This is a genomic window from Bordetella tumbae (assembly GCF_965139195.1).
In the GTDB taxonomy this organism is placed as follows: domain Bacteria; phylum Pseudomonadota; class Gammaproteobacteria; order Burkholderiales; family Burkholderiaceae_B; genus Bordetella_A; species Bordetella_A tumbae.
Genome location: NZ_CBCSJH010000013.1, coordinates 1 through 57,671, shown reverse-complemented (window position 1 = coordinate 57,671; position 57,671 = coordinate 1). Strand labels below are relative to the sequence as shown.

Sequence of the window (57,671 nt, the reverse complement as noted above, 5' to 3'; positions counted from 1 at the left end):
GTGCCCGTCGTGGGTTCGGTGACCCCCATGGATTGCAAACGCAGCTCACCATTGGCGATACGGGGCAGATATTCGCGCTTTTGCGCCTCGGAGCCGTGGCGCAGCAGGGTGCCCATGTTGTACATCTGGCCGTGGCAGGCGCCGGAATTGCCGCCGCTGCGGTTGATTTCTTCCATAATGACCGAGGCTTCGGTCAGGCCCAGGCCCGATCCGCCGTATTCCTGGGGAATCAGCGCCGCCAGCCAGCCGGCCTCGGTGAGCGCTCGCACAAATTCCTCGGGATATCCGCGTTCTTCGTCGATTTTGCGGAAATATTCACCGGAAAATTGGGAACACAGGTCGCGGACGGCTTCGCGGATGTCCTGGAAATCGTGATTCGTATTGGGCATGGTTCAGGTTCTATGTCTATGATGACGCCAACAAAGATAATGGCCTGCGGCGCCGCGCCTATGCTCAGAGGCGGCTCGGTGGCCAAAACAACACCGGCACTTTGCCGCAACCCGGGTACCCTTGCCAATTTATGATTGCTTAATACCGGGTTAGCAATTGCCGAAGAACAGAGGAAACCATGGCAGGGCATTTTGATCTGACAGATCTACAACTGATTGTCCATATCGGCGATCGCCAAAGCCTGACACGCGCTGCGGAGAAGACGCATCTATCGCTGCCGGCCGCCAGTACGCGCATCAAAAACCTGGAGGAGCATTTCGGGACGCAGTTGTTGTACCGGACCAGCCAGGGCGTCACGCTCACGCCCTCAGGCGAGGCGTTGACTCGCCATGCGCGCACCGTGATGCGCCAGGTTGAACAATTGCGTGGCGATATGCAGGAGTTCGCTCGCGGGGTAAAGGGCCATGTGCGCGTGTTGGCCAACACCACGGCAATGACGGAATTCATGCCTGCCGTCCTGGGGAAATTTCTGGCGGCCCATCCGGACGTCAATGTCGAACTGCGCGAGCGATTGAGTTATCTGATCATGCGGGCTGTCGCCGAGGGCTCGGCCGACATGGGTATCGTAGCGGGCTGCACGGCTGACCCGAATCTGGAATTCATTCCCTATCGCAAAGACCGGCTTGTTCTCGTTGCTGCCAGCAATCATCCTCTGGCGAAAGAGGCGGCGGTGGCTTTTGCCGATACGCTCAACAACGATTACGTCGGGCTGTCCGAGTGGAGCGCGATCCATCCCTTTTTGGTGCAGGCAGCCGAGGCGCTGGGCCGCACTTTCAAATTCCGCATCGAGGTCGGCAATTTCGAGGCCGTCTGCCGCATGATCGAAACAGGCGTGGGGATTGGTGTGATTCCCGAATCTGTCGCACTGCGTTTTGCCCGGGTATTGAAAATCGCCATTGTGCCGTTGACCGATGAATGGGCCGTGCGCAAACTGCAGATCTGCGTGCGTAGTCGAGAGGCCTTGCCAGCGTTTGCGAGAGAGCTGGTGGATATGCTGGTGGCCGACGTGCCTGAGAGCGAACGCGAAATCCCTGCCAAGGCCAAGTAAAACTCGCGCGGCATACAATGGGGGCTATGACCTCTACAACGATTCATCCCTCTCTGAGCCGAGTGGTGCTGGCCTCGAACAATGCTGGCAAATTGCGCGAATTTTCGGCCTTGTTTGCCCCCTTGGGCATCGAACTCGTTCCGCAAGGCGAGCTTGGCGTGCCTGAGGCTCCCGAGCCCCATGTAACGTTTGTCGAAAACGCCCTGGCCAAGGCGCGCCATGCCAGCCAGCTGACAGGATTGCCTGCGCTGGCAGACGATTCCGGCCTGTGTGTCGCGGCCTTGGGCGGTGCGCCAGGCGTGTATTCTGCCCGTTATGCGCAGTTGACCAATCCTGACGCTCCTCGCAGCGATAGCGCCAACAACGCCTTGCTGGTCAATAACTTGGCCGATGTGGTCGATCGCAGCGCCTGGTATGTCGCATTGCTGGTATTGGTGCGTGCGCACGATGATCCTCAACCCCTGATCGGCGAGGGCTTGTGGCACGGCGAAATTGTCGACACACCCAGAGGCGATCATGGTTTCGGCTATGACCCGTATTTCCTGCTGCCGGATCTTGGCCGCACGGCGGCGGAACTCGATCCCGCCGAGAAAAACCGTGTCAGCCACCGCGCCCGGGCTCTGCAGCAGCTATTGGGCAAGCTGGCCTCGCGCTAGCACGCTGTGCCGGTAGGTAAAAGGGCGATCGTGGCGTGTCTTGTGCAAGAGCGCGCCGTATTGTGAGAGCTGCAGTCACCGCTTTTCGTATTTTGAGTTTCTATCTTGGCCATCACAATTCCCATTCGCGCGGCTGGCGCAGGCAATTCTTCCCGTGTGGTGACGCCGCCCGGCGCCACGCTGACCAGCCTGCCGCCGCTCTCGGTTTACATCCACGTGCCGTGGTGCGTGCGCAAATGTCCGTACTGTGATTTCAATTCTCATGCGGCGCCCACCGAGATCCCCGAACGCGCCTATCTGGATGCCTTGCGCGCCGATCTGGAACAGGCCTTGCCCTCGATATGGGGCAGGCAGGTCATCTCGGTGTTTTTCGGGGGAGGCACGCCCAGCCTGTTGTCCGCAGCGGCGATGGACGAGATTCTGGCCATGCTGCGCGCCTATCTCAATCTGTGGCCAGACGCCGAAATCACGATGGAGGCGAATCCCGGCACCGCCGAGGCCGGTCGTTTTCGTGACTATGCGGCCAGCGGCGTCAACCGTTTGTCGCTGGGGATTCAGAGTTTTGACGATGTGCAGCTCAAAAAGCTGGGCCGTATTCACGATGCGGACCAGGCCCGGGCAGCCATCGAGATGGCGCAGAGGGCAGTGTCCCGGATCAATCTGGACCTGATGTTTGCCCTGCCGGGGCAGGATATGGCTGCCTGTATGCTCGATGTCGAGCAGGCACTGTCCTTTGGCACAGAGCATCTGTCGATGTATCACCTGACCCTGGAGCCGAACACCGTGTTCGCGAAGTATCCGCCCGAGTTGCCGGATGACGACACCAGCGCGGCGATGCAGGATGCGGTCGAGGCTCGGCTGGCGGCGGCAGGGCTGCAACGCTACGAGGTCTCGGCCTATGCCAAACTCGGCGCGCGTAGCCGTCACAACCTGAATTATTGGGAATTCGGCGATTATTTGGGGCTGGGTCCGGGCGCACACGGAAAACTGTCATTTCATGACCGTATCGTGCGAGAGGCACGCCTGCGTAGCCCCGATACCTGGATGGCGGCGGCTGTGGCATGCGATGGCAGCCACATCGCAGAGAGCCGCCAGGTCGGCCCTGATGAGCTGCCGTTCGAGTTCATGCTCAACGCGTTGCGCTTGAAAGAGGGCGTGTCCGCGGCATCCTTCGAGGAACGCACGGGCCTGTCCTTGGCAGCGATGTCGCGCCCGTTGCAGGCCGCCAGCGCCAAGGGGCTGCTGGACGCGGACCCCACGCGATTACGGGCGACTGCACTGGGTTGGCGCTTTCTGAACGACCTGCAGGAAATGTTCCTGTAATTGAAAGGCACCAATATGGTGCTTATATGCACCATATTATGCACTAATATAGTGCATAAATGCCCCGCCATGGATGCTTTATGTGGCTATGCCCCGTAATGGAACCTGGCACACATATTGCTTTCTACTGTTTATGCCAGCCGGAGCCAGGCTTAGACCCCCGGCGCNTTTATCTAATGGAGATGACATGGCAAGCCCGAAAGACATCCTGAAGCAAATCGCCGACAACGAAGTCAAATTCGTAGACTTCCGCTTTACCGACACGATGGGCCGTGAGCACCACGTATCGGTGCCTACGACCGTCGTAGACGAAGACAAGCTGGAAAGCGGCCAAGCCTTCGATGGTTCGTCGATTCCGGGGTGGAAGGGTATCGAAGCATCGGACATGTTGCTCATCCCCGATCTGAGCACCGCCAACCTGGATCCGTTCCGCGAAGAACCCACGCTGATCCTGAGCTGCGACGTTGTCGAGCCGTCCGACCTCAAGGGCTACGACCGCGACCCGCGTTCGCTGGCCAAGCGCGCCGAAGCCTATCTGAAGTCCTCCGGCCTGGGCGACACCGCCTACTTCGGTCCGGAACCCGAATTCTTCGTGTTCGACGGCGTGACCTGGAACACCGATATGTCGGGCACCTTCGTCAAGATCAAGTCCGAAGAGGCCCCCTGGTCCAGCGCCCTGGAATTCGAAGGCGGCAACCTGGGTCACCGTCCCGCCGTCAAGGGTGGCTATTTCCCCGTGCCCCCGGTCGATTCGTTCCAGGACATGCGTTCGGAAATGTGCCTGTTGCTCGAACAAATGGGCGTGCCGGTCGAAGTGCACCACCACGAAGTCGCAGGCCCCGGCCAATTGGAAATCGGCACCAAGTTCAGCACGCTGGTGCAGCGCGCCGACTGGACCCAGATCATGAAGTATGTGGTCCACAACGTGGCCCATGCCTACGGCAAGACCGCGACCTTCATGCCCAAGCCCATCGTCGGTGACAACGGCTCCGGCATGCACGTGCACCAATCGATCTGGAAAGACGGCCAAAACCTGTTCGCCGGCAACGGCTATGCGGGCCTGTCCGAATTCGCCTTGTACTACATCGGCGGCATCATCAAGCACGCTCGTGCCCTGAACGCCATCACGAACCCGGGCACCAACTCGTACAAGCGTCTGGTTCCTCACTTCGAAGCCCCGGTCAAGCTGGCTTACTCGGCTCGCAACCGTTCGGCCTCGATCCGTATTCCTTACGTGGGCAACCCCAAGGGCCGTCGCGTCGAAACGCGCTTCCCGGATCCCCTGGCCAACCCGTACCTGGCTTTCTCGGCACTGATGATGGCCGGTCTGGACGGTGTGCAGAACAAGATTCACCCTGGCGATCCCGCCGACAAGAACCTGTACGATCTGCCGCCGGAAGAGGATGCAAAGATCCCGACCGTCTGCGCCTCGCTCGACCAGGCTCTGGAAGCCCTCGACAAGGACCGCGAGTTCCTCACCCGTGGTGGCGTGTTCAGCAACGAGATGATCGATGCCTACCTGGCGCTGAAAGAAGGTGAAGTCCAGCGTCTGCGTATGACCACGCACCCTGTCGAATTCGACATGTACTACAGCCTGTGATGTTTTTGGCTTAGTTGGGGCGGACGGGGCGGCCCGCCGGCCCGTCCACCCCGGTGCTGCAAATGATAAATGTTGATGCGTTTGATCTACTGGCGACGGCTGTCCTGCTGTTGAACGAAAAAGGACATGTCGAATGGACCAATGCTGCAGCCGAAGACCTCTTCGGTCGGTCCCGCAGACAACTGCACGGCCATTCTGCTGCCACATTGTTTGGCCATCCGGAGGCCGTACAGTCGTCCATCGACCGTGCCGTATCCGGCCATTTTGCCGATGTGCGCCAATTGTCTTCGTTGCGTCGAGCAGGCGAGTGTGTCGAGGTCACCGTTACAACGGTGTCACTGAGCGGCCAAGCCTGGCCCGTCCTGATCGAGGCGCGCGAGATCGAGCAGCGTGTGCTGGCCGATCGCAATCATCGCCTGGTCGAGGAAATCGAAGCGCATCGCGAGTTGTTGCGTAACCTGGCACACGAGGTCAAGAACCCGCTGGGGGGCTTGCGTGGTGCGGCGCAATTGCTTGAGGCCGAGTTGCCCGATGTGGCGCTGGCTGAATACACCCAGGTCATTATTTCCGAAGCCGACCGCCTGCAAGTCCTGGTCGACCGGCTCAGTGGTCCGCAACGCGTTCCCTTGAGTGCGCGGCCTGTCAATATTCACGAGATCTGCGAGCGTGTCTGCGCGCTGATTCAGGCCGAGTTCCGCGAGAAAATCACGCTGGTGCGTGACTATGACGCGTCGGTGCCTGATTTGCAGGGCGATGCCGCTCGTCTGATGCAGGCCGTCTTGAATGTCGCGCGTAATGCGGCTCAGGAGCTGTCTCTGCAGAAACCCGGGGCGGATGTGCCTTCGCCCCAGATTACGTTGCGCACGCGTGTCGCGCGGCAGGTCATGCTGGCTCATCGCCAACATCGTTTGGCGCTCGAGCTGGCGATCATCGACAACGGGCCGGGTGTGCCCGAGGCGATTCGTGATCGTATTTTTCATCCGCTGGTCACCGCACGGCCAGGCGGGACCGGGCTGGGCCTGAGCCTGGCCCAGGATTTCGTGCAGCAGCACGGAGGCATTATCGAATTTGAATCGCACCCCAGGCACACAGAATTCCGTCTGGTCTTACCGATGGAGCAGCCACAGTGAGCAAACCTGTTTGGATCGTTGATGATGACCAGGCCATTCGGTGGGTGCTGGAAAAAGCGCTCGCTCGCGCCGACGTGCCAACGCGCAGCTTTTCCCAGGCTGCCGATGTCCTGGACGCACTGGAAACCGAAACGCCGTCCGCCCTGGTCTCGGATATCCGCATGCCTGGCGGCAGTGGGCTGGACTTATTGCGTCAAATCAAAGAGCGCCATCCGCGTCTGCCCGTCATTGTCATGACCGCATTCGCTGATCTGGATAGCACCGTGTCGGCTTTTCAAGGCGGCGCGTTTGATTATCTGGCCAAGCCGTTCGACGTGAACGAGGCCGTCGCGTTGATCGAGCGCGCAGTGCTCGAATCCGCCCCCGAGGAAAAAACCGTCGTTGGCGAGGGGGCAGACCCTTTGCAAAACAACGAGCGCTGGATGATGACGCAATCGGCCTCCAGCGCCATGCAAGAAGTCTTTCGCGCCATCGGCCGTCTGTCTCAATCCAAAGTCACCGTATTGATTACCGGCGAGTCCGGGACGGGGAAAGAGTTAGTCGCACGGGCTTTGCATGGCCATGGTGCACGAGCGGGCGGGCCGTTCGTGGCGTTGAACGCCGCCGCGATTCCTCGCGATCTGCTCGAGGCCGAGCTCTTCGGCCATGAGCGCGGGGCCTTTACCGGCGCGAACACCTTGCGTCGCGGCCGTTTCGAAGAAGCCAACGGCGGCACGCTATTTTTAGACGAAATCGGCGATATGCCGATCGAGCTGCAGACCCGCTTGCTGCGCGTGCTGGCCGAAGGCAGTTTTTATCGGGTGGGCGGTGCTCAACCTGTGCGTGTAGACGTGCGTATCGTCGCCGCCACGCATCAGCCGCTCGAGCAGCGCGTCGAACAAGGCCAGTTTCGCGAAGACTTGTTTCACCGTTTGAATGTCATTCGCCTGCGTTTGCCGCCGTTGCGCGAGCGGGTCGAGGATATCCCAGCACTGGCGAATCATTTTCTGGCAGCCAGTGCGCGCTCCTTGGGCGTGCCGGTCAAACGCCTGACGCCGGATGCGATTGCCGTCCTGACCCGGTTCGATTTCCCGGGCAATGTCCGGCAGTTGGAGAATTTTTGTCACTGGCTGACCGTCATGGCGCCGGGCCAGATCATCGAGCGCGCCGATCTGCCGCCTGAAATCCGGGCCATCGAGTTGGAGCAGCAGGCGCCACATCATGGGGGTACGGCGGCGCCCACCGTGATCAACGGCGGTGCGGCTGCTCCGATGGTGGCGGGCAGAGGCGGTTTCCCAACCGCCGCGCCAGCGCCAGCCTATGCGGCATCGGCGCCAGTGACACCCGCGGCCGCCTCCGGCGTCCCGGACTGGCAAGGGGCCTTACTGCGTGAAACTCAACAGCGCTTGGAGCGCGGTGAGCCAGCTGTCATGGCCACGCTGACGCGGCAATTCGAACGCATTCTGCTGCAAACGGCGCTCGACGCCAGCCGCGGCAGGCGGGTCGAGGCGGCCTCGCGCCTGGGCATTGGCCGCAACACGATTACGCGTAAACTGCGTGAACTCGGCATTGAAGATTAATGCCTCGCTCGCCCTTGTTGGCTGACAGGGGCGAGTGTCTTGGGACTGTATAGATAGTGTGGTGCAATAAAGGCTTCGGACTTGTGGGAGTTCGCAGTGCCTAAAGTTGTTCGTCGCAAACATCCTGAACCAGTCTCGGCCTCGACGCAGGCCGCAGCCGCGCAAACTGAAGCCAAAGCACGCAAGGTTACGATGACCAAAACCAAAGCTGCCAAAGTAAAAGAGGCGAAGGCCAAAGGGCCCAAGCCCAAAGACGTCAAGGCCAAAGGTGCCAAGGCAAAAGACCGCAGTATCAAGGTCAAGGGCGCCAAAGCAAAAGACGCGGGCATCAAAACCAAAAAAACCAAGACCGGACAAGCCCGGCCTAAGGCTGTGGCGGCACATGCCACAGAGGATTGGTCCGCCGGCACGATTCCGAGTCTGCCGCACATGGAGCCAGAGGGCATCGCTTTGCTCGGCGAACACCTGACGGGGATCAGAGTTTTTCTAGAGTATGGTTCGGGCGGTAGCTCATTGATGGTCGCCCAGGCCGGTGTCAAGAGCATTTATTCGGTCGATACCGACAAGCAGTTTTTGAAAGCCGTCAGGCAGCGATTGCTGGACGAAGGCATTCCACGCCGTCGTTACATCCCCATCTATGCGGACATCGGCGCCACCAAAGAATGGGGCAGGCCGGTGGACGAGTCTCACGCCAGAGACTGGCCTGCTTATTGCACGGCCCCTTGGGAAAAACTCCTCAAAACCGGTGAGCGGCCCGATCTGGTATTGATCGATGGGCGGTTCCGCGTTGCTTCGTTCCTGATCACGATGCTGATGGCGCCGCCGGGCTGCGTCATTTTGTTCGACGATTATGTGGACCGGCCTGAATATCATGTCGTCGAACGCTATCTGCAGCCGGCGCGCTTGGCAGGCAGAATGGCGGAATTCGTCGTGGAACCCGTTGCAGAGCCGTTCGCGGCATTGATCGATCTGTTGAAATACAGCACCGAGTCTCGGTGAATTGAGCCCCATGGGCAAGGCGTAATCCCGCCCGCCCACAAGGAAGATGCCTTGCCTTGAACATATGCAATGATGTGCGGTTGCCCAGTCGACAGCAACGTAGCGTCGCAGGGGCGGGGCCTTTGGCGTGGAGTCACACACCCAGCAGGCTTTCGCATAACCTGGGCGAGCGCAGCTTTTGCAGCCACCATTTCAATGCCTGCCCCGGGATCGGCTCGCGCCAGGCGTAGACCAATTGTTCCGTGATGGGCACCACGTCATCCGTGGTGCATTGCACCAATTGACCTCGCATGATGTAGGGCGCGGCTAGCGACAGGGGCAGGTAGCCGCACCCCAGACCGCGTACCTGCGCGTCGATCTTGGCCTGCATGGTGGGCATCATGATGAAGGGCTGCTGGCTCAGCAGGCCGCGCGTGCGCGGCGGCAGATCGCGCGACGTGTCGGCCAGCGCAATGGCGCAGTAGGCCGCGATGTCGGCCGCCGTCAATGGGCGATTCAACTGCGCCAGCGGATGGTGGGGCGCCACGCAAAAACCAAATTGCAGTTCCCCTAAAGGCTGTGACCAGTAGGCCCCCGAAGGCACCCCCGCTGCGTCCGCACCAATGACCAGGTCCGCCCGCCCGGAGGCCAAGGCGTCCCAATTCCCGCTGAGCACCTCGGTAGAGAGCCGCAGCGTCGTGACCGAGGCCAGCTCGCGAAACTCGGCAATCAGGTCGTACAGTGGTGCCAAAGGCAGCACCGCACTGACTGCCACCCGCAAATCCAGCTCCCATCCCGTCGCGACGCGCTTGACCCGGCCTGCCAGCGCATCCAGTGACTGCAGCACCTGCCGGCCGTCATGCAACAGGGTTTCCCCGGCAGGCGTGAGGTGAGCGCGATGGCCGCTGCGATCAAACAACAGTACATCCAGCGCATCCTCGAGCTTGCGCACCGCGTAGGTCACGGCCGATGGCACCTTGCCTAATTCGCGCGCCGCCTTGGCAAAACTGCCGTGCCGGGCGATGGCATCGATCATGTACAGCAGTTCGGGGGTGATGGCTTGCATGGTGAGAGGATCGTTCAAATAATTTGAATGATCTCATCAAACCGGTTCAGTCTCAACCCTATGCAATCCGCGCACAATACGTTTCATGGATGGTGATCAGACAACAACGTCTCACCGCAAATCATTCAGATTATCGAAAGGAGCTTACTATGTTGACCCTGCGCCGTAGCAATGAACGTGGTCATGCCAATCACGGTTGGCTCGACAGCTATCACACCTTTTCTTTTGCGAACTACTACGACCCGGCGCATATGGGGTTCGGTTCGCTGCGCGTCATCAATGACGACCGTATCGCCCCCAGCCGTGGCTTTGGTACACATGGCCACCGCGACATGGAGATCATCACCTATGTGCTCGACGGCGCCGTGGCGCACAAAGACAGCATGGGCAGTGGCTCGACCATCCGCCCGGGCAACGTACAGCGCATGAGCGCTGGGCGCGGCGTATTGCACTCGGAATTCAACCCGCTGGAGGACCAGACCACCCATTTGCTGCAAATCTGGATCGAGCCCAATGTCACGGGTATCGAGCCCGAATACGAAGAGCAAGATGTGCCTGAGGCCGAAAAACGCGGCAGCCTGCGTCAAGTCATCTCGCCTGATGGCGCCGATGGCTCCATGCGCATTCATCAGGACGCACGCTTGTATGTCGGTCTGTTCGACGGGGCTGAAACTGCCGAGCTGCCCTTGGCTGCCGGCCGCCGTGCCTGGGTGCATGTGGCACGTGGCGAAGTAACGGTCAATGGCCAAGCCCTGAAGGCCGGCGACGCGTTGGCCTTGGTCGACGAGGCAGCTGTGCGCATCAGTGACGGCAAACAGGCCGATGTACTGGTGTTTGATCTGGCCTGAGACGGGCTGGCAAAGCCGGGCCACGCCGGACCCGTTGGCACGTCCCCGCATGGTTATCCGCGATAGCCATGCGGGCTGTAATCCCCCAAAATGCTCTCACTACGCCCGCGCGGCGCGATATTCCAGGAGAACCGCATGTCCCTCGTTGAAACGCTCATCGTCCCACGCACCAGCGATCTAGGTGACGGCGTCACCGTCCGCCGCGCCTTGCCGTCGGCGCAACGCCGCACCGTCGGTCCGTTCGTCTTCCTCGATGAAATGGGTCCCGTGTTGTTCGAGCCGGGCGCGGGCATGGACGTACGTCCTCATCCGCACATTGGTTTGTCTACCGTGACCTTTCTCTACGAGGGGGCCATGATGCACCGAGATGGCGCGGGGAATGTCCAGGAAATTCGTCCTGGCGAGGTCAATTGGATGACGGCTGGCCGCGGCATCGTCCACTCTGAGCGCAGTCCCGCTGCCCAACGCAGTGCGGGCCAGCGCATTGCAGGTTTGCAGCTCTGGGTAGGTTTGCCCAGCCAACATGAGGAAACCGATCCCGGTTTCGTGCATTACGGTCTCGATGCGCAGCCCATCGTCGAAGGCGAGGGCGTGCGCGCCCAGGTCGTCGCGGGCTCCTTATTCGGCAAAACCTCTTCCGTACATACGCTATCGCCCCTGTTCTTTGGCGACATCGTCATGAAACCCGGCTCCACCGTGGTCATCCCCGCCGAATACGAAGAGCGAGCCGCCTACCTCAGCCGAGGCACCGTCGAGGTCGACGGGCAGGCCTATCAACCTGGACAGCTCATCGTGTTTGCCGCGGGCCAACCGGTTACTGTGCGGGCCGTGGACGATGTCCGCTTTGCCATCCTGGGCGGCGAGCCGCTGGATGGCCCGCGCTTTGTCTGGTGGAATTTCGTCTCCAGCCGCAAAGACCGCATCGAACAAGCCAAAGCAGACTGGCAGCGTGATCGTTTCGACCAGATCGTGCCGGGTGACGAAACGGAATATATTCCGTTGCCTGCACCCAAGGCGTGAGGATATGACAATGGCGACCTGTCGTTGATCCAGAGACGGTGAGAGTGGGTGTGCCGGCGGCTGCTCGAGCGTGGCCGCCGTCAGCCGTTCTGCTGCCCGAGCCCATGCGTTGCGCAACCGATACCGCCCCCTGCGAACCGGGAATGGCGCATCAGCGCCCGCGCGCGTATGCCTGCTGCCGCTGCTCCACCAAGGCCTCGCGTCGAACAAAGTCCCGTACGAAATCCGTGGCAGGGTGGTGATGCAGGTTATACGGCGTATCCCACTGCACGACCTTGCCTTCGTTCATCACGCCGATGCGGTCAGCGATGGCAAAAGCTTCAGCCTGGTTATGGGTGACGAGAATGGCGGTGTGGCCCGTGGACTTGAGAATATCGCGGACCTCGAACGCCAGGCGCTCGCGCGTATCCACATCCAGATTGGAAAACGGCTCATCCAGCAGCAAGAGATCGGGCGAGGGCGCTAGCGCCCGGGCCAGTGCCACGCGCTGCTGCTGTCCGCCGGAAATCTCGTGCGGATAGCTATCGGCCGCTGCCGACAGGCCGACCAGATCCAGCATTTCCTTGACGCGCACCGCGCGCTGGGCCTTGTTCATCAGCTTGCGCAGCCCAAACGCCACATTCTCCGCGGCCGTCAGATGAGGAAACAGCGCGTAATCCTGGAACATCATCCCTACACGGCGGTGTTCCGGCGCGACCAGCACGGACTCAGATGAAATGATGGTGCCGTCCAGCGCAATATGCCCGGCACGCACCGGTTCAAAGCCCGCGATAGCACGCAAAATCGTGGTCTTGCCGCAGCCCGATTGGCCCAGCAGACAACCAATATGGCCGGCCGGCAGCGCCAACGACAGATCCTGCACCACAGTGCGCAGTCCCTGCGGCGTATCGTAGGCCAGGCGGATGCGGTCGAGTTCAAGCAAATCGGCCACGTTCAATGTCCCATTTTCAAATTAGTACGTGCCAGCAAAATCACCGGCACGAGGCCCGCGACCACGATGGCCAAGGCCGCGACAGCGCCTTCTTCGTACGTGCCGCGCGCGGCTTCGGCATAGAGCCATGTCGCCAGCGTCTCGAAATTCAGCGGCCGCAACAATAGCGTGGCCGGCAGCTCTTTCATCGCATCGACAAACACGAGCAACGCCGCCGTGGCCAACGCCGGTTTGAGCAAGGGCAAATGGACCCGGCGCAGCGTGCCGCTGGCGTTTTCACCCAATAATCGCGAGGCTTGTTCCAATGAGGGCGGAATGCGCGACAGGCCGGCCTCGATCCCGCCCACCGAAATTGCCAGAAAACGCATCGTGTAGGCGCATACCAGCGCGCCCGTCGAACCCATCAACAGCAAGCCCTGTGTACCAAACACAGATCCCAGTTGACGGTCTATCCAGGTGAACGGCATCAGCAAACCGATCGCCAACACTGTTCCGGGTACGGCATAACCGAGGCTGGCAATCCGGGCGCATGCGCGGCCCGGATTCAGCCGCGCACTTTCCCGCAACGTCCGTCCCGCCCACGCCACGATCAGCCCGCAGCCCAGCGTGACGACTGTCGCGGCAAACGCTACCGTGACCGTGTTGGTCAAGCCGTTGATTAACTGATCAGACACGCCGCCCACGAGATGCAGGCGCTTGGACGTCTCGACCACCAGATACCAGGCTGGCGCCACAAACCCCAGCAACACTGGAATCCAGCCCAGCACGATGGCCAGCAACGCGGCGCCGCCGCGCAACCGTCGAGCCTGCATAGGCCGCATGCGCTGCGTGTTGGCGTAACGCTGCCGCTTGCGGCCATGCCGTTCCAGCAAAATCAGCCCCACCACGATGGCCAGCATCGTCAATGCAATCTGTGCCGCGCTCGCCAGGTCCGAGCGTGTCACCCATGTCGTATATACAGACACCGTCAGCGTCTGCACGCCCAAGAACTCGGATGCGCCGATATCGTTCAGCGTTTCCAATAGCGCCAGGCTGGCGCCCACCGCAATCGCCGGCCGCGCCAGGGGCAGGGCGACCCGCACAAAGACGCCGACTTTTCCCGCGCCCAGCGTACGTGCCGCCTCGAGCAGGCTCGCGGCTTGCGTCATGAACATCACACGCGTGCTCAAGTACACATACGGGTACAGCACAAAGCCCAGCACAAAAATCGCGCCATAAATCGAGCGCAAATCCGGCAGGCGAAAATCCCGCGGACTGTCATAGCCCAGCACCGTACGGATCGCTGTCTGAATCGGCCCAATCGGATGCAGCAAATCGAGATAGGCAAACGCAATGATGTAAGTGGGCACAGCCAAAGGCAGCAGCAGCGCCCACGTCAATGTCCGCCGACTGGGAAAATCATACGCGGTGACCAGCCAGGCCGCGCCAGTGCCCAGCATCGTGACCAATATCCCGACGCCCACCAGCAGCATGGCGGTATTCGCCAGTGCTTGAGGCAGGACGTATGTCGCCAAGTGCGACCAGTGCGACAGGTCCGCATCCAGCGCCTGCCAGGCCAACGCCCCCAACGGCAGCAACACAGCGAACGCGATCAGGGCCGCGCCCAGCAGCCAGCCCGCGCCGCGTTCGGGGCCGCGTAGTCGCCAGGGGCGTGGCAAAGAATCAGTTTGCATACAAAGAAAGAAACATCCTCGCGCTGCACCTGCAGTTTCCGTCGGTCGGTGGAAAAAGCAAATGTCAGGCGCCTTGCGGTACCTGACACGGGTTGATGACTGTCCGCCGAGATAGGCAGCAGCGCTGGCGGTGATAATGAGTTAAGGCTCAGGCGCGGGCTGCATAATATCTGATATGCCTGGCTCCGCCTGTCGCCTCGACGCGATCAATTATCGAACCCGACCTTATCCACCAATTCGCTGGCTTGCTTGCGATGCTTCGCGATGTCCGCCACGGGCAGCGAATCGATCTTCAGTTCGCCAAAACTCGCCACCACGGGGTCCAGCGTCACACCGGGACGGATGGGGTATTCGTAGTTGGCGCGCGCGTACAGGGCCTGTGCCGGCTCGGAAACCAGGAACTCCAACAGCTTGACCGCGTTTTCTTTTTGCGGGGCATGGGCTGCAACGGCCGCACCACTGATGTTCACGTGCGTGCCATCGCCGCCATTCTTGAATGTCGGGCGCACCACCTTGATCGCATCGCCCCATTTACGGGCGTCGGTGCCGGGTTCGGCGTTTTTCATATGGCCCACGTAGTAGGCGTTGGCGATACCAATATCGCAAATCCCGCCCAGAATGTCGCGCGCTACGTCACGATCGCCGCCTGCGGCCTTGCGCGCCAAGTTGGCCTTGACCCCACGCAGCCATTTTTCCGTCGCCTCGGCTCCGTCATGCGCGATCATTGCCGCGACCAGGCCTGTGTTGTACGGGTGCTGGCCCGAGCGGATGCAGACCTTGTTCTTCCATTGTGCATCGGCCAGGTCTTCGTAGTGGAAGCTCTCCAGCTTGAGATCATTGGCCACATACAGTACGCGATCGCGCAGTGACAGGGCATACCATTTGCCATCGGCACCGCGCAGATTGGCGGGGATGACCTTGTTCAGTGTTTCTGACTGGACTGCTTGCGTAATCCCGCCGTCGACCAGGTCGATCAGATTTCCGATATCGACCGTCATCAGCACATCCGCCGGCGATTGTGCGCCTTCGGCCTTGACGCGCTCGAGCAGGCCGTCTTTCACAAAGACGGTGTTGACCTTGATGCCGGTTTCCTTGGTAAAGGCGTCCAGCATCGGCTGGATCAATTTGGGTTCGCGCGTCGTGTACAGGCTGACTTCCTCGGCCGCAGTTGCCGGGGTAGCCAATACGGCGCCCGCGAGAGCCAGCGCGCCAAAGAGGGGGGACAAGGAAAAGCGTCGGGTCGACATAGAGGGCCAGGCTCCGGTATAGCGTTAAATAGACGACTGAAATGCAGTTTGTCCCGGGCACTATTCACCCCGGGCCGAGAGCGGCGCCAGGCGGGAGGAGGGCCCGTTAACGAAAATTATTATCAAGTGGGTGCGACAATAACAGGAACCGGCTCACCATTCAACTTGACGTCAGCTAAGGCCCCGTTTTCCGGCTTGACGCGGTGTTCTACCAAAAAGTTATAAGAGAATTACGGAATAATGAGATGAGTTATCAAGTAGTCTTGGTAAAATCGGGAAAACCCTGAGCCCCGCGCCAGCTTATTGCAAGTTTTTTGCACAGCGCGGAATTTCACTCGGCGCACCTGGTGCGTTGCACTTTTTCAACGACATGGCAGCTTTTAATACCGAACGCGTACTCAGCGTGCGCCACTGGAACGACACCCTTTTCTCCTTTACCACGACGCGTGACTCGGCCTTGCGGTTCCACAATGGCCACTTTGTCATGATCGGCCTGGAGGTCGAGGGCAAGCCCCTGATGCGCGCCTACAGCATCGCCAGTGCCAACTACGAAGAAAACCTCGAGTTCCTGAGCATCAAGGTTCAGGACGGCCCCTTGACCTCGCGTTTGCAGCACCTGAAAGAGGGCGACTCCATCCTGGTCAGCCGCAAGCCCGTGGGTACGCTGATCGTCGATGACCTCAAACCCGGCAAAAACCTGTTCCTGTTCGGCACGGGTACCGGCCTGGCGCCCTTCATGAGCATCATCAAGGATCCCGACGTTTACGAGCGATTCGAAAAAATCGTCTTGGTGCATGGCGTGCGCTGGGTGAGCGAGCTGGCCTATGCCGATTTCATCGAGAACGAGCTGCCCAGCAACGAGTTCTTTGGCGATGTCGTGCGCGACAAGCTCGTCTACTATCCCACTGTCACGCGCGAACCTTTCCGCAACCAAGGCCGTATTACGCAACTGATCGACAACGGTAAACTTTGCGCGGATATCGGCCTGCCGCAAATCAATCCCGAAACCGACCGCGCCATGCTCTGCGGCAGCCCGCACATGCTGGCCGATATCAGCGCAATGCTGGATTCTCGCGGCTTTCAGGTATCGCCGGGCGTCGGTGAGCCGGGCGACTATGTCGTCGAACGCGCCTTTGTTGAAAAGTAATACGCTTGTGGGCTGACCACGGGTGCGATGGCTGCACCCGGCGAGCCTACGTGCGGTAGCCGGGTGGCGGGCTTATGTGCGGGGTACCTCCGGGTTGATCCTGCGATCCCTTGCGACGGTTACTGCAAAGGTCAACAAGGTTGCCGCGTCGTGCGCGCCGCTGTCGCGCAGGATCCGGATTGCGGTGATAAAGTCTGCACCGGCGGTAATCAGGGCCTGTGCGGTGATGCGATCTCCTTGTTTACCCAAATCCATCAACAGCCCATGAGTCGGAGCACCCGCCATAATCAACATCCTCAATTTGGGGATGTCGTGACGCTCGGCCAGTGCGGTGAGCGCGCCGTCGGTATCGATTTTCTGGTCAATCAAGAACTTCACATAGCTGCTCTTGAGGTCGTTGGGCAGGCTGTCATTATTGATCACATGCAATAGGGCTGGCTTTGCCACGGCTGGGCCGTTTTGCTGAATGATCATCGTTGTCGCTTCATCATCGTGCTGGGTGAGTCCGCGCAAGGCGGCGGTGACCAAATCGGCTCCCATCGTGACCAGCATCTCTTTCGCGTTATCGCTATCGTTACGATAGGCCTGCCTCAACGCATCATGAATATTCACCTTTTCGGCGTACCGTGTGGCGAACTGTCTCGCCACCTCGTAGGCGCGCGTTTCTAATAACAAGACCAAGGCGCCCGGGCCATCTGCGCCTAGATCAATCAGTGTCTGTGTCAGTGCTTCATTATTGCTTCGTGCCGCCAGTGCCAATACCTCACTGCCAGTCGTCAAGGCGGGAATGAGCACTCGCGCTGTTTCAGGGCCGCCCCTGACTAGCAAGTCCATCAATGCTGCGGTGGAAAGGAGTTCTTCTGTGATGAACGTGCGCGCAACATCCGTTGCACCAGCCTTTACCAGATCAACCAGCACGTCGGGCTGGAGTCTATCCGCAGCCAGCACGGTGCGCATGCCGGAATAGTGTTGAGCTTGATGCAGTGATGTCAGGGCGTGGATCTTATTGACGCCTTGATCGAGCAACATCGCCACAGCTTCCACTTGGCCCTGCTGGGCATAAAATTGGAGCGCGTCATTTTGCTTGTCGAGAGAGAGCGCTGAGATACTCGCAGCCTCCGCTTTGCGCGAGTCGACGTAATCGGTAAACTCCCTCGGCAATAGGGATCGGTCCGCGCCTGCGGCCGCTAAGAGCATGAGTATGTTCACCGTGTCCGGCGGCATGCCCACCTGCTGCGGTCCGAGCAGATTTTTCAGCAGATTCGCCGTCGGCACCCCGGCTTGAATCAGCGCTTTGAGCAAACCTAGCTTGCCCGCACGGGCGACACTTGCCAGCATCGGTTCTGGTTTCAAACGTTGCACATCAATTAGGGCTTCTATCACGTCAGGATTGCCGCCTTGCGTGAGGTGGTCGCAATGCAGCGTGTCGGGGAGAATGTGCTGGCTTAACACATGCGCAGCCTGCGTGTCTCCGCTTTGTATCAATCGCGTCAATGCGGTGATGTCGCTACGCGGGCCCCAATGCCAGTTGGCTAGGAGCATCATTTTTTCCGACAGTAACAGCGTTTCGATGGTTAGGCTACTCTTATCGCTTTGGGAGGATTTCGCCTGGTCGATAAGCGTGCTTACCACATCGGCGCCAGCCCGTAACAGCAGCTCCAGTTTGTACAGGTCTGAGACGTAGTTTGCCGATGTGGGATTGAGCTGTTCTATGGTCTGGACCAATACCATAGAGGCTTGAGCGCCGAATCGTAAAACTAACGTGTCGGCGACATTCTGCCAATCCTTGTCGGCGAGATTCGCCCAGCCCATGTTGATGGCGTCGGCCAAGGCATCGGTTACATTGACCCCTCGCGATATCAGGAATTGGGCGGCGTTCATGCCAGACTCGCCCGGGTTTTGCTTGAGAACCCTAGCCAACGCCTGCGGCGCGTTCGTGTAGGGGCAACGCATCAAGCGCTCTGCCGTTTGCGTATGGCCGCGTTCTGCGGCGGCTTGCAGTGCGGAGGATAGCCCTCGGCGTGCACCGGCGTTGATCAGCGCGTCGACCAATTCAGGCCGATCCTCTTTCGATCGGGCCGCATACACGAGGGGGGAATGGCCGAACCGATCGGTGTGATCGAGGAAATCGGTGCCGAGCTCGTCAGACAGTGCCACCAGATTCAAGGCAATCGCCTCACCGCCGGATTGGATTGCCTGATGCAGATAATTTTGACCATCGTCGTTGAGATCGGTCTGGACGTTGATCCCGGCATCTGCGGCATTGCGCAATGTGTTGAACAAATCCCAATTATCGGTACGAAATGCCCGTAATAGTGTTGATTGAGTAGACGGTGTCCAAGGGGTAGCAGGGAAACGATCTGCGGTAATGGCGGAGGATGATGGCTGAGAAATAGAGACTGAATTGAGCATGGAGAGGCTTCCGATAGGCAAAGACGATGAGTCGCCGGAGGGTAAGCCGCCCAATGACAAACCGGCACTGATGGCCAACTTGTATGAATTGCATGGGGGCTCGTAAGAGTAAGGAACGAAATTAAAAATTTCGTTCCTTACTCTTACGATGCCCCCGATTGTCGTCAGGATGGTCGCAGTGTTATTTTGCGGTCTCTGGCTTCCGTCAGCGCTAGCATCAATACATTGGCGGCATTTGGCTCGCGGTTATCCCTCAGGGTCCTGATGGCGGTGACGAAGTCTGCGCCCGCGGTGATCAGTGTTATTGCCCGCGCCCGATTGCCCTGTTTACCCAGGTCCATCAATAACCCGTCGGTGCGTGCTCCCAGTGCAATCAGGACCTTTAGTGTAGAGGTCTGTTGGTCGTCTATGAGCTGACGCAATAGGGCATCGGTATTGAGCTCCAGCTTGAGCAACGCGCTGATTTTCGTGGCTCGCACATTGCGAGGCAGCGTTTTGTCGTCGATGAGGAGCCGCAGCGCTTCGCACCCGATAGACGAGCCCTGCAGATCCAATACCTTCTGCGCGACTTTGGTGTCGCCGAGATCGATGGCACGTAGCAGGGCGATGGGAAACTCAGCGCCAATCGTCAGGAGCTCATGAATGCCATCCTGATATATAGCGCGGCCATCGTAAACGCCACACAACAGGCTGGTATGAATATCCACACCCAGGCTTATTAATCTGCCCGCTGCCTCTCGATGTTTCATTGACAATAACCATAGCAGCGCTTTAGGTCCATTCATGCCTATCTTTATCAGCGCATCGATCACGCCGATGTCGTCGCCCTGAGCCGCCGCCACCAAGGGACCCGAGATCGCGTTCGTGCGAGGCAAAATCGCTCGGGCGAAGTCCAGATCTCCGTTTTTAACCAGCTTAATCAGTGCATCCGTCGATATCTGGTTTTGGTTGGCCAGGGCTCTTGCGACGAGTTGTTCGCCGGACTTCGCCAGATCAATCAAGGTTTGGGACGAAGCCAAGCCTGCCCTGAAAAAATCGCGGATCTCCATAGCGTTCTCGATGTGGCTAAAGGGCTTGAGCGCGGCAACGGCATCGGCACCTTGATCCACCAACATCGCCGTATCTATCGTGTTGCCGTTACAGACGGCCCATAGCAGCTGCTTCTGTTTCTCGGCGGGCGAGAGTGCCGCGATTTCTTCCTTTCTGGCGTTATTGATGTCGATGGGATGTCCGGGCACTGCCGATGCGTCTGCGCCGGCCAAGAGCAATACTTTAATGATCTGAGGCCTATGTTGCTGAACGTCACTATTGATCTCGTTGCCATGCTGGCTCAGGACGGTTGCGTACGATACGCCGGCACGGATCAGTGCTCTGGCCCCCCCGATATTGCCGTCAAACACAAAAGTTTTCAGGAGTCTTTCTGGGTAGTCAAACCCGGGAGAGGTTATCAATGTTTTTAATGCTTTTAATGCTCCGATATTTCCGCTAATGGCCAGTTGTTTCCATCCCATGTGCTCAGGGGATACAACTTTTCCTACGACGAGCAGGGTCGCGATATCGTCCTCTCTCGCGAGCCTCAATATGGCCGAGGTATCGTGTCGCAGCGTTGCGTGGATGGCATTATCTTCGATGCCCGTCAATTCTGGACGGGCGTTGCAGACTAACAGCCGGGCTGCTGTGTCATTGATTTTGGTATCCGGATTTTTCGCCAGATTGATCAGGGCGGTGCTGACGTCGGCGCCAGCCTTGCCCAATTGCGCCAGGGCTTGCGTGTCACCCGATATCGCAGCCAAAGTGAGCGCATCGGCCCCCTTTGCTCCCAGCAACAAAAGTATCTTGGCCACTGCGGTTTGGTGATTTTGCACCGCATGGTTCAGCGCCTCGGAAACGTTTGCGCCTAGCGATATCAATAGCTTTGCTGCCTTGGCCACCGTCCGGAGCATATGGATCTTCTGAGACGGCAGCGGCGTCAGAGGCATCCAGGAGTTTTGGCGCATCTCGTACATATTCAGCGGATTGGGCTCAGGGGTTTCGACGAGGATTGAGACCAGCGCTTTAGCAGCATCCGCACCGTCACTGATCAGTTGTGCGGCCGCGTCGACCTGACCTGTTTGCGCGGCGGTTTTTAGCGCCGCAGCCAGCGTGTTGCATGCGTCAACGGCGACTGAATCGGAATTAAGGATAACCGGCGCGGCTGCATGCTGGGATGCTCGCAGTTCGGATGGATCCGCACTGCAGGCCGTATCCGATGCGCCTGAATTTTCAGGTCTAGTATCGTTCCTGCCGGGGGCGGGGCTCCACCGCAAGGCATTGAGTTGACTAAGCATGAGGCTCCTTGGAGCATGAGCGATAAACGCTCGATTGGGGTAGGCGACCTAGCCACAAATGGGACATCATGGCTGCTGCGCTGGGAAGTGCGAGACCGCTTGATATAGGTAACCCGAATCGATCGATATGGTTTCATGCCCAAGGGCTTTTCAGACGCGTTAACCCATGTGGGATATCACTCCGGTTGAATGCCTGCTTGTGAATGATGTCGCCCTGGCCCATCTCAGACGGCAGCCGAGTGTTGAGGAAGCCAATTCGGCAATGGCTGGTCTTGTCCCCAGAGCCGCCACGTCATGGCTACTACCAGCACGTTTGCCGCCGCCTGCTCGTTGCTTTGAAGCAGCGTTTCAATTGCCGTAGCGACATCTGCTCCGGCGCCGATCAGCATTTGCGCGTCTCTCCGATTGCCTTTTTTGCCCAGATCTGCCAGTACATTGGCAGTGGGTGCCCCTAGTGCAATGAGGTTTTTTAGCTGGGTGGGCGTTCCGTTTTCAATGACCCGCTCTAATACGCTGTCAGTATCTATCCCCATTTGCAGCAATACCTTCAATTTGGCATTCCTGATGTCATCGGGCACCGTCTCGTCCTCAATCAGGTCCAACAGCGTTTTGGGTCCGGCCTCCAGGTCGTCCCAGAGCAGGATTTGCTGTGCGGTCGCCATATCCTCGCACTCGACGGCGCGCGTCAAAGCGAGCGACAAATCGGCTCCCATCGTGATCAGATCTTTCTGGGCTGCGTAGCTACCGCTGCGGATTGCGAGCATCAGCGCGGTATGAATGTCCACCCCGGAACTGATCAATCTGACGGCTTGCTCTCGAGATTTCATTTGTAGCAACCACAGCAAGGCTTCTGGCCCCGCTGCGCCCAGTCTGACCAGTGCGCTCACCAGGTTGTCATCGGTGTCTTGAGCAGCTTGTACCAGCGCCTCTCGCCCATTGGTCAAGGCTGGAATAAAGGCGCGCGCCAGTGTTAATTCTTTATTTCTGATGAGCTGAATAAGCGCCTCAGCCGAAACGTCCTTCGCTCGGATTAACGACTGTGCGACATCCATTTCACCGGCCCGTACCAGATCAATCAGCGCTGTGGGTGCGGACATGCCTGCGTTAATCAAGGTGCGTATGCCGTCCAGATCATCGGCGTCGCTCAGGTGTTTTAACGCAGCAGCGATCTCAGCTCCGCGCTCAAGCAGCATCGCTACCTCAGTTGTATTCCTTTCCTTTGCTGCAGCCAGGAGCGCCGTATTTTTCTCGCTTGGAGAAAGATCCGAGATTTCCTGTTTTCTGCGGTTGATCTCTGTGAGCAGTTCGTCTGGCACTGTTGATGTGCTTGCCCCTGCGGTAACCAATAGTTTGATCGTCTTGAGCGTGGCTGAATGTTCCCAGGGCTGGCTCTGGATAATCATGTCTCTGGGTAGCGCTGATGTGGGCATGCCAGTATTAACCAACGCTTTTGTTGAGGCAACGTCTCCTGCATGAGCGGCGCGGCGGAGCATTTCGTTTGGGTTCACCCTGCGTGCGGAGATCAATGCCTTGAGCGCGTCAACATAACTGTTTTTTACCAGCTCATCGTAGCCCTGATGCTGGAAATCCATCGCCTCGCTCAACACGAGTATGGCTGCTATATCCCCGCTTTCTGCCAGCCTCAATAGTGCTACGGTGCTGCACGAGGGGCCTTCGCAGTGACCAAGCTCTCTCGCTTTCTCTTCTGCCCTGATCAGCATGGCCACTGCCAAGGTGTTGCTCTGATTTTTGGGCTTTTTCGCCAGATCTGTCAGAGCCGCCGCGACGTCTGACCCGGCCTGAACCAAGGTTCTTACTTTGGTCGAAATCTTGTGCATTGCGCTTGAGGTGATAGCGCCTCGGGTCAGCGGCTGTCGCGTCACTATCAAGACCAGCGCCTCGGATCCTTTCGCCCCAAGTACAAGCAGTGCGTCTGCGGCATCAAACCAGTGGTTTTCCCCAGCATATTCAAGGGCGCTTGTCGGGTTCATCCCTAGTGATATCAAGAATTTGGCTGCTTTCATGCCGGACCCGTCTTGATCATGGTGCAACACTTGCGCCAGGACTTTGGGTGCGTCCCCGCCGACACCGGTGATGAGGCGCTTTGCGGTTTCTGTATGCCCGTTTTTTGCTGCGGACTTCAGTGCTTCGGGCAGGCCGACATAGGCACCGAGGTCGATCAGCATATCGACTAATTGGGGGTGGTCCGCTTGGGATTCAGCGGCATACATGATGGGGGTATATCCGAACTGGTCTTTGGTATTAATCAGATCGACGTCCCATTGATAAGCGAATTGCGTGAGATTCAACGCAATCGAATAGCTGCCGGAGATGATGGCGATATGTAGATAGTTTTGACCTTTTTCGTTGAGGTCTGCGACGGTTAACCCAGTGTGATTGTCAGTCGTTAATGCGTCGAACAATGTCCAATCATCTGTTTGAAAGGCTTGTGACAGGCTGCGCCGAGCATCCACGTTGGCCGGCGTGACAGGCAAGCCGGCTGTTGAGATAACGCAAGGCGGGCTCTGAGAAACCGTGATCTGATTGGGCATGGGGACTTTCCTAAGGGAAAATAGGATGGACCGTTGAACGGGGTTAGCCACCCAGCCACCAGCTGACTACTATTCGCGTGCGATGAGGGGCTGCGAATGGTAAGTAACGACTTCATTGAAATCGTTCCATACATTTATTCTGCTTGCAGCGTCAGTATCTCCTCGTCCGCTGGGAATTCGGCCCCGATCGAGGTCAGGTCCTCGATCGCGTTCTGATATAAGTCTGGATCCTCGCGCATGGCACGTATCAGCGTTGCTTGAATGTCCACGCCTAGGGCGATCAGCCGGCCCGCCGCCTCGCGGGATTTCGTGTGTAGTAACGACATCAATGCTCCTGGCCCATCCGCACCTATCGCAAGCAGTGTTTTTGTCAGGTCCTGGTTACTACTTTCAGTGGCCTGTATGAGGGCAAGCCGCCCATCGGTCAGGGTGGGAATGAGCGCGCGCGGTGTTTGCTGGTCCCCTGATGTAATGCTCACAATAAGCGCATCGTTTGCAATGTCCTCCAACTGGGCCAACGTCGTTGCCACGTCCATGTCGCCGGCCTGAACCCGATCGAGCAGCGTCTGCGATGAGATCGCGCCTGCGTTAATCAATCTGCATAGACCTAGTGTTTTTTCTATGTCGTTCAGATCTTTGGCTTGGCTCAGGTGCTGCAGCGCAGCGGTCACGTCTGACCCTGCGTCAGTCAACATCACGATCTCCGCAACGTCGTCCTTTTTTATTGCAGAGAGCAGGGTTGTCGTCTTCTCTATTTCTGAGAGATTCGATATTTCGGTTTTTCGCTTGTTGAACGCGGTGGTGATTTCGTCTGGCACCTCTGACGGGTCTGCTCCGGCAGCGATTAACAGCTTTATCGCCCCAGACGTGAGCGGATCCCACCAGTTGCTGTACTGAACGAGCAATTCGTTGATAACCGCTTTTGTTGGCACAGCCGCAGCAATCAAGGTTTTGACTCCCACAAAATGGCCCTCGAGAGAAAGCTGGCGTAGATGCTGTATTGGATATTGCATGTCCGACGGCGGGATTAGCAATTTGATTGATTCGATATCACCGCTTTTTGCCAGCTCCTCCCATCCTGGATTTTCGGGCGCTATCGCCTTTCTTAATCTGAGCATGGCCGTTCTGTCTCTGTCTTTGGCCAGTCTGGACATGACAGTTGCCTGGCTTCGTAACCCTGCAGGGCAGTCGTATAGATGTTGCCTGTTGATTTCCAGGGTCAACAGTCTCGCAGCCTGTTCATGGGCCTTTTTATCGGGGTCCCTCGCGAGAGTAACGAGTGCTGTGATGACATCCGCGCCTGCCGATATCAGTTGCCCTAATGTGTTCGTATCGCGTGATATTGCGGCCGATACCAGCATATCGGACCCGTTGGCGCCCAGCAAAAGCAATGTACTTACGGCCTCTGCGCAAAAAGTCTTGGCCGCGTAATCAAGCGCGCTGGAAACATTTGCTCCTAGCGATATCAATAGCTTTGCGGCTTTGGCCGCCGCCATGGGAGAAAGGTGTCCGTCATCACGGGTGGCTAGCTCTGCCAGGGTCTTTGATGTGTCAGCCTTGGCACTGATCAGGCACTGCGCCGTTTCGACATCGCCTCTTAGGGAGGCGGACTTTAGCGCTTCCGATAAATCGCCGCATACGCCGCAGTCGATCAACGCTGGTGCCAGTTCGACCTTATCTCCTCTCGGTTCGGCCGCATACACCCGCGTTTTCCCGGAGTCATCTTCTTGCGAGGTCTTTAGCGTGTGAGCCTGAATACCCTGTGCGCCCGGGTTTTCAGGGAAAGCGTCCGTCCTCGTCGGACACGAGAGATCTCGCGAGAGATTGAGTTTATGAAACATACGTGGCCCCTAAGAAAAAGACGATAAAGATATCGTCCCATTTCTTAGGGGCCTGCACTCTATCCCGTACTCATGCATAGAAAAATCGGACGGGCTTGTACTGCGGTGTCCTGCTACGACAGGACGCGGTCCATCTATATCAGCTCGACGCTGCCGCTCGGGTTGATACGGTAGGGCAGGTTATTAGCTCTCGCGTGAGCCAGTATCGAGTCGCTCTGAGCCACGGCCAGCGCTACCGTCAACGTGCGCAATGCCTCTTGCTCGTTGCTGGCCTGCAGGGTCTCCATGGGTCTGGCGATATCCGCCCCAGCGACAATGAGCGCTGCGATGCGTCTTATGTCGCCTCGCTTGCTCAAGTCCATCATTAGCGATTCGGCAGAAGCGCCAAGCCTAACCAGGCGCCGAAGATTATCGGTGTCGTTCCTTTCCGCCAGTGTCTGCATCGCCTCGTCGGTTGATACGTTCCACTGAAGTATCAATTTCAACCTTGCAGTTTTAACGTCCTCAGCTACCGTCTTATCGTCGATGACGCGCAATATCGATCGAGAACCTGCCCAATTGACCGCGTTGACTAGCTTTTGCGCGGCTTCTATATTGTTGGACTCGAAGGCGCGCATCACTGCGATGGACAGATCGGCTCCCAACAGACCCAGATCCACGCTAGCGGGCGACCAGCCCGTAGTAATCTCCGTGAGACGCATCCGTGCCGTATTGATGTCGACTCCTCCCCATGTCAACAGTCGGCCGGCCAATTCTCTTTGTTTGGTGTGCATCAGTGATGCCAATAGCTTGGGTCCATCTGCGCCTATCGAGATGAGAAGTTTCGCCAGTTCTTCATCGTTGTCTTGCACCGCCTGTAACAGTAAATCAACTCCGTCGGTCAGCACGGGAATACACGCGGCCGCAGTCTGCAGATCTCCTTTCTTGATGAGATAGTTCAACGCATCGCTGGATATATCTTTGGCCTTTAGTATCGCCTGGACTAGCTCCATGTCGTTGGCTTTGAGTCGATCAATCAGGAGTGCGCAGGGATCGTCATCAGCTTTCAGCAATGTACGGATACCTTCCAGAGAATTGGTCTGTTTCAGCGCTTTCAATGCAACGAGCTTGTCTGCTCCTGCTTTGATGAACGACACGGCATCCACGACGTCGTTGTATTGCATCGTTGCGGTGATGAGCGCGTCATTCTTTTGGCTTTGCGAGGACTGTGATATCGCGGTATTTCTTTCATTGATGTTAATCAAGGCCTCGGTACTGTCCGGCAATACGGAAGAGTCTGCTCCTGCGAGAACCAACAGTTCTATCGCCTCAGAGGTGTTCAGATAACCTGAGGTGTGAATCTTTGACAGATGCTGTAGGACGGAGGATACGTTTGTACTGGTATGGAGCAACGCTTTTGTCGCGGCAAAGTTACCTGTCAGGGCAACATTCATCAGAATGTCGTCGGGATTTGCCAGACCTGCGGAAATTAAGGTGATGAGCGTGTCGGAGTCACCGCGCGCGATGAGTTGATGGAGTATCTTGTCCAGATGATCGGGATTGATGGCATCTAGCGCGGCGCAAAATGTCTTGATCTCTGGAAGATTCCGGTTTCTGCACAGTCGCAAGAGTGCCGATTCATAGATCGCTGACGCTGATTTATCCTGGAGCTTGCTCTGCGTGGCGGCTACTAATTTCATAGCCTTGATGTCAGGTTTAGGTTGCTTGCTCGCCAGGATCGCCAACGTTCGAGAGACGTCCACACCCACTTTAATGTATGGCTCGATTTCCGCGGCGTCGTGAAATCCTGCGAGTTGGGCCAGCTTGGCGGCTCCATTTGCGCCGAGCAAAAGCAAACGCTTTGCAAGGTCCTTCTCAAAATTAGCAGTAATAGTCTCTGGCAGGGCATTTGAAACCTTGACGCCCATCGATATCAGTAACTTTGCAGCCGTCGAACCTCGCTGGCCATGGTGTTGAGCAATAGCATTCTCCAATGCGCGTTCGGCGTCGCGGTCGGTGCAATTTTCGATCAAGCACTCTACTGTTTTTATGTGGCCTTTCACCGCCGCAGTGGCCAGAGCGTCGGACAGGTCCTCTGTCGCACCGGCATTAATCATGGATTTGATCAATTCCGGGTTGTCGGTTTTCGCCTGGACCGCATACATGAGGGGAGTGTGCCCAGCATCGTCGCGGTCATTAATGAGATCGGGCACCCCCCCATAACTCAGCATCATGAGATTTGAGACGATCGAATAGCTGCCAGACTTCATCGCGACATGAAAGCAGTTTTCGCCGTTTTCGAATCGTTCCGCTACGATATTTATTTCAGCATCTGATCCCAGTGTCAATGCTTCGAATGTTGACCAATCGTCGTTTTTGAGGGCTTGTAGTACCTCTTCCTTAATGATTGATGCACGAGGCTTTTCAAGCGCCAGACCCGGCTCAATGGGCGGAGACGTGCGTAGGCTTTGCGAGGCACTGAGTTCATTAGTCATGCTGGCTCCTGGGCTGAAATGGACAGTCGCCTAGACGAGCCAACCTTTGTCTACGGGCAGAGGGAAGCACACGTACTAGTGGACGTAGTCTGTGTAAGTAACGATTTCATTGTTGGTGTTCCATCTATTTCGAGATTGCGTGGTGGGAGCATCCCTGCCACGCATTCCCTCTCAATGTATCTATAGCAGCTCGACGCGGCCGCCTGGATTGATACTGTAGGGCAGGTTAGCGGCTTTCGCATATGCCAATGTCGAGTCACTTTGGGCCTTCATCAGCGCTACCGTCAGCGTGCGCAATGCCTCTTGTTCGTTGCTGGCCTGCAGGGTTTGCATGGGTTTGCCGATATCTGCTCCAGCGGTAATGAGCGATGCGATGCGCCGCACGTCGCCCTGCTTGCTCAGGTCCATCATGAATGCATCGACGGAAACGCCAAGTCTGACGAGACGCCGAATGTCCTCGATCTCGCCTTTCTTCGCCAGTGTCTGCATTGCCCCGTCGGTTGATATGTTCCACTCAAGTATCAATCTCAATCTTGCTGTTTTGACCTCGTCAGGGACCGTTTTATCGCCGAGGATGTGTAGTATTGATCGAGATCCGACCTCGAATGAGTCTTGGGTTAATTGCCGTGCGGCTAGGATATTGTTGGTCTCGAAGGCCCGCATCACGGCGATGGAAAGGTCGGCCCCCATGAGGAACAGATCCTCCTTGGCGGAAGACTCGTGATAGTTCTTGTACGCAGTGAGATGCATTCGAGCTGTATGCACATCAACCCCCCATGCTAAGAGCTGGCTGGCCAATTCTCGCTGTTTGGTATGCAACAATGACGCCAACAGTCGTGGTCCCTCCGCACCGCTCGAAAGGAGAAGTTTCCCCAGTGTTTCATTGCCGTCTTGCACGGCGTGTAGCAGTAACTCGTTTCTGTTCTCCAGGACAGAAATGAATGCGGACGCTGTCTGTAGATCTCCTGTCTTAATGAGGTGATCGAGCTGCAGAACCGTGGATGTCTTTACATCGGTGTTGATCAATGTTTTCGCCGCAGCAACATCGCCTGCCAACGCCGCATTGGTCGGCTTGTCTTCCGGATTTGCCGTCAACATGCTCAGTGTGCCGGAATCCCCATTTGCTGTCAGTCGATTGAGTATGTTCTTCAGATGAGCGGGGTTAATGGCATTTAGCGCGGCAGTAAATCTCTGTAGCCCGGCAATATCTTTGTTTCTGGCTAGACTCAACAGCCCTGATTCATAGATTTCCAACTCTGGTTTTTTCTTGAGCTTGCTTGCCGTTGAGGCTACGAGCGTCATAGCCTCGCTATTACGCTTGTGAGGAGGGTTGTTTGCCAGAATTGCCAACGCCCTCGGAACATCTGCTCCTACTAGGATGTACCCCTCGACTTCGCCGGCGTCGCGGTATTCCGCGATCTCGGCCAGTTTGTCGGATCCTTTCGCTCCGAGCAAAAGCAAGCGCTCTGCCACTTCCTTGTTCAAAATAATCAGTGCGCCTTCCGGAAGAGCCGCTGTAACGTTGACTCCTAGCGATATCAATAACTTGGCAGCGTCGATGCCTGGCTTGCCATAGTGCAGCCGAACGATGGATTCCAACACATATGGCGCGTTGTCTTCGACGTCATTGTCGATAAGCAGCTTTGCTGTTTCGGCATGGCCTTTCATTGTGGCAATGCTCAGGGCGTCCCAAAAGCCTTCAGTCGCGCCAGCATTGAGCAATGCGCCGATCAATTCCGGATTATCGGTTTGCGTGTCGGCGGCATACACGAGAGGGGTGCGGCGAGATTGATCGGTTCCATTGACTAGATCGCGAACCCATTCGTGATTCAGCTTAGCGAGATTCGAGACGATCGAATGGCCGCCGGATTTCAGCGCGACATGAAAGCAATTTTGACCGTTATCGAATCGTTCCGTTGCGATATTGATCTCGGCGTTTTCGCCGAGTGCTAATGCTTCGAATGTTGACCAATCGTCTGCTTGGAGGGCATGAAATACCTTCTCTTTAATGGTCGGCCCTTGAGGACTTTCGAGTGTAGTGTCGAGTTCGACGGACGGCGACGAAGGCAGGTTTTGCGAGGAACTGAGTTCGTTGACCATGCTAGGCTCCTGGGTGCAATGGGAAGTCGCCTAGATGAGCCGTTGGTATTTACAAAAAGAGGCCCGCACCGCTCACATGGTCGACGTAGGTTATGTAAGTGACGATTTCATTTTTTTCGTTCCGTCTGTCTTAGTATTGTCTGGCGCCGATCCAATGGGCAGGACGTGGTCTACCCATTGTGAGCGGTTCGCTGTAAAAGTGTTTGCTTGCGGCAGTGGTGGGCTGGACAGTTACTCCGGCGTTATCCCCGCTTTATGAATGATGTCTCCCCATTTTTTCGACTCGCTATGCTGAAAATCGGCGAGCTCTTTTGGTGTCGACGTGGCAGGCGCAGTGCCGGTGGATTCGTAGAAGTGCTTGGCGGCTTTGCCTTCTGTGGCTTTGGCCAGCAGGTCGTGCAGTTTGGCGACGACATCATCGGGCGTACCGTCGGGGACGTAGGCGGCGAACCAATAGCCCATTTCGTATCCGGGGACACCGGCTTCGGCAATGGTAGGCAGATCAGGTGCGAGAGGAGAGCGCTCGCTGCCGGTAAAACCGAGGGCGCGCAATTTTCCCGAGGCGACTTGCGGCAGGCCGGTGGCCGTGTCGGTGATCATCATGTCAATCTGGCCGCCCAACAAGTCGGTCACTGCCAGTGGATTGCTCTTGTACGGCACGTGCAGCAGTTTGATGCCGGCCATCTGCTGCAGCAACTCGCCAGCGATCCGGCTGCTGGAGCTGCCGCTGCCAAAACTCAGCTTGCCTGGCGACTGCTTGGCCAGCGCGAGAAAATCGCCCACGGTTTTGGCGGAAGACGAGGGGTTGATCACCATGATCTGGCCGCCTTTGCCTAATAAGGTGACCGGAGCAAAATCCTTGACCGGATCGTAAGGCAGGCTTTTGTATAGGTGCTCGTTGGCGGCGTGCGTGGTGTTGGTGGTGATCAACACCGTATAGCCGTCTGTCGGTGCCCGGGCGGCTGCCTGGGCGCCGATGATCGCGCTGGCGCCGGCTCGGTTTTCGATGACGACGGACTGTCCAGTCTGCTCGGAGACGCCTTGACCGATGGCGCGGCCGATCTGATCGGTGGCGCTGCCTGCGGCAAAGGGCACGATGAAGGTGATCGGTTTATTCGGGAAGTTTTGTGCCGCAACGGATAAGGGCAGGGCCGTGCATAGTGCGGCAATCATGCTAAAGGGGGGCAAGCGCATCGTAGTCTCCGTGTGTTGTTGTGTGTGGTTTGCTGTGAAACGTGTGTTGCTGCAGAAAGCGGCAGGTGTCTGGACAACAAAGCATCGCCGCAGCACCGCCGAGGTGAGTTAACGCCCTGGCCAAGCCAGGCGCGGCCAGAGGTTATGCCGTCGACAACGCGTCGCCTGGCACATCGGGTAGACGTCGCGCCAGCTCCGCACTCACCTCGACCGGCAGATCCAGGAGATGAAATGACAGGCTCTTGCCATGTGCGTCCAGATTCAGCGCATCGTTCACGCCGCCGTCCAGAACCCCCTCCAGCACGAAATTCATGGCTTGCAGCGTCGGAATCTCATAGCGTGCGACGCGAGTCGGATGGCGATAGTCAAACCATTGCGCCACGCGCGCTGCTGTGATCTGTTCGACGAGCACGGCGTAACACGCCTCATCCCAGGCAATCAGGCTGAGATTGGAAATATTGCCCTTGTCTCCAGAGCGGCTGTGCGCCAGCCGATAGAGCGGCACCGAGACCGTGGCGGCGGGCGAGTCAGTAGGGGACACGGATGTCATCGTTGCGCCTCCAGCATCGTCCAGCCACTTTCCACCGCGTCTCGTGGAATCGTGCAGGACACCATATTCAATCGCGGCCGCAGCGAGGTCCGGACGCCGCCGCCTCCCGCAGGGCCGCAGCAATAGAGCGCAGTCACCTCGCGCAGCAATCGTTCCACTGTGTTTGTCTCCGTGTGTTCGGCGGCCAAGCGCAAGCGCACATCGCGAGCGTGTCCAGGCGGTCGCGCCTGCAGCATGCCACCGTTGTCGTCTCCCAGAATACTGGCCACGCCAATCAAATCCATGCGGACTTTCAGGGCAGAGCCCAGGCGCTTTTGCACCATGTCCGCCGCGAGGCGGGCACGCGCTTCGGCCTGCACGCCTGCATAAGAGATCTCGGCTTCGGCCAGCCAGCCGCCGCGGTGGCAGACGTTGACCTTGAGTTCATCGGGGCGCGGGTGGCCGGTGATGCCTGTTACGGTTACCCGATGAGGGCCAGTCAGTTGAACGGAGGCCTGGCTCAGGTCCGCGATGACGTCCGGCGTCAAATAGCGTGCAGGGTCGTGTACCTCATAAAGTAATTGCTCTTTGACTGTGCGCGCGTCAACCACGCCTCCTGTGCCCTCGGGTTTCGTAATCACGAATTCGCCGTCCGCATCGATCTCAGCGATCGGATAGCCTGCTGTATAGATGTCGGGCACGTCTTTCAGGCCCGGTACGCAAAAATAGCCACCCGTAACTTGCGTGCCGCATTCGAGCATATGGCCCGCCATCGTGGCGCGGCCCAATCGTTCCCAGTCGTCCTCTGCCCACCCGTAATGCGCCATAGCGGGGCCCAGGGTCAACGAGGGGTCTGCCACCCGTCCCGCTACGACGATTTGTGCCCCCTCCTGTAATGCCGAGGCAATCTCGCTCGCGCCGAGATAGGCTGTGGCGCTGACCACGTCCATGTCGTCAAAAGCCGGCCCCAGGCGCTCGCGCAGCAGGGCATGCTGCGCGGATGTGGTCAATGCGTCGCCGTGCACGACGGCAATTCGGGGGGCAGGCAACCCCTGCATGCGCGCCAACTCAGTAATGCGGCGCGCGGCACCCGGCGGATTTGCCGCCCCAAAATTACTCACGATGCGCACATTGTGTTGCTGGCAGCTCGCCAAAATGGGATTCAGCAAATCATCCAGCAAAGGCTCATAGCCGCTTTCTGGATTGGCATTGCGCGCCAACTGGGCCAGCGCGAGCGTGCGTTCGGCCAATGTTTCGAAAATCAGCGTGCCGCCACCGCGCGCGGCCAGGGCTTGCACGATCGGCAACGCACCGTCCGTGCGGTCGCCGGAAAAACCCGTGGCACAACCGATCAAAAAGGGAGCCGCTGTCATTGTTGTCTCGCGATCAAATTCTTTTTACGCCTGCACTGACTGTGCAAAGTCGCTTCACTATAGGTAGGCTTGCTTAATAAGTGAAATAGAAATAAAAGATCGATTCATCCAAGATTTCTATGAATCTGTCTACCCGTCAACTTCGTGCATTCGTGGCGCTGGCCGATGAGAAACACTTCACTCGTGCCGCTCAGCGCTGCCATCTGACCCAGCCGGCGTTCAGTGCGCTCATTCGCACCCTCGAGGACGCGGCAGGCGTGCGCCTGTTCGACCGTAATACCCGTAACGTCGAACTCACGGCAGAGGGCAGGGTGATGGATGCCTCTGCGCGTCGCTTGTTGGGGGAGCTCGATCTCGTCGTCGAGGACCTGCGTGACTACGCCGCACGCCGCCGCGGGCACGTCACCATTGCCGCCTTGCCATCGTTAGCCGCAGGGTGGCTGCCCGGGCTGCTGGCCCGTTTTCATCAGGACTATCCGGGCGTTACCTTGCAGTTGCGCGATGCGTTGTTGGATCCATGTCTGGATATGGTGCAAAGCGGTGCAGCGGATTTTGCCGTGGCGGCGCAGCGTGCGGATATGGCAGACCTTGAAAGCGAATTCCTCCACGCCGATCGGTTTTTCCTCGTTTGCCGACGGGATCATCCTCTGGCCGACCGTCGCCAGGTTCGTCTGCGTGATCTCAGCCGCTGGCCCTTGATCCAACTGGCGCGCGGCAGCAGTGTGCGCCGCTATTTCGATGAGGCTTTGGGGTCTGTTGCGGCCCCACCCCTGCTCGAAGTCGAGCATCTGGCCACCGTGACTGGGCTCGTCCTGGCGGGCATGGGCATCAGCGTGGTTCCCGCCATGACGCTGTTTCATTTTCAGCGCGACGAGTTGGCGATCAAGCCCCTGGCAGGCAAGCCCCTGACACGCCCGTTGTATCTCGTGCGCCGCGAGGGGCGCGCATTATCGGTCGCCGCACAAACGCTCTATGACCTGTTGCGAGAGCATGTGAGCGAATTGGGGGATTGATTTCGCTTAAATGAGGTTGAATTAGCCAAAAAGCGGCGAACGCCTCTATTCTTGTCATATAGCTGTCGACAATGTCCCAGTCAGCCAGGGGCTATTCGTGATGCCTCCTCGCTTTCGCAAATACCTATTGCCGTTTAAACTTCAATAGTCCAGTATTACGATTGATTATTCTTCAAGGATTCGGCTCATGAGCAAGCAAATCATCCATACCGATGCGGCCCCGGCTGCGGTTGGTCCTTATTCGCAGGCCGTTGCCGTCACGGGCGCCAAGACGGTCTATCTGTCTGGCCAGATCGGGCTGGAGCCGGGTACGGGCGATCTCGTGTCCGAGAACTTCGACGCCCAGGTGCGCCAGGCGTTTTCCAATATGACCGCCGTGATTCAGGAGGCAGGGGGGACGCTGAACGACATCGTCAAATTGACCCTGTTCCTGACGGACTTGAACAAATTCACTGCCGCCAACGCGATCATGGCTGAATTGATTCCTCAGCCGTTCCCGGCTCGTTCGACGATCGGTGTGGCCAGTCTGCCCAAGGGCGCGCAGTTCGAGGTCGAGGCGATTCTGGTTCTGCCGTAAGGCGCCTGGTTTTTTGCATATGCCGGCAACTGCCACTGCCCGCAATCGTACTGGCGCGTCCAAGCGCGCCGGTGCGGACGTGGCTGCCGATAGGGCAGCCAGCGTGACAGCCGAGACGAAAGCGGGCGCCAAATCCGGCCCGGCCCGGTCGCTGACCGACGTACAGCGCAAGCTGCATAGCCTCGGCCTGGTCACGCCCAACGACTGTATCTTGCATCTGCCGCTGCGTTACGAGGATGAAACCCGCATCGTCCCGATCGGTTCGTTGCGTCCAGGTGCCCCTGCGCAGGTCGAGGGCGAAATCCTGCGCAGTGAAGTGTTGTTTCGTCCCCGCCGTCAGTTGACTGCCGTCATGGCAGACGATAGCGGCGAGCTGCAATTGCGCTGGCTGAATTTTTACCCCAGCCAGCAAAAACAACTGACGCCGGGCCGCCGTCTGCGTGCTCGTGGCGAGGTACGTGGCGGCCTGTTTGGGCGCGAGATGGTCCATCCGCGCATGACCAGTGCTGATGCCGCCTTGCCCGAGGCGTTGACACCGGTTTATCCCAGCACAGACGGGCTGACTCAGCCATCATTACGCAAGACCATCGCCCAGGCCCTCGATCAGGCCGACCTGAGCGATACGCTGCCTGAAGAAGCCCTGCAACGTTATACGCTGATGCCGTTTGCGCCCGCCATCCGCCTGTTGCACGCGCCACCGCCTGGCGTATCCGAGCAAGACCTGATCGAACGCGGTCATCCTGCCTGGCATCGCATCAAATTCGATGAATTGCTCGCACAGCAGTTGTCGCTGGCTGCAGCGCGCGCGGCGAGACGCAGCATTCGGGCAGTGCCATTACCTCTACAGGCCGATCCGTCCGACGCTTCGGACGATTTGGTGGCGCGCCTGTATCGAGCATTGCCCTTTACGCTGACGGCGGCGCAACAGCGTGTCATCAAGGAAATCTCGGCCGACCTGGCACAGCCATACCCCATGCATCGCTTGTTGCAGGGTGATGTGGGCAGTGGCAAAACCGTGGTCGCCGCTGTCGCAGCGGCTCAGGCCATCGCCTGCGGCGCACAGGTGGCGTTGATGGCGCCGACCGAAATCCTGGCTGAACAGCATTTTCACAAGCTGGTGTCGTGGCTGCAGCCTCTGGGCGTGAACGTCGCATGGCTCAGCGGCAGCCAGACGGCAAAGGCCCGGCGCCAATCCGCTGCCGGTGCGGCCGACGGCAGTATTCAACTGTTGGTCGGCACACAGGCGCTGATTCAGGATCATGTCGAGTTTCAGCGTCTAGGCCTGTCGATCGTGGATGAGCAGCATCGCTTTGGCGTGGGTCAGCGATTGGCCCTGACACGTAAAGGCGAGGTATCGCCCGGTCAGGCAGAACAGATCCCCACGATCCCGCATCAGCTCAACATGAGCGCCACGCCGATTCCGCGTACCTTGGCGATGACTTTTTTCGCCGATCTGGACGTATCCGTCATTGATGAGCTGCCGCCCGGCCGCACGCCTGTGGTGACCAAGCTCGTCTCTGATAATCGCCGCGAGGAGGTCATCTCGCATATTGCCAACGCCGTACGTCAGGGGCAGCAGGCCTATTGGGTCTGCCCGCTGGTTGAGGAAAGCGAAGCCCTGCAACTGCAAACCGCCGTCGACACGTATGATGCCATGTGCGCGGAGTTGCCCGATCTGCGGATCGGCCTGGTACATGGCCGCCTGCCGCAAACCGAAAAGGCTGCGGTCATGCAGGCCTTTCGTGATGGCGATATCGATTTGCTAGTGGCCACGACCGTCATCGAGGTCGGTGTTGACGTGCCCAAGGCATCGCTCATGGTGATCGAACACGCCGAGCGTTTTGGCTTGGCTCAATTGCATCAATTACGCGGCCGGGTAGGGCGGGGCAGCGCCGAGTCCGTTTGCGTGCTGCTCTATCAGACGCCGCTGTCGCAGATTGCCCGCCAACGGCTGCGGGCCATGTTCGAGACCAATGACGGTTTCGAGATCGCGCGCCGCGACCTGGAGCAGCGTGGTCCGGGCGAGTTTCTCGGCACGCGCCAATCAGGTATGGCCTTGCTGCGGTTTGCCGATCTCGAAAGCGATGTGGGTATTGCGGAGCAGGCGCGCGAGGCCGCCGCATGGCTGCGCGCTGACCATCCCGATGCGGTAGCGGCCCATTTGGCACGCTGGATGCGTGGCCGCGAAGACTTTCTGCGGACGTGACCGTGCCTATGCAAACCTTGTGCGCCATGCAATCTTTCATGCTTCGTTTTTATCGGCTGGCCCGCCTGAGGGCAAACATCGCCCCTTTCTTTCCCGGTATGAATGCCGCGGTTTCCCGGAGCAGAAGATGACTCTGACTGAACTCAAATACATCGTCGCCGTCGCACGCGAACGGCATTTTGGCCGTGCGGCCGAAGCCTGCTTCGTGAGTCAGCCCACCTTGTCCGTGGCGATCCGCAAACTAGAGGATGAGCTGGGCGTGACGTTGTTCGAGCGTGGCGGCGTCGAGGTCGGCGTGACCGCAATCGGTCAGCGCATCGTGACCCAGGCGCAAAAAGTGCTCGAGGAAAGCGCCAGCATCAAGGAAATCGCCCGTCAGGGCCATGATCCGCTCGCCGGCCCGCTGCGCGTCGGTGTGATTCATACGATCGGGCCGTATCTGCTGCCGCATCTGGTGCCGACGCAGATTGCGCGGACGCCGCAGATGCCGTTACTGCTGCAAGAAAACTTTACCTTGCGTCTCGTCGAGCTCCTGCGTCAAGGGGAAATCGATTGCGCCATCATGGCGCTGCCCTTGCCCGAGGCGGGGCTGATCACGCAACCGCTTTACGATGAGCCGTTTATCGTCGCGGTGCCGCGCGATCACGAATGGGCCGACCGAAAAGCCATCAGTTCCGAAGACCTGAAACAGCAGACCATGCTGCTGCTGGGCACGGGACATTGTTTCCGTGATCAGGTCCTGGAAGTCTGCCCCGAACTCTCGCGCTTTTCTGCCGCGAGTGACGGTATTCAGCGGACCTTTGAGGGATCGTCGTTGGAGACTATCCGTCATATGGTCGCCGCCGGCATAGGCGTGACCGTCCTGCCGGTGACCGCCATCCCTGAATCCCCGCCACCCAAAGCGCTGTTACGTTATTTGCCCTTTGAGGGCCGTCCGCCAGAGCGGCGCGTGGTGCTGGCCTGGCGCCGCAGTTTTCCCCGCCTCGCCGCTATCGAAGCGCTGGCCCAAGCCGTGTACGAATGCGGACTGCCGGGCGTGACGATGCTGGACCACGAGGCCGCGGTAGAAAGCTGAGTGGTTTCTGTTCCGATGGTATCCTTACCTTGTCTACAACCCGTACTAGGAGCACTACATGGCCAAGTCGTCCAAAGCAGGTAGTACCGCCGCTGTTCGCATCAATATCGGCATTTCGGACAAAGACCGCGAGGCGATCGCGGCCGAGCTCTCCAAGGTGCTGGCAGACTCATACACGCTGTATCTGATGACCCACAATTTCCACTGGAACGTCACGGGTCCGTTGTTCAACACGCTGCACCTCATGTTCATGACGCAGTATTCCGAGGAATGGGCCGCGTTGGACGATATCGCCGAGCGTATCCGTGCATTGGGTGTGCATGCGCCGGGCACGTACCGCGAATTTGCCAAGCTGTCCTCGATTGCCGAGCCGGGCAACGTGCCCGAAGCCCTGGAGATGGTGCGTTTGCTGGTCAAGGGCAACGAGGCGGTGTCGAAAACGGCGCGTGCCGCCTTTGACAAGGCCGACAAGGCCAACGATCAGCCCACGGCCGACCTGCTGACGCAGCGCATGGACATCCATGAAAAGAACGCGTGGATGCTGCGCAGCCTGCTCGAGTAATCATTCAATCGTATCTGTCTGGTTTGCATGAGCCGTTCTTCTAGTTTGTCCCCCGGCGTTCCCGCCTCTGTCCTCATCACCGGTGCAACGGGAGGCATAGGCGGGGCGTTGGCTCTGGAATATGCCCGGGCGGGTACAAAAACGCTGATCCTGCAGGGGCGCAATCGTGCGCGCCTGGACGAGCTGGCACAGGATTGCAGCGCGATGGGCGTGCGCGTGATCGTGCACGAGCTGGACGTGCGGGATCACGATGCATTGCGTCATTGGCTGACCGAGATCGGACAGGCCGAGGCGCCCGATCTGGTGATTGCCAATGCGGGCGTCAACATTAATACCGGCTCGCAACAACAGGGTGAAACCTGGGACGATATGCATCGTCTCTTTGACGTCAACGTCAAGGCGGCCATGGCGACATTGCACGCCAGTTTGCCTGCGATGCAGGCACGGCGCAGCGGGCAGATTGCGCTGCTGAGCTCGCTGGCCGCATGGCGAGGTTTGCCCGAAACCCCCAGCTATAGCGCCAGCAAGGCCGCCGTCAAGGTCTACGGTGAGGCCATGCGTGACATCCTGGCCGGGCAGGGGATCAAAGTCAACGTGATCATGCCGGGCTATGTCGAGTCGCAAATGTGTTTCGACATGCCTGGGCCGAAACCCTTTTTATGGCCGGCAGCCAAGGCGGCTCGCGTCATTCGCCGCGGCCTGGCACGCAACCGGGCGCGCATCAGCTTTCCGTTTCCGCTGAATCTGGGTTGTTTTCTGCTTTCTGTCATCCACCCGTCAGTGTCGGGTTGGATACTGCAGCGCTTGGGCTACCGCGGCTGATAAGCCTCTGTAGTACACCCTTGGTATACTAATAGGTTTAGCCCCGCATTTTGCGGGCGCTTCTTGCCCTACATACAACACCGTGATATCTACCGCCAATCTCACTATTCAGTTCGGTCCCAAACCCCTTTTCGAGAACGTCAGCGTCAAGTTCGGGGAAGGCAACCGCTATGGTTTGATCGGGGCCAACGGCTCGGGCAAGTCGACGTTCATGAAAATCATCGGCGGCGACCTCGAGTCGTCCGCAGGTAACGTCTCGCTTGAGCCCGGCGTGCGCCTGGGCAAGCTGCGTCAGGATCAGTTTGCTTTCGAAGATCTGCGCGTCTTGGACGTGGTCATGATGGGCCATACCGAAATGTGGGCCGCCATGACCGAGCGCGATGCGATCTACGCGAACCCCGAAGCGACCGAAGACGATTACATGCGTGCGGCCGAGCTCGAGGCCAAGTTCGCCGAGTACGATGGCTACACCGCTGAGGCGCGCGCAGGCGAACTGCTGTTGGGCCTGGAATTCGCGGTAGACCAGCATCAATTGCTCATGCGCGAGATCGCGCCGGGCTGGAAATTGCGCGTGCTGCTGGCGCAAGCACTGTTCTCGAATCCCGATGTGTTGCTGCTCGACGAACCGACCAACAACCTGGACATCAATACGATCCGTTGGCTGGAAAACGTGCTCAACGGCTATCAGAGCACGATGATCATCATCAGCCACGATCGTCACTTTCTGAACCAGGTCTGCACCCACATGGCCGACTTGGATTATGGCGAGATCCGCATTTATCCGGGTAACTACGACGACTACATGCTGGCGTCGACGCAGGCGCGCGAGCGTTTGGTCGCCAACAATGCCAAAGCCAAAGAGCGTGTCGCCGAGTTGCAGGACTTTGTGCGCCGCTTTGCCGCCAACAAATCCAAGTCTCGCCAGGCGACCTCGCGCCTGAAGCAGATCGACCGTATCAAGGCCGAACAGGTCGTGGTCAAGCCCTCGTCGCGCCAAAACCCCTATATTCGATTCGAGCAGAACAAGGTCATGCACCGATTGGCAGTGACCATTGAAAAGCTCTCCAAGTCCTACGATGCGCCGGTTATCCGCGATTTCTCAGCGATGATCGATGCGGGCGAAAAGATCGCGATTATTGGTGCGAACGGTGTCGGTAAAACGACGCTCTTGCGCATGTTGGCAGGCGATCTGGCAGCGGATTCGGGCTCACTGAAATGGTCCGATAACGCCGATTTGGGCTATATGGCGCAAGACGTGTCCGATCAATTCCAACAAACGGATATCAATTTGTTTGATTGGATGGGCGACTACCGTCAACCGGGCGATGACGATCAATCCATTCGTTCCGTGCTGGGCCGCTTGCTGTTTTCGGCCGATGATTTGCCCAAAGCTCCCAAGGTCTTGTCGGGCGGCGAAAAAAACCGCATGACTTTTGGCCGTTTGATGCTTGGTCGCCACAACGTCATGCTGCTGGACGAACCGACCAACCACCTGGATATGGAATCCATCGAGTCGCTGCAGTTCGCGCTCGAAAAATATCAGGGCACCCTGATTTTCGTGTCGCACGACCGGGAATTCGTATCGGGGCTGGCAACGCGCGTGATTGAGGTGCTGCCCGGCGGCGAAATCGTGGATTATCGCGGTGGCTACGAAGACTACCTGTCTTCGCGCGGCATCGAGGGTTGATGGCGGGGCCAGCGGCGGGATCCTCGATCATGATCCCGCATTCTGGTTATTGCTATATAACTAAAAATAATTATTGAATGATAAAAATATAGTTTGAATTCATATAACAGATTGTTAGATTAGGGGCTGTTTTCCCTCAGCACGCGGTGCACGAGTCCCCCTATGAATCTGGCTTTCGATCACGTCCACAAAAGTTTTGGCGCATTGCACGTTGTTGATGAGTTCTCCAGCGAATTCAAAACGGGTGAGTTAGTCGCCTTGGTGGGCCCATCGGGTTGCGGCAAGTCGACCTTGTTGCACATGGCAGCAGGCTTGGAGTCGCCCAGTCAGGGGCAGGTCCTGGCCGATGGCCAGGCGATAAAGGGCCCGCATCCTAGCCGCACGCTGGTATTTCAAGAGCATGCGCTATATCCGTGGCTGACACTGCGCGATAACGTCTCGCTGGCACTGGAGTTTCAAAACGTCGCCAAGGCCGAGGCTCGTGAAAAGGCCGTTGCCTGGTTGGCGCGCGTGGGTCTGGCCGGGTTTGAAAACTATTATCCGCAACAAGTCTCCGGCGGCATGCGCCAGCGTGCTGCGCTGGCTCGGGCTTTTATTGCTCAGCCTCAGACCATGCTGATGGATGAGCCGTTTGGCGCGCTGGACGCGTTGACGCGATTGAGCCTGCAGGATGTCCTGCGCCAATTGATCAAGCAGGAAAAACCCACGGTATTGCTGGTCACCCACGATGTAGACGAGGCATTGTTCCTGGCCGATCGTATCGTGGTGTTCAGCCCACGTCCGGCGCGTGTGCTGCGCGAATTCAATCTGACCCAGCGTCGCAAGACTCACGACCTGTCGGACCTGGCAGCAGAAAAACGGGAGATCCTGAGCCTGCTGGGCATCCAGGTCGCCGAGAGCGCTGACGACAGCGAGGGCGATGTTGCGTTGGCTGCCTGATGCGATGCGCCTGTTCAGGCGCGCCATTCGAGTCCATTAATACCTATACCTATAGCCCTATCCGGGAGCACAAATGAAATTGAAGCAATGGTTGTCCTTGCCGCTGGTCGCGGCCTTGGTGGCGGCGGCGCCGGCGATGGCCGCTGAAAAATTGCGCGTCGGCTATCTGCGCGTGATGGACGATGCGCAAGCCATCGTTGCGCAAGAAGGGGAGTTCTACAAAAAGGCGGGCCTGGACACCGAGCTGATCGAGTTCAAGTCGGGCACGGACCTGATCAAAGCCATCGTGGGTGGCCAGGCCGATATCGGCGTATTGGGCTTTACCAATGCGGTAGCCTGGGCATCAAAGGGCGCCGACCTCAAAGTCGTGGGCGGCGCGCAGCAGGGCTACCACTCGCTGATCGTGCGCGATGACGCAGGCGTGGAGAAAATCGCTGATCTCAAGGGCAAGACGCTGGCTTCGCAACAAGAGGGCAGCACGGCCGATGTGGTGCTGAAGGGCGTGGTCCTGAAAGAGGGCAATCTGCAGCCTTCGGATGTGAACATCATGGGCGTGAGTCCTGCGGTTGCCGTGCAGTCATTGGTGGGAAAACGCGTCGACGCGGCGTTTCTGTTCGAACCGTATGACCGTATCGCGCAATTGGTGGCGCCGGTCAAACAGATCTACGAGGTGGGTCAATCCTGGCCGTTCCCATGCATGGTGGTGATTACCTCGGGCGAGGTGCTGGCCAAGCGTAAAGACGCTGTGTGGAAGGCCCTGGATGCGCAGAAAGCGGCTATCGATCTGTTGCAAAACAATCCGGAACAAGCCTCCAAGCTGATCGCATCGTATTTTATCGCCGAGCCTACGCTGAAAACCCTGAACAAGGGTGAACTGCCGCGTGAGGCCATCATCACCGATGCCATCAAGACGCAGGTGTTCACGCCGAAGCTGACCGACAAAGACGCAGCCCGCATGCAGGAAATCGCGGATATTCTGCAAGCCCAGGGTTCGCTGAAGACGCGTGACGGCAAGCCGTACGATGTGTCCAGCATCATCGATCTATCCTGGCAAGAGGCTCGCAAGCTTTGACCGCATCGACTCGTGTAACTGGACTGCGCAAGCACCTCGCCGGGGTGCTTGGCGTGGTCTTTATTTTGTTCCTGTGGCAGTCGGCAGCATGGGTGTTGCCAGACTTTCTGATGCCGGGTGTGCCAGCCGTCGTTGAGCGTTTGTTCAGTGAGCTGGGTGAGTCGTCTTTTCATCAGAGTCTGGTGGGCACGCTGGGGCGTCTGGGTGCAGGCTATGGGTTGGCCTTGTTGGCCGGCGTGGGCTTTGGCTTGATTGCGGCGGTGCTGTATTTCTTTCGAGAAGTCCTGCGCAGCGCCATCGTCATTCTGCAATCGATTCCGTCTATTGCCTGGGTGCCGTTGTTCTTGATCGTGATGGGTTTTGGCAGTGCGCCGATCATCGTGGTCGTGGCGCTGGCGGCGTTTTTCCCAGCGGCGCTCAGCGTGATGAACGCGACAGAGTCTGTGCAGCGCGTACATGTGTCGGCGGCACGTGTGATGGGGGCTACTTCGTGGGGGCTGATCAAGCGCGTGTACCTGCCGGCGGTCATGCCCGAGCTGATTACCGGTGCGCAGCTGGCTTTCGGTAATGCGTGGCGTGCCTTGATCTCGGCGGAAATGCTGATCGGCTTCGGCAAAGGCTTGGGCCGTTCGTTGGCCTATTCCGGTGAGATCGCCGATATGACGGGCGTGATGGCCAATATCCTGGTTATTGCGATCCTCGCTGCACTGATTGATCAATTCGTACTCGAAAACCTCAAGCATCGCTTGTTGCGTTATCAGTACGTGTAATAGGAGAGGGCGGGCAGTGGCCCGCTCGCATCTGGGCTCATGGATCCGTTGAGTGTTCTTTCCCGCGCTGGCCGACGTGTGCTGCTGGCTGCGCTATGGGCGCCGATGATCGTTTTTGCCCAGGCTGCTGATGCCGTTCCATCTCAATCGGATGGGGCTTTTGCCGGCGCCCGCGCGCGCGGCGCCTTGGTCGTGGGCGTGCCTTATTTGGCGCCCGAGGCTGCTGCTGGGGCGAAGGTTCGTACCCCCGAGCGTCTGGATACGGTGATGGCACAACGCCTGGGCCAGCAACTGGGTCTGCCCGTGAAAGTCGTACAGATCGATCCTGCACGGCGGGTATCGGCGTTGGCCAATGGTGACGTCGACGTGTTGATTGCTGACCGCGTGACCGATCCGAGCGCGGCCAAGCGTTCTGGAGAGGCTTTACCCGCCTCGAGTACTGCGAGTCCTGATACGCAGTTGGGCGGGTCAAATTTGATCCCGTCAGCATCAGACGGTCAGGGCGCGGTTGCCGTCTCTACGGGCTATGCCGCTCGGCCGAAAGCGATCATCCGTAGCGATACCAAGCTGCGCCATTGGAAAGACGTAAAGGGGCTGACCGTTTGCATGTCCAGCGCCGCTTTTCAGGCTCAAGCGCTGGCTGCGCAATGGGGGGCAACGGTACGCCCTTACCGTGTTCCCTCAGATGCTTTGGTCGCAGTACGAGAGGGTGGGTGTGACGTGGGGCTCGTTGATGACGTGACCTGGGCTCCGCTCATGAAATTTCCCGAGTGGAAGAAGTTTGCTTCTACGTTGAGCGAGGCAGGCCCGCGTGTTGAACGTGTCTGGTTGGTACCCGGGAATGATCGCGCGACAACAGCATGGTTAACCAACGCCATGCAACAATGGCGCCGCGAAGGCATCGTCCAAGCCATGGTGAACAAATGGGCTCGCGATGTGGCGTTTGATGTCTATCTGGATCAAGAGGTCCCGGACTGCCACGGTTGAAAACGCGAGGGGTTGGGCAGACGGGTAATGCCCGTGTACGGGTCGTCTACAATTCTGGCCCATGAGCGATACCTTAAGCGCGCCGTGCACCTACGAAGAGGACGTCAAAAAAAGCCGTTTCGCGGCCTATGCTGCCCCTGTGGCCAGCGTGAGCGAAGCCATGGATTTTTTTGCGAAGCATAGCGATCCGGCAGCTACGCACAACTGCTGGGCGTACCGCATCGGTCAGGCCTATCGATTCAACGACGACGGAGAGCCCGGCGGCACCGCTGGTCGGCCTATTCTGCAGGCCATTGAAGGGCAGGATCTCGACCGCGTGGCGGTTCTGGTCGTGCGCTGGTTTGGCGGCATCAAGCTCGGTGCGGGTGGACTGGTGCGCGCCTATAGCGGGTGTGCCGCGCAGTGCCTGCGCTTGGGGCCGCGTACCCCGATCATTGCGACCAGTACGGTCACCTGCCGGTGCAACTACGCGGAGCTGCCGTTGATGAAGGCGCGCATCAGCCAGGCGGGTGCCGCGATCGATGCAGAACACTTCGATGGCGAGGGTGCGATGCTGACGCTGACCGTGCCTTGTGCTGTGTTGAATGAACTGGAACGCACCATCGCAGATATCACCCGAGGCCGGTCTGAATGGCAGGTGATGTGACGATGGTGCGCGCGTTGTGCTAATGCTACGTGCAGCGATTTGGCTCGCTGCTCATGACGCTATTAAAAACGATACTTCGCTGTCACATTGCCTCCGGTCTCGTGATAGCCCGCATTCCCCTGGTTATGGAATAGCTCGATATTGAGCGAGACGCGGCGGTTCATGTCGCCTTGTACGCCCAGTTTGACTTGGCCGATGTTGCGTCCGCTATTCATGTTCGACTGGATGTTGTCCATGTTCACGCCATAGCCTTTATTCGCATGCAGCCAATTGGCTTCGATGTGGGGCGTGATGACAGATGTCAAGCCAGTCGTGATATGTGCGGCGGCACGTACCCCGAGCGCCGTTTGCACACGCGAGCGATTCAAGAAATTGACGCTGGTGTTGTCGGCTTGGCGGAAGTTGTCGCTGCGCACGTTCTGATACATGACCTGTGCGTGGGGCTGCAGCACATACTTCACGTTATTGCCGTCGGACAGAGGGATGTTGTAGCCCAACTCCAACGAGGCGGTCATCCCCTTGGAGTCGTATTTTTCAGCCGGCAGATCGCCGCCTTTGATGCGATTGTCGAACTGATTCCACAGTGCCCAGGTGTCTGCGTAAAAGCCGTGCTGGGTGGCGACGTCTTTTTGATAGGTCCCGTACAACCCGACACTGTAGCCATTGACCTTGCCTTTGGTGGAATAGTTAAAGCTGTTCGATTTGGTATGACCGCTATAGTGACCATAGCCACCCATGATGCCGACCGTGAATTGGTCGCGGGCATCGCTTGATTGCGTCAGTATGTCCACGCCCATCATGACGGTGTTCTTATCACCTGCCGTACGCAGTTCACCTGAGGTGTCTTTCAGATGGCCGCGCGAGCCGCTGTACCGGACCCATGCGCTGCCTTGATGTGGGCTGGCCTCACCCTGGTAATAGCTGCCCAGACGATCGTTCAGATTCATCTGGAACATCGTATTTGCTGCCCAGGCATTGCTCATGTACGAGCCTGCCGCTGGGCGGATGGCTGTGTCGGTGACGGAGAGCGACTCGTTCAGCATCGATGCAAGCTCTTGTATCAGCTCCAAGAGCTCATCCTGTTCGGAATCTGGCGTCTGGGTATCGCTTCCATCCGACGCAGCGAGGTGTTCGCTGTCTGTGTTTGGCGTGGTGGTTTCCTGGCCGTCTTCTTCCGTTGATGTCGGCGTGTCTGTTTGAGGTGGGGGCTCGTCGTCCGTCAGGCTCGAAGAGATCTCGTCAGCGACATTCTTAACAGCACCCTTAGCTTCCTCAGCAATATCCCCAGCAGTATCCTTAACCTCCTCCACAACACCTTTAACAGTATCCTTGGCATTCTTGACAGCAGCAGCAGCCTTGTCTCGTATCGATTCTTCATCGCTGGGATGAGGCTCGCTGCCGCCTTTACCGTTTTCTGATGGCGGGTCATCAGATCGCGGTGGTGTTTGATTTGAAGGAGTATGTCCAGGGGGCGAGCCCGAGTTCGATTCAAGCTCATCCAATAGCGTTTTTGTGGGGGGCTTTTTATTGATATCGTGTCTATCTTCTTTTAGAGACTCAGCCCCGTTTTGCGTTGTGGCCTCGTCGGTGCGAGTTTCGTCGCCCGATGTGTCCTCCCCCGGTCGCGGTGTTTCTTCTTCTCCACTCCCCGTATTCCCAAACGCACCGGCTCCATAAAGAGCAGTGCCGACGAAAGCAGTGGCTGCGAGCCCCTCCGCGGGAGTGAGAAGGAAGCGAGTACGCGGGTCGCCAAAGCCGACAGTACGTTCGACAAAGCGAGTTGCTTTATAGGCGATAACGCTGGCAGCAGCAGAGGCGAGGGCGGTGCCGAATTTTCCGGTCGTGACGTAATGCCATGTGTCATAGGGAAGATTCTTCCACGAGCTAGAAGAACGATGCTCTTGACTCTGTTCGAAGGTTGGATATTGAGGGCTGCTAGTGTCTGCTGCTGCCGCTGCCCCTACTGATGCAAGCGCCAAACTTAGTACGGTTACCGAGCATGTTTTACCGTGGCAGTTTTTTTTCAAGCTTGAAGCGACGATGCGATCACGCGTGTGACGTGTAGATGAAGGGGTAGAAATTGTGTTCATGTACTTCTCTCCTTTGTAGTCCAAGAAGATAAGTACCACCCACATACGTCGATAACGATTTACTGCCAAGGCTCTCCCGTAAATCGGACGCGATGCACTGTCGTGATCAGATTCACGGTCATTCTGGTGTGCATTATTCCGGCAGTACCAGCAGCGAGCGCAACGGCAGCCATAGCAGCCGCACTAACACGACTACATTCGTGCCAGTCGGTGTGTGCTTCGATCCCACGCGAGATGCGAATCGCGCTGATACATTGACAATGCGAACAACGACCGATAGGGATAATGTGCTGAGGGTCGGCAGTGCGGTGACACAACCCTCAGCGATGCGCCGGGTGCTGGTGATTTGACGACGAAACACCAGCACCCGAATCAGCGCGAATGCTTACTGCTGCTTATCATCTCCCGCATCTTGAGCAGCAGCGATATCCTGATGGACTTTCTCCATGTCCAGGCCCTTGACCTTTTCCAGTAGTTCACCCAATTGCCCAGCCGATAACGCACCAGGTTGAGAGAACAGCAGGACCTGTTCGCGAAATACCATGAGGGTGGGGATGGAACGGATGCCCAACGCGCCGGCGAGCTCTTGTTCCACGTCGGTGTTGACCTTGGCGAACGTCACATCGGGATGCTGTTCGGCCGCCTGTTCGAACACGGGCGCAAAGCCGCGGCAAGGACCACACCAAGGGGCCCAGAAATCGACAATCACAGTGCTGTCGGGCGTGATGGACTCTTGGAAAGAGGCTTGAGTGAGTTCAACGATATTGCTCATACGGTGCTCCGATTGACCTTGCTTTCAGTATGCATAGGCAAGGTTGTGTGAAGGAAGTCCACGTTCTTCAGAGCGTGGGGCGGCCAGCTTGGTATGGTTGCCTGGGATTGTTCAGGAGGCGCTGCCCTGGTTTTTCAACGACGCCAAAATTTCATACGAGCGCAAGCGGTCTTCGTGACGGTAGAAGTCCGAAACGATCATGACTTCGTCGGCCTCTGTGCGCGCGATCAGTGATTCGAGACCCTGCTTGACAGTTTCCGGGCCGCCTACGATGGAGGCTGCCAGTTTTTGATGCACAGCTTGCTGTTCCCATTCGTTCCATAGGCCGTCCATGCTTTCGACCGGCGGTTGCAGCTGCAGGCGGTTGCCCCGGATCAAGGACAGAAACTTCATTTGCTGCGTAGTGGACAACATGCGTGCCTGCTCATCGGTGTCGGCGGCGATGACCGGCACGCCGATCATTGCGTAGGGCCGCTCCAATGTTGCGGACGGTTTGAACAGGTGGCGATACAAGCGCATCGCGGCCATGCCCTCTGGTGAAAAGTGTCCTGCGAAGGAAAACGGCAAGCCTAGCTCCGCCGCCAGCCGCGCACTGAAATCACTGGAGCCCAACAACCAGATCGGAATGTCCAATCCTGCACCGGGAATCGCGCGTACGGCTTGATTCGGCACGGCAGGAGCAAGGAACGCGCGCAGCTCGGCGAGTAACTCCGGAAAATCAAAACCGCTGCGAGGACCGCGACGCAAGGCCTGCTGTGTGGCGCCATCGCTGCCAGGTGCACGGCCCAGGCCCAGATCGATACGTCCGGGGAACAGGCTTTCCAATGTGCCGAACTGCTCGGCAATGATCAGCGGCGCGTGATTAGGCAGCATGATGCCGCCCGAACCTACCCGCAGTGTCTTGGTATGGGCGGCAACCTGGCCAATGATGACTGCAGTCGCGCTGCTGGCTACGCCCGTAATGTTGTGGTGCTCGGCCAGCCAGAATCGCTGATAGCCCCAACGTTCGACATGTTGCGCCAGATCGACCGTATTGCGGAATGCGCCTGCGGCGTCGCCGCCCTGCACGATAGGGGCAAGGTCGAGCACGGAAAAGGGCACGCGGGCCAACTGGGACATGGGAAAATTCTCCGGAAATAGTAGGGCGGAATGCGTCGGCAACGCCCGGCATTCCTCTAGTACTTGGGGAGTGTATCGGTGAAATCAAGCTCAGACCCGATCAACCTTGTGGTTGATCGGGTTGATAGCGAGCGTCAATGACGCCGATACGCAAGACCCGTGCCCGGCACATATCGGCGTGGGCGATGATGCAATTGCCTCGTGTCCCCTACCCAGGAAAGAAGGCGTAGCGGATGACAAACAAAGCCGCGACCAGCCACGTTGCGGCATGGATCGTGCGGAAATGGCCGGTGAAGGTCTTCAGCACGACATAGCTGATGAAACCAAACGCCAAGCCATTGGCGATCGAATAGGTGAAAGGCATGACCAACGTGGTCAGTGCGGCGGGCGTCGCCTCGGAGATATCGTTCCAGTCGATGTCGATCAATTCGCGCATCATCAGGCCGGCGACATAGAGCAGGGCAGGCGCGGTGGCGTAGGCCGGCACGGACCCGGCCAATGGGGAGATGAATAGCGCAGCGAGAAACAGCAACGCGACCACCAGTGCGGTCAATCCTGTGCGGCCTCCTGCCTGGACGCCCGAGGCGCTCTCGACATAGGCGGTCGTGCTGCTGGTGCCCAGCATCGAGCCCGCCACGATGGCCGTGCTATCGGCGAATAATGCCCGGCCCAGGCGGTTGGGGCGGCCCTCGGGCACAAGCCCGGCGCGTTTGGCAACGCCCATCAGGGTGCCGGTTGCATCAAAGACCTCGACCAGTACAAAAACCAGGATTACATGCACAAAACCCGTATGCAAGGCACCGAGTATGTCCAGTTGCATGAAGGTCGGCGCGAGGCTCGGCGGCGTCGAGAAGACGCCGTGAAATTCGTTGTGGCCCGTGGCCATCGACAGCAGGGTGACCACCAGGATACCGATCAGGATGGCCCCACGCACCCGCAATGCGTCCAGTACGGCAATGACGAAAAAGCCCAGGATGGCAAACAGAGGGCCCGGTTCGCGCAGATCGCCCAGCGTCACCATGGTGGCAGGATGGGGCACCACGATTTTGGCTGATGACAGGGCAATAATGGCCAGAAACAACCCAATCCCGGCCGCGATGGCACTGCGGAGCGAGTGGGGTATGCCTTTGATGAGCCAGGCCCGCACGCCCGTGATGGTGAGCACCAGGAAAATCACGCCAGAGATAAAGACCGCGCCCAGCGCCTGTTCCCAGGTGTAGCCCATGGTCTTGACAACCGTGAAGGCAAAAAAGGCATTCAGGCCCATCCCCGGGGCCATGCCGATGGGCCAGTTGGCCACCAGCGCCATGATCAACGAGCCCAGCGCGGCAGCCAGGCAGGTCGCGACAAACACAGCGTCGCGGTCCATGCCGGTCGAGGACAGGATGTTCGGGTTGACGAAGATGATGTACGACATCGTCAAAAATGTCGTCAAACCCGCGACGATTTCGGTACGCGCATTCGTACCGTGTTCGCGCAATTGGAATAGCTTCTCCAGCATGGCAGGTTCCCGGGTTGGTTTTTTATAGGGTTATCAAGCCGCCATTTTCGCACCAGATGTAAACTCGCGGCCATGATCATTCTAGGTTTTGAAAGCTCGTGTGACGAGACCGGCGTCGCGGCCGTCTGCACAGAGCGAGGCTTGCTCGCGCATGCCCTGCATTCTCAGATCGCCATGCACCAGGAATACGGCGGCGTGGTGCCCGAGCTCGCCTCGCGCGACCATATCCGGCGTGCGGTGCCGCTAGCCCGCCAGGTGCTGGATGAGGCGGGTTTGACGTTGAAAGACGTGGATGCGGTGGCCTATACCGCGGGACCGGGCCTGGCCGGAGCGTTGCTGGTCGGCGCCAGTGTCGCCCAGGCATTTGCGTGGTCGCGAGGCCTGCCCGCTATTCCGATCCATCATCTCGAGGGACATCTGCTGTCGCCGTTGCTGGATACGCCGCGGCCTAAATTCCCTTTTGTGGCGCTATTGGTGTCGGGCGGGCATACTCAGCTGATGCGCGTCGATGGGGTGGGGCGGTATGCGCTGCTGGGCGAGACGTTGGATGACGCGGCCGGCGAGGCATTCGATAAATCGGCCAAATTGCTGGGTCTGGGCTATCCGGGCGGGCCAGCGCTGTCCCGTATGGCCGTCAAGGGGGACGTACAGCGCTTTACCTTGCCGCGCCCGATGTTGCACAGTGGCGATCTGGATTTCAGTTTCAGCGGCCTGAAAACAGCGGTATTGACGCGTGTGAAAGAGGTGGAGCGGACCGGGGTGTCGCTGGACGACCAGACACGCGCCGATCTGGCGGCCGCCACGCAGGCGGCGATTGTCGACGTGCTGGTGTCCAAGGCGGTCAAGGCCCTGCGCCAAACCGGCTTGAAACGCTTGGTCGTGGCGGGTGGCGTCGGCGCCAATCAATTGCTGCGCGCCCAGTTGGCTGAGGCAATGCGTCCCTTGCGTGCGCAGGCCTATTTTCCGCCTTTGGCCCTGTGTACTGACAACGGGGCCATGATTGCCTTTGCGGCCTCCGAGCGGGTCAAGGCAGGCTTGGTCACGTTGAAACCGGGCGAGCATGCCTTTACGGTACGCCCGCGCTGGGATTTGGCCGATATTTGCGTGGATACGCCCGCCTGAGTTGGTGCAGGCGTATGCATATCATGCGAGTTGCAGCCGGATGATTGCTTGTCAGGGCGCTGTGTCGCCGTGACGTAGCAACGACGGCCGATCGCCTGGGACGGCCATCGATCGATGGCTGCCTTATTTCTTTTTCGAGCCGATGCGGCTTTCTTTGCCCGACAGCAGGCGGCCAATATTGGCGCGGTGGCGATAGAACAGCAGCAGGCTGATCACGGCCAGCGCGATGCCCACCGGTCCTTGCGCATACCAGGCCACGCCTGAGCCGAACAGGTAATACACCGGGGCAAAAAACGCGGCGACCAAGGCGGCGAGCGAGGAATATCGCGTAAATACGGCAATGATGACCCAGGTAGCCGCAGTAGCGAGTGCCAGGCCGGGGTGAATCGCGAGCAGGATACCCAGTGCGGTTGCGACGCCTTTGCCACCCTTGAAACCCAGGAAAACCGGATACAAATGTCCCAGAAAGACGGCCAGCGCGACCAGCGCGTAGGCCGTCCACGGCAGACCGGGCGCCAAGGTCTGCGCCAGCCACAGGGCGAACCAGCCCTTGGCGGCATCGCCCAGCAGGGTCAGCGCCGCTGCGGCTTTATTACCGGTGCGCAACACATTGGTCGCGCCGGGGTTTTTGGATCCGTAGCTGCGAGGATCCTGCAAGCCCATGAGTTTGCTGACGACCACGGCGAACGGAATCGAACCGATCAGATAAGCCAGCGCGATCAACGCGGCACTGAAGAAGAACGAGGGGGCAGTTTGCACCATGAGAAAGTGTCCGTTACAGAAAGGTCGTGGCTGCGGATTCTACCGCGCAGGACGCATGGCTGTGTGTGGGGGTTATCCATAGAACTATTTGTCAGTCACCTTCCAGCGGTACAATCGACCCCGTTTCATTTTGTTGATTTTGCGGGATGCTCAATGCGAATACTGGTTTCGAACGACGATGGTTATAGCGCCCCTGGGCTCGAAGCGCTGGTTCAGGCGCTGCAAGGGCTGGGCGAGATTACCGTTGTTGCTCCCGAAACCAATCACAGCGGCGCGTCAAATTCTCTGACGCTGAACCGGCCCTTGACGGTGCGCACGGCCTCTAATGGCTTTGTATGCGTGAATGGCACGCCTTCCGATTGTGTGCACGTGGCGCTCACGGGTTTGATGGACGAACGGCCCGATCTGGTCGTCTCCGGTATCAACAACGGCGCCAATATGGGCGATGACACGCTCTATTCGGGCACCGTGGCGGCCGCCGCCGAGGGCTATCTGTTCGGTATTCCGGCGATCGCGTTTTCCCTGGTCGAAAGAGGCTGGGAACATATCGAATCGGCGGCCCGGGCCGCACGCNCGGTGGTCGAGCGTCAGCTTGCGCAGCCTCTGGCCTCGCCGGTCTTGCTGAACGTCAATATCCCGTGCCGTCCTTTCGAGCAGATGGGCGGGCTGCAGGTCACTCGCCTGGGCAAGCGTCATCCTTCTCAGCCTGTGGTACGTACGACTACGCCTTATGGCGATACGGTCTATTGGATCGGGCCGGTGGGCGTGGCCGCGGATGCCTCGCCGGGCACGGATTTTCACGCTATTTCCGAGGGCAGGGTATCGCTGACGCCGCTGCGCCTGGATTTGACCCAACACAGCCAACTGGATGAACTCCGGGGCTGGGCGGAGCCGCTATGCGCAAGCCTGTGAGCCCACCCGTCCCGCCGGGCCGCACGAAAGCCACCTCGAATTACGGCAGTACGGGGCTGGCCCCCGGCTATACCGCCACCAACAGCAATACACGTATTTCGCCTGCGACCTTGGCCAAACCCGCTGCGGCCGGTAACACGGCCTCGCAGGTCAGTAACCTGGGCCTGAATTCCGACCGCTTGCGCCAGGCCATGGTCCAGCGCCTGCGTAGCCAGGGAGTTACCGATGAGCGCGTACTGAGCGCGATGGCGGCAGTGCCGCGCCACGTGTTTGTCGATGAGGCGCTGGCCAGCCGTGCGTACGAGGATGCGGCATTGCCCATCGGGCATTCGCAGACCATTTCGCAACCCTGGGTGGTTGCGCGGATGATTTCGGCCGTTTGCGAGGACCGCAGCCCCACGCGCGTGCTCGAGGTGGGCGCTGGGTGCGGCTATCAGGCGGCGGTGCTGGCTCAGTTCGTACGTGAGGTACATGCCATCGAGCGCATCCGCGGGCTGTTCGAGTTGGCGCGCAGTAATCTGCGCGCTTTGCGTCTGGCGACGCGCGTGCGCCTCGTGCATGGCGACGGCATGGTAGGCTTGCCCGGCGTAGCGCCGTTCGATGCTATCGTTGTGGCTGCGGCCGGTCTGGCCATTCCGCAAGCGCTGCTGATGCAATTGGCGCCAGGCGGACGTCTGATCGCCCCCGAGGGGACGTCCAACCAGCGATTGGTATTGGTTGAACGCACCGGGACTTCCACCTGGAAGCGCACCGAATTAGAAGCAGTACGTTTCGTCCCATTGCGGGCCGGAATACAATCTTGAGCAACAGGAGAATTACATGCTCAACGGGCAGTTGCCACTGACCGCTCTTTATTTTCCTCAGGCGTCATTTGCACGCCTGACTCGGCCCGCCATGTGGGCGGCCGGCGCGCTGGGTTTGAGCCTCATATATGGTTGCTCAAGCACGACGACGCGCGCGCCGGTGGTCGATCTATCCAATCAGCCCTCAGGCAGCAGCATGGCATCGGCTGGCGGCAGCTATGTCGTCAAGCCCGGCGATACGCTCTACCAGATCGCCCGCAGCAATGGCGTGAGCGTGGCCAACCTCAGGCAATGGAACAATCTCAACGATGCCAATCAGTTGAGCGTGGGCCAGGTGCTCAAGCTTTCAGCCGGCGGCAGCGCAGTAGCCAGCGCACCGCCGCCAGCTTCGTCCGGGGCCACTGCGACGCCGGTACCTCTCGGTGAGCCGGGCAGTTCGACGTCTACGGCCGCAGGGGCGGGAGCGGCAGCCGCAGCCGCGTCTGGGGCAGCATCCACCACGACGCCACCTGCGTCCAGCACGACGCCGCCGCCACCGAGTACGACGCCTCCAGACACCACCGCCACGGCACCGACAGCTTCGATGTCTACGCCCAAGCGCGCGGCCGATGCGAATTTGATCAGTTGGGGTTGGCCAGCCAGCGGCGCTGTCACGCAAACGTTTACCACGGCCTCCAAAGGCATCGATATCGGCGGCTCGTTAGGCGCTCCCGTCGTAGCGGCGGCCGATGGCAAAGTCATGTACAGCGGCAACGGTGTGCGTGGACTGGGCAATCTGATCATCATCAATCACGAGAACGGTTTTATTACCGCCTACGCGCATAACCAGACGCTGCTGGCCAAGACCGGCCAGGCGGTCAAGCGCGGCTCGAAGATCGCCGAGATCGGCCAGAGCGATACGACCTCGCCACGCCTGCATTTCGAGATCCGTCGCCAGGGCACGCCGGTAGACCCGTTGCAGTACCTGCCGGCACGATGACCCCGACGCTCGTCTTTGACCTGGAAACGCTGCCCGACATCGACGGGCTGCGCAAGCTGAACGGCTGGGGGACGGACGTCCCCGATGCCGAGGTCGCCGAGCGTGCCTTTGCGGCGCGCCGCGAGGCGGTCGGACACGATTTTCTGCCGTTGCATCTACAGCGCATCGCCGTCATCGGCTGCGTGTTTCGGGACGATCAGGGTTTTCGCGTCAAGACGCTGGGCCAGCCCGACGATCCAGAGGCGACCCTGATCAATGGTTTTTTTAAAACCATCGAGCGCTATACGCCACGGCTCGTCAGCTGGAATGGCTCGGGTTTTGATTTGCCTGTCTTGCATTACCGCAGCCTGATTCACGGTGTGCCTGCGCCGCGATACTGGGATACCGGTGATGAGGATCGTGAGTTCAAATTCAATAACTACATCAGCCGCTATCACAATCGTCATATCGACCTGATGGATTTGCTGGCCAAGTACAACGGGCGCGCCAATGCGCCATTGGACGAGTTGGCCAAGCTGTGCGGCTTTCCGGGCAAGCTCGGCATGGACGGCGGGCAGGTCTGGCCCGCCTGGCAGGCCGGCCGCGCGGACGAGGTTCGCGCCTATTGCGAAACCGACGTGGTCAATACCTGGCTGGTGTATTGCCGGTTCCGATTCTTGCGGGGTGAGTTGGACGCGGCGTCTTACCAGGCGGAGATCGACCTCGTACGCGATACGCTGGCGGCCAGCAATGCGCCGCATTGGCAGGAATATCTGGCTGCCTGGGACGCCACGGTCTGAGCTGCGGCAATCGACTGAAATATTCTCGACAGATCCGAAATCCACCCGTAACGGGTCTGCACTGACAATGGTTTCGCGTTCTACTTTTTCAGGAGACCACTATGTCCCGATACGCGATCCGTTCTTCCCTGGCTGCCCTGGGTTTCATCGTTGCCGCCGCCGGCTTGTCCGGTACCGCGTTGGCCGCGTCCGATACCGCACCGCCTGCCGCTTCTGCGAAACAGCATGATGGCATGCATGGCGATCATCGTGGCGGTCATTTCAAGCATGGTGATCGTCGCGGCGGTCCCGAACTGCGTGATAGCTTTTGGGTGCCGGGTGTAGGCCCGCTGTCCAAAGAGCAAGTCGCTACGCTCAAGCTCGACGCCAAGCAACAAGCCGCGTTTGACACGGCCAAGCAGGCACAGGGCGATTTTTTCAAGTCGATGCGCGAGAACCGCGGCAAGCGCCATGAGTTGCTGCAGACTCAAATCCAGAGCGGCAAGCTCGACCCTCATGCCCTGACGGCCAACGAGGATGCGCAACGTGCAGAATTCCGCAAGCAATCCGAGGAAGTCCGCGGTAAATGGCTGGCCGCCTGGGATAGCCTGAATGGCACGCAGCAGCAGCAAGTGACCGATTTGGTCAAAGCGCGCCAAACCAAGATGGAGGCACATCGCGCCAAGAAGGCAGAGCGCCTTGCCAAGCGTGAGGCGGCTAAGGGTGAGAAAGCCAGTGGCGATGTGCCCCCGCCGCCGCCGGTGCCGGCAGACGTACCGCCGCCTTCTTTGAACAACTGATGATAGGGAAACGCACGGCAGGGACTACAGCCGTGCCCTCATCTCTATTGCTGACTAAAGCGATAAGGGGCAGTAGCCACGTTCTGTGGCATGCGTAGTGTGGAGTTCTTTTGGCGCAGGAGGTCGGCGTGTAAAAGCCCCGCCGGGCCTNTCGCCGCGACTCGGCCCATGAGCAGGGGCCTCGGCCCGCTTCGCGGGCTAAATCGCGGCTCAACGGCC

Annotated in this window: 47 protein-coding genes and 1 pseudogene (1 of these 48 running past the window's edge); 29 read left to right on the top strand and 19 right to left on the bottom strand. The window is 58.7% G+C overall.

The window, feature by feature from the left end:
• A protein-coding gene (locus ACNA0J_RS15355) for an acyl-CoA dehydrogenase family protein (protein WP_415819745.1) crosses the window boundary here: on the bottom strand, positions 1-389 show its start. 772 nt of this gene lie to the left of the window's left edge; only the first 389 of its 1,161 coding nucleotides appear in the window; the start codon lies at positions 387-389; the stop codon falls past the left edge of the window.
• Positions 390-568: 179 nt separating this feature from the next.
• On the opposite strand from ACNA0J_RS15355, the gene ACNA0J_RS15350 reads away from it, so the two are divergent.
• The 7 genes from ACNA0J_RS15350 (at position 569) to ACNA0J_RS15320 (ending at position 8,765) form a co-directional block, all read left to right on the top strand.
• Entirely contained in the window at positions 569-1,498 is a 930-nt protein-coding gene (locus tag ACNA0J_RS15350; protein ID WP_415819744.1) for a LysR family transcriptional regulator, read from the top strand.
• Between the two features lie 26 nt (positions 1,499-1,524).
• Positions 1,525-2,154 carry an RdgB/HAM1 family non-canonical purine NTP pyrophosphatase gene (rdgB, locus tag ACNA0J_RS15345; RefSeq protein WP_415819743.1) on the top strand — a complete coding sequence of 210 codons (630 nt, stop codon included), beginning with the start codon at positions 1,525-1,527 and terminating at the stop codon, positions 2,152-2,154.
• 105 nt (positions 2,155-2,259) lie between these two features.
• Positions 2,260-3,477, top strand: a complete 1,218-nt coding sequence (hemW, locus tag ACNA0J_RS15340) for a radical SAM family heme chaperone HemW (RefSeq protein WP_415819742.1) — start codon at positions 2,260-2,262, stop codon at positions 3,475-3,477.
• Between the two features lie 187 nt (positions 3,478-3,664).
• Positions 3,665-5,077, top strand: a complete 1,413-nt coding sequence (gene glnA / locus ACNA0J_RS15335; RefSeq protein WP_415819741.1) for a type I glutamate--ammonia ligase — start codon at positions 3,665-3,667, stop codon at positions 5,075-5,077.
• Between the two features lie 62 nt (positions 5,078-5,139).
• Positions 5,140-6,207: a nitrogen regulation protein NR(II) gene (glnL, locus tag ACNA0J_RS15330; protein ID WP_415819740.1), complete on the top strand. Its 1,068-nt coding sequence runs from the start codon at positions 5,140-5,142 to the stop codon at positions 6,205-6,207.
• Positions 6,204-7,766: a nitrogen regulation protein NR(I) gene (gene ntrC / locus ACNA0J_RS15325; RefSeq protein WP_415819739.1), complete on the top strand. Its 1,563-nt coding sequence runs from the start codon at positions 6,204-6,206 to the stop codon at positions 7,764-7,766. The genes glnL and ntrC overlap by 4 nt, the downstream gene beginning before the upstream one ends.
• A gap of 96 nt (positions 7,767-7,862) precedes the next feature.
• Positions 7,863-8,765: a class I SAM-dependent methyltransferase gene (locus tag ACNA0J_RS15320; protein ID WP_415819738.1), complete on the top strand. Its 903-nt coding sequence runs from the start codon at positions 7,863-7,865 to the stop codon at positions 8,763-8,765.
• Positions 8,766-8,898: 133 nt separating this feature from the next.
• Here the strand turns inward: ACNA0J_RS15320 and ACNA0J_RS15315 are convergent, their stop codons facing one another.
• Positions 8,899-9,810, bottom strand: coding sequence for a LysR family transcriptional regulator (locus tag ACNA0J_RS15315; RefSeq protein ID WP_415819737.1), 912 nt, complete (start codon positions 9,808-9,810; stop codon positions 8,899-8,901).
• Between the two features lie 149 nt (positions 9,811-9,959).
• Here ACNA0J_RS15315 and ACNA0J_RS15310 point away from each other — a divergent pair, with 149 nt between their 5' ends.
• Together ACNA0J_RS15310 and ACNA0J_RS15305 are read left to right on the top strand one after the other, a co-directional pair.
• Positions 9,960-10,658, top strand: a complete 699-nt coding sequence (locus ACNA0J_RS15310) for a pirin family protein (RefSeq protein WP_415819736.1) — start codon at positions 9,960-9,962, stop codon at positions 10,656-10,658.
• 135 nt (positions 10,659-10,793) lie between these two features.
• Entirely contained in the window at positions 10,794-11,678 is an 885-nt protein-coding gene (locus ACNA0J_RS15305) for a pirin family protein (RefSeq protein ID WP_415819735.1), read from the top strand.
• Between the two features lie 151 nt (positions 11,679-11,829).
• Here the strand turns inward: ACNA0J_RS15305 and ACNA0J_RS15300 are convergent, their stop codons facing one another.
• From ACNA0J_RS15300 to ACNA0J_RS15290, 3 genes are all read right to left on the bottom strand, one after another.
• Positions 11,830-12,609, bottom strand: a complete 780-nt coding sequence (locus ACNA0J_RS15300; RefSeq protein WP_415819734.1) for an ABC transporter ATP-binding protein — start codon at positions 12,607-12,609, stop codon at positions 11,830-11,832.
• Positions 12,610-12,611: 2 nt separating this feature from the next.
• Entirely contained in the window at positions 12,612-14,282 is a 1,671-nt protein-coding gene (locus ACNA0J_RS15295; protein ID WP_415819733.1) for an ABC transporter permease, read from the bottom strand.
• A gap of 206 nt (positions 14,283-14,488) precedes the next feature.
• Positions 14,489-15,529: a Fe(3+) ABC transporter substrate-binding protein gene (locus ACNA0J_RS15290; protein ID WP_415819732.1), complete on the bottom strand. Its 1,041-nt coding sequence runs from the start codon at positions 15,527-15,529 to the stop codon at positions 14,489-14,491.
• Positions 15,530-15,899: 370 nt separating this feature from the next.
• Here ACNA0J_RS15290 and ACNA0J_RS15285 point away from each other — a divergent pair, with 370 nt between their 5' ends.
• Positions 15,900-16,676 (top strand): ferredoxin--NADP reductase, encoded by a 777-nt coding sequence (locus ACNA0J_RS15285; protein ID WP_415819731.1) that lies wholly within the window; start codon positions 15,900-15,902, stop codon positions 16,674-16,676.
• Positions 16,677-16,748: 72 nt separating this feature from the next.
• Here ACNA0J_RS15285 and ACNA0J_RS15280 read toward each other — a convergent pair whose 3' ends face one another.
• From ACNA0J_RS15280 to ACNA0J_RS15240, 9 genes are all read right to left on the bottom strand, one after another.
• Entirely contained in the window at positions 16,749-19,166 is a 2,418-nt protein-coding gene (locus ACNA0J_RS15280; RefSeq protein ID WP_415819730.1) for a hypothetical protein, read from the bottom strand.
• An 86-nt stretch (positions 19,167-19,252) separates the two neighbouring features.
• Positions 19,253-21,415, bottom strand: coding sequence for a hypothetical protein (locus tag ACNA0J_RS15275; protein ID WP_415819729.1), 2,163 nt, complete (start codon positions 21,413-21,415; stop codon positions 19,253-19,255).
• Between the two features lie 224 nt (positions 21,416-21,639).
• Complete coding sequence (locus ACNA0J_RS15270) at positions 21,640-23,967, bottom strand: hypothetical protein (RefSeq protein WP_415819728.1); 2,328 nt, start codon at positions 23,965-23,967, stop codon at positions 21,640-21,642.
• Positions 23,968-24,101: 134 nt separating this feature from the next.
• The gene (locus ACNA0J_RS15265) at positions 24,102-25,808 is read right to left on the bottom strand and encodes a hypothetical protein (protein WP_415819727.1); all 1,707 of its coding nucleotides are present in this window, start codon (positions 25,806-25,808) and stop codon (positions 24,102-24,104) included.
• A gap of 134 nt (positions 25,809-25,942) precedes the next feature.
• Complete coding sequence (locus ACNA0J_RS15260) at positions 25,943-28,282, bottom strand: ankyrin repeat domain-containing protein (RefSeq protein ID WP_415819726.1); 2,340 nt, start codon at positions 28,280-28,282, stop codon at positions 25,943-25,945.
• 180 nt (positions 28,283-28,462) lie between these two features.
• Positions 28,463-30,382 carry a hypothetical protein gene (locus ACNA0J_RS15255; RefSeq protein ID WP_415819725.1) on the bottom strand — a complete coding sequence of 640 codons (1,920 nt, stop codon included), beginning with the start codon at positions 30,380-30,382 and terminating at the stop codon, positions 28,463-28,465.
• A gap of 231 nt (positions 30,383-30,613) precedes the next feature.
• Positions 30,614-31,576, bottom strand: coding sequence for a Bug family tripartite tricarboxylate transporter substrate binding protein (locus ACNA0J_RS15250; RefSeq protein ID WP_415819724.1), 963 nt, complete (start codon positions 31,574-31,576; stop codon positions 30,614-30,616).
• Positions 31,577-31,718: 142 nt separating this feature from the next.
• Positions 31,719-32,126: an AtuA-related protein gene (locus ACNA0J_RS15245; RefSeq protein WP_415819723.1), complete on the bottom strand. Its 408-nt coding sequence runs from the start codon at positions 32,124-32,126 to the stop codon at positions 31,719-31,721.
• Positions 32,123-33,478 (bottom strand): acyclic terpene utilization AtuA family protein, encoded by a 1,356-nt coding sequence (locus ACNA0J_RS15240; protein ID WP_415819722.1) that lies wholly within the window; start codon positions 33,476-33,478, stop codon positions 32,123-32,125. The genes ACNA0J_RS15245 and ACNA0J_RS15240 overlap by 4 nt, the downstream gene beginning before the upstream one ends.
• Positions 33,479-33,597: 119 nt before the next feature.
• On the opposite strand from ACNA0J_RS15240, the gene ACNA0J_RS15235 reads away from it, so the two are divergent.
• The 12 genes from ACNA0J_RS15235 to ACNA0J_RS15180 all read left to right on the top strand — a co-directional run bounded on the left by ACNA0J_RS15235 (position 33,598) and on the right by ACNA0J_RS15180 (position 45,834).
• On the top strand, positions 33,598-34,491 hold the full coding sequence (locus ACNA0J_RS15235) for a LysR family transcriptional regulator (RefSeq protein WP_415819721.1): 894 nt from the start codon (positions 33,598-33,600) through the stop codon (positions 34,489-34,491).
• Between the two features lie 187 nt (positions 34,492-34,678).
• Positions 34,679-35,068, top strand: coding sequence for a Rid family detoxifying hydrolase (locus tag ACNA0J_RS15230; protein WP_415819720.1), 390 nt, complete (start codon positions 34,679-34,681; stop codon positions 35,066-35,068).
• 19 nt (positions 35,069-35,087) lie between these two features.
• Positions 35,088-37,274 (top strand): ATP-dependent DNA helicase RecG, encoded by a 2,187-nt coding sequence (gene recG, locus ACNA0J_RS15225; RefSeq protein ID WP_415819719.1) that lies wholly within the window; start codon positions 35,088-35,090, stop codon positions 37,272-37,274.
• A 127-nt stretch (positions 37,275-37,401) separates the two neighbouring features.
• Complete coding sequence (locus tag ACNA0J_RS15220; RefSeq protein ID WP_415819718.1) at positions 37,402-38,349, top strand: LysR substrate-binding domain-containing protein; 948 nt, start codon at positions 37,402-37,404, stop codon at positions 38,347-38,349.
• Between the two features lie 58 nt (positions 38,350-38,407).
• Positions 38,408-38,911 carry a Dps family protein gene (locus tag ACNA0J_RS15215; RefSeq protein WP_415819717.1) on the top strand — a complete coding sequence of 168 codons (504 nt, stop codon included), beginning with the start codon at positions 38,408-38,410 and terminating at the stop codon, positions 38,909-38,911.
• Between the two features lie 27 nt (positions 38,912-38,938).
• Positions 38,939-39,733, top strand: coding sequence for an SDR family NAD(P)-dependent oxidoreductase (locus ACNA0J_RS15210; protein WP_415819716.1), 795 nt, complete (start codon positions 38,939-38,941; stop codon positions 39,731-39,733).
• Between the two features lie 82 nt (positions 39,734-39,815).
• The gene (locus ACNA0J_RS15205) at positions 39,816-41,420 is read left to right on the top strand and encodes an ABC-F family ATPase (protein ID WP_415819715.1); all 1,605 of its coding nucleotides are present in this window, start codon (positions 39,816-39,818) and stop codon (positions 41,418-41,420) included.
• 162 nt (positions 41,421-41,582) lie between these two features.
• Positions 41,583-42,359 carry an ABC transporter ATP-binding protein gene (locus tag ACNA0J_RS15200; protein WP_415819714.1) on the top strand — a complete coding sequence of 259 codons (777 nt, stop codon included), beginning with the start codon at positions 41,583-41,585 and terminating at the stop codon, positions 42,357-42,359.
• A gap of 73 nt (positions 42,360-42,432) precedes the next feature.
• The gene (locus tag ACNA0J_RS15195; protein ID WP_415819713.1) at positions 42,433-43,431 is read left to right on the top strand and encodes an ABC transporter substrate-binding protein; all 999 of its coding nucleotides are present in this window, start codon (positions 42,433-42,435) and stop codon (positions 43,429-43,431) included.
• Positions 43,428-44,201 (top strand): ABC transporter permease, encoded by a 774-nt coding sequence (locus ACNA0J_RS15190; RefSeq protein ID WP_415819712.1) that lies wholly within the window; start codon positions 43,428-43,430, stop codon positions 44,199-44,201. The genes ACNA0J_RS15195 and ACNA0J_RS15190 overlap by 4 nt, the downstream gene beginning before the upstream one ends.
• Before the next feature lie 39 nt (positions 44,202-44,240).
• The gene (locus tag ACNA0J_RS15185) at positions 44,241-45,188 is read left to right on the top strand and encodes a substrate-binding periplasmic protein (RefSeq protein ID WP_415819711.1); all 948 of its coding nucleotides are present in this window, start codon (positions 44,241-44,243) and stop codon (positions 45,186-45,188) included.
• 61 nt (positions 45,189-45,249) lie between these two features.
• Positions 45,250-45,834 carry an IMPACT family protein gene (locus tag ACNA0J_RS15180; protein WP_415819710.1) on the top strand — a complete coding sequence of 195 codons (585 nt, stop codon included), beginning with the start codon at positions 45,250-45,252 and terminating at the stop codon, positions 45,832-45,834.
• A 62-nt stretch (positions 45,835-45,896) separates the two neighbouring features.
• Here ACNA0J_RS15180 and ACNA0J_RS15175 read toward each other — a convergent pair whose 3' ends face one another.
• From ACNA0J_RS15175 to ACNA0J_RS15160, 4 genes are all read right to left on the bottom strand, one after another.
• Positions 45,897-47,924: an autotransporter outer membrane beta-barrel domain-containing protein gene (locus ACNA0J_RS15175; RefSeq protein WP_415819709.1), complete on the bottom strand. Its 2,028-nt coding sequence runs from the start codon at positions 47,922-47,924 to the stop codon at positions 45,897-45,899.
• A gap of 385 nt (positions 47,925-48,309) precedes the next feature.
• Complete coding sequence (gene trxA, locus ACNA0J_RS15170) at positions 48,310-48,696, bottom strand: thioredoxin (protein WP_415819708.1); 387 nt, start codon at positions 48,694-48,696, stop codon at positions 48,310-48,312.
• 111 nt (positions 48,697-48,807) lie between these two features.
• Complete coding sequence (locus ACNA0J_RS15165; protein WP_415819707.1) at positions 48,808-49,815, bottom strand: LLM class flavin-dependent oxidoreductase; 1,008 nt, start codon at positions 49,813-49,815, stop codon at positions 48,808-48,810.
• Between the two features lie 208 nt (positions 49,816-50,023).
• Positions 50,024-51,316 carry an NCS2 family permease gene (locus ACNA0J_RS15160; protein ID WP_415819706.1) on the bottom strand — a complete coding sequence of 431 codons (1,293 nt, stop codon included), beginning with the start codon at positions 51,314-51,316 and terminating at the stop codon, positions 50,024-50,026.
• Between the two features lie 72 nt (positions 51,317-51,388).
• On the opposite strand from ACNA0J_RS15160, the gene tsaD reads away from it, so the two are divergent.
• A complete protein-coding gene (tsaD, locus tag ACNA0J_RS15155) occupies positions 51,389-52,438 on the top strand; it encodes a tRNA (adenosine(37)-N6)-threonylcarbamoyltransferase complex transferase subunit TsaD (RefSeq protein WP_415819705.1) in 1,050 nt (349 codons plus the stop codon).
• A gap of 123 nt (positions 52,439-52,561) precedes the next feature.
• On the opposite strand, the gene plsY is transcribed toward tsaD, so the two are convergent.
• Complete coding sequence (gene plsY, locus ACNA0J_RS15150) at positions 52,562-53,200, bottom strand: glycerol-3-phosphate 1-O-acyltransferase PlsY (protein WP_415819704.1); 639 nt, start codon at positions 53,198-53,200, stop codon at positions 52,562-52,564.
• Positions 53,201-53,353: 153 nt separating this feature from the next.
• On the opposite strand from plsY, the pseudogene surE reads away from it, so the two are divergent.
• From surE to ACNA0J_RS15120, 6 genes and pseudogenes are all read left to right on the top strand, one after another.
• A pseudogene (surE, locus tag ACNA0J_RS15145) lies at positions 53,354-53,773 on the top strand (5'/3'-nucleotidase SurE); the annotation flags it as partial.
• Position 53,774: 1 nt separating this feature from the next.
• Positions 53,775-54,112, top strand: a 338-nt coding sequence (locus ACNA0J_RS15140; RefSeq protein WP_462935925.1) for a SurE domain-containing protein, incomplete at its 5' end; no start/stop codon positions are given.
• Positions 54,097-54,915 carry a protein-L-isoaspartate(D-aspartate) O-methyltransferase gene (locus ACNA0J_RS15135; protein WP_415819703.1) on the top strand — a complete coding sequence of 273 codons (819 nt, stop codon included), beginning with the start codon at positions 54,097-54,099 and terminating at the stop codon, positions 54,913-54,915. The genes ACNA0J_RS15140 and ACNA0J_RS15135, both read left to right, overlap by 16 nt.
• 16 nt (positions 54,916-54,931) lie before the next feature.
• Positions 54,932-55,894 carry a peptidoglycan DD-metalloendopeptidase family protein gene (locus tag ACNA0J_RS15130; protein WP_415819702.1) on the top strand — a complete coding sequence of 321 codons (963 nt, stop codon included), beginning with the start codon at positions 54,932-54,934 and terminating at the stop codon, positions 55,892-55,894.
• Complete coding sequence (locus ACNA0J_RS15125; protein ID WP_415819701.1) at positions 55,891-56,673, top strand: 3'-5' exonuclease; 783 nt, start codon at positions 55,891-55,893, stop codon at positions 56,671-56,673. The genes ACNA0J_RS15130 and ACNA0J_RS15125 overlap by 4 nt, the downstream gene beginning before the upstream one ends.
• Before the next feature lie 101 nt (positions 56,674-56,774).
• Entirely contained in the window at positions 56,775-57,452 is a 678-nt protein-coding gene (locus ACNA0J_RS15120; protein WP_415819700.1) for a hypothetical protein, read from the top strand.
• Positions 57,453-57,671 lie beyond the last annotated feature (219 nt).

Excerpts from the sequence above, each read along its gene's own strand:
- ACNA0J_RS15350 (WP_415819744.1), top strand. The coding sequence starts at position 569 with ATGGCAGGGCATTTTGATCTGACAGATCTACAACTGATTGTCCATATC.
- rdgB (WP_415819743.1), top strand. The coding sequence starts at position 1,525 with ATGACCTCTACAACGATTCATCCCTCTCTGAGCCGAGTGGTGCTGGCC.
- glnA (WP_415819741.1), top strand. The coding sequence starts at position 3,665 with ATGGCAAGCCCGAAAGACATCCTGAAGCAAATCGCCGACAACGAAGTC.
- glnL (WP_415819740.1), top strand. The coding sequence starts at position 5,140 with ATGATAAATGTTGATGCGTTTGATCTACTGGCGACGGCTGTCCTGCTG.
- ACNA0J_RS15315 (WP_415819737.1), bottom strand. The coding sequence starts at position 9,810 with ATGCAAGCCATCACCCCCGAACTGCTGTACATGATCGATGCCATCGCC.
- ACNA0J_RS15310 (WP_415819736.1), top strand. The coding sequence starts at position 9,960 with ATGTTGACCCTGCGCCGTAGCAATGAACGTGGTCATGCCAATCACGGT.
- ACNA0J_RS15305 (WP_415819735.1), top strand. The coding sequence starts at position 10,794 with ATGTCCCTCGTTGAAACGCTCATCGTCCCACGCACCAGCGATCTAGGT.
- ACNA0J_RS15295 (WP_415819733.1), bottom strand. The coding sequence starts at position 14,282 with ATGCAAACTGATTCTTTGCCACGCCCCTGGCGACTACGCGGCCCCGAA.
- ACNA0J_RS15290 (WP_415819732.1), bottom strand. The coding sequence starts at position 15,529 with ATGTCGACCCGACGCTTTTCCTTGTCCCCCCTCTTTGGCGCGCTGGCT.
- ACNA0J_RS15285 (WP_415819731.1), top strand. The coding sequence starts at position 15,900 with ATGGCAGCTTTTAATACCGAACGCGTACTCAGCGTGCGCCACTGGAAC.
- ACNA0J_RS15275 (WP_415819729.1), bottom strand. The coding sequence starts at position 21,415 with ATGCTTAGTCAACTCAATGCCTTGCGGTGGAGCCCCGCCCCCGGCAGG.
- ACNA0J_RS15270 (WP_415819728.1), bottom strand. The coding sequence starts at position 23,967 with ATGCCCAATCAGATCACGGTTTCTCAGAGCCCGCCTTGCGTTATCTCA.
- ACNA0J_RS15265 (WP_415819727.1), bottom strand. The coding sequence starts at position 25,808 with ATGTTTCATAAACTCAATCTCTCGCGAGATCTCTCGTGTCCGACGAGG.
- ACNA0J_RS15260 (WP_415819726.1), bottom strand. The coding sequence starts at position 28,282 with ATGACTAATGAACTCAGTGCCTCGCAAAGCCTACGCACGTCTCCGCCC.
- ACNA0J_RS15255 (WP_415819725.1), bottom strand. The coding sequence starts at position 30,382 with ATGGTCAACGAACTCAGTTCCTCGCAAAACCTGCCTTCGTCGCCGTCC.
- ACNA0J_RS15250 (WP_415819724.1), bottom strand. The coding sequence starts at position 31,576 with ATGCGCTTGCCCCCCTTTAGCATGATTGCCGCACTATGCACGGCCCTG.
- ACNA0J_RS15245 (WP_415819723.1), bottom strand. The coding sequence starts at position 32,126 with ATGACATCCGTGTCCCCTACTGACTCGCCCGCCGCCACGGTCTCGGTG.
- ACNA0J_RS15240 (WP_415819722.1), bottom strand. The coding sequence starts at position 33,478 with ATGACAGCGGCTCCCTTTTTGATCGGTTGTGCCACGGGTTTTTCCGGC.
- ACNA0J_RS15235 (WP_415819721.1), top strand. The coding sequence starts at position 33,598 with ATGAATCTGTCTACCCGTCAACTTCGTGCATTCGTGGCGCTGGCCGAT.
- ACNA0J_RS15230 (WP_415819720.1), top strand. The coding sequence starts at position 34,679 with ATGAGCAAGCAAATCATCCATACCGATGCGGCCCCGGCTGCGGTTGGT.
- recG (WP_415819719.1), top strand. The coding sequence starts at position 35,088 with ATGCCGGCAACTGCCACTGCCCGCAATCGTACTGGCGCGTCCAAGCGC.
- ACNA0J_RS15220 (WP_415819718.1), top strand. The coding sequence starts at position 37,402 with ATGACTCTGACTGAACTCAAATACATCGTCGCCGTCGCACGCGAACGG.
- ACNA0J_RS15215 (WP_415819717.1), top strand. The coding sequence starts at position 38,408 with ATGGCCAAGTCGTCCAAAGCAGGTAGTACCGCCGCTGTTCGCATCAAT.
- ACNA0J_RS15210 (WP_415819716.1), top strand. The coding sequence starts at position 38,939 with ATGAGCCGTTCTTCTAGTTTGTCCCCCGGCGTTCCCGCCTCTGTCCTC.
- ACNA0J_RS15200 (WP_415819714.1), top strand. The coding sequence starts at position 41,583 with ATGAATCTGGCTTTCGATCACGTCCACAAAAGTTTTGGCGCATTGCAC.
- ACNA0J_RS15195 (WP_415819713.1), top strand. The coding sequence starts at position 42,433 with ATGAAATTGAAGCAATGGTTGTCCTTGCCGCTGGTCGCGGCCTTGGTG.
- ACNA0J_RS15185 (WP_415819711.1), top strand. The coding sequence starts at position 44,241 with ATGGATCCGTTGAGTGTTCTTTCCCGCGCTGGCCGACGTGTGCTGCTG.
- ACNA0J_RS15180 (WP_415819710.1), top strand. The coding sequence starts at position 45,250 with ATGAGCGATACCTTAAGCGCGCCGTGCACCTACGAAGAGGACGTCAAA.
- ACNA0J_RS15175 (WP_415819709.1), bottom strand. The coding sequence starts at position 47,924 with ATGAACACAATTTCTACCCCTTCATCTACACGTCACACGCGTGATCGC.
- trxA (WP_415819708.1), bottom strand. The coding sequence starts at position 48,696 with ATGAGCAATATCGTTGAACTCACTCAAGCCTCTTTCCAAGAGTCCATC.
- ACNA0J_RS15165 (WP_415819707.1), bottom strand. The coding sequence starts at position 49,815 with ATGTCCCAGTTGGCCCGCGTGCCCTTTTCCGTGCTCGACCTTGCCCCT.
- ACNA0J_RS15160 (WP_415819706.1), bottom strand. The coding sequence starts at position 51,316 with ATGCTGGAGAAGCTATTCCAATTGCGCGAACACGGTACGAATGCGCGT.
- tsaD (WP_415819705.1), top strand. The coding sequence starts at position 51,389 with ATGATCATTCTAGGTTTTGAAAGCTCGTGTGACGAGACCGGCGTCGCG.
- plsY (WP_415819704.1), bottom strand. The coding sequence starts at position 53,200 with ATGGTGCAAACTGCCCCCTCGTTCTTCTTCAGTGCCGCGTTGATCGCG.
- ACNA0J_RS15135 (WP_415819703.1), top strand. The coding sequence starts at position 54,097 with ATGCGCAAGCCTGTGAGCCCACCCGTCCCGCCGGGCCGCACGAAAGCC.
- ACNA0J_RS15130 (WP_415819702.1), top strand. The coding sequence starts at position 54,932 with ATGCTCAACGGGCAGTTGCCACTGACCGCTCTTTATTTTCCTCAGGCG.
- ACNA0J_RS15125 (WP_415819701.1), top strand. The coding sequence starts at position 55,891 with ATGACCCCGACGCTCGTCTTTGACCTGGAAACGCTGCCCGACATCGAC.
- ACNA0J_RS15120 (WP_415819700.1), top strand. The coding sequence starts at position 56,775 with ATGTCCCGATACGCGATCCGTTCTTCCCTGGCTGCCCTGGGTTTCATC.